Source organism: Halomonas sp. C22 (genome assembly GCF_007655045.1).
GTDB classification, from domain to species: domain Bacteria; phylum Pseudomonadota; class Gammaproteobacteria; order Pseudomonadales; family Halomonadaceae; genus Vreelandella; species Vreelandella hamiltonii.
The window spans coordinates 625251-682921 of record NZ_VBVC01000001.1 but is presented as its reverse complement, the minus strand read 5'-3'; the positions used below and the strand labels follow the sequence as shown (position 1 = coordinate 682921).

Annotated in this window: 42 protein-coding genes (2 of these 42 cut by a window edge); 10 read left to right on the top strand and 32 right to left on the bottom strand. The window is 60.5% G+C overall.

Features of this window, described 5'->3' with window-relative positions:
• The 12 genes from ilvD to nrdR form a co-directional block, all read right to left on the bottom strand.
• Positions 1-318 carry the beginning of a dihydroxy-acid dehydratase gene (ilvD, locus tag FEU76_RS03125; RefSeq protein ID WP_039183698.1) on the bottom strand. The gene continues 1527 nt to the left of window position 1, outside the view, so only the first 318 of its 1845 coding nucleotides appear in the window; the start codon lies at positions 316-318; its stop codon lies off the left edge, out of view.
• Between the two features lie 130 nt (positions 319-448).
• Positions 449-2599 (bottom strand): methyl-accepting chemotaxis protein, encoded by a 2151-nt coding sequence (locus FEU76_RS03120; RefSeq protein ID WP_144980212.1) that lies wholly within the window; start codon positions 2597-2599, stop codon positions 449-451.
• Positions 2600-2789: 190 nt separating this feature from the next.
• A complete protein-coding gene (locus tag FEU76_RS03115) occupies positions 2790-4934 on the bottom strand; it encodes a PAS domain-containing methyl-accepting chemotaxis protein (protein ID WP_144980209.1) in 2145 nt (714 codons plus the stop codon).
• Positions 4935-5109: 175 nt separating this feature from the next.
• The gene (lon, locus tag FEU76_RS03110; RefSeq protein WP_144980206.1) at positions 5110-7569 is read right to left on the bottom strand and encodes an endopeptidase La; all 2460 of its coding nucleotides are present in this window, start codon (positions 7567-7569) and stop codon (positions 5110-5112) included.
• Between the two features lie 149 nt (positions 7570-7718).
• Positions 7719-8972: a DUF945 family protein gene (locus FEU76_RS03105; RefSeq protein ID WP_144980203.1), complete on the bottom strand. Its 1254-nt coding sequence runs from the start codon at positions 8970-8972 to the stop codon at positions 7719-7721.
• A 55-nt stretch (positions 8973-9027) separates the two neighbouring features.
• Positions 9028-9501 (bottom strand): phosphatidylglycerophosphatase A family protein, encoded by a 474-nt coding sequence (locus tag FEU76_RS03100; RefSeq protein WP_039183688.1) that lies wholly within the window; start codon positions 9499-9501, stop codon positions 9028-9030.
• Entirely contained in the window at positions 9498-10475 is a 978-nt protein-coding gene (gene thiL / locus FEU76_RS03095; RefSeq protein ID WP_144980200.1) for a thiamine-phosphate kinase, read from the bottom strand. Before thiL ends, FEU76_RS03100 begins: the two co-directional genes overlap by 4 nt.
• 34 nt (positions 10476-10509) lie before the next feature.
• Positions 10510-11013, bottom strand: a complete 504-nt coding sequence (nusB, locus tag FEU76_RS03090) for a transcription antitermination factor NusB (RefSeq protein ID WP_016913295.1) — start codon at positions 11011-11013, stop codon at positions 10510-10512.
• Positions 11010-11498 (bottom strand): 6,7-dimethyl-8-ribityllumazine synthase, encoded by a 489-nt coding sequence (gene ribH / locus FEU76_RS03085; protein ID WP_039183684.1) that lies wholly within the window; start codon positions 11496-11498, stop codon positions 11010-11012. The genes nusB and ribH overlap by 4 nt, the downstream gene beginning before the upstream one ends.
• A 4-nt stretch (positions 11499-11502) precedes the next feature.
• Positions 11503-12669, bottom strand: coding sequence for a bifunctional 3,4-dihydroxy-2-butanone-4-phosphate synthase/GTP cyclohydrolase II (gene ribBA / locus FEU76_RS03080; RefSeq protein ID WP_039183682.1), 1167 nt, complete (start codon positions 12667-12669; stop codon positions 11503-11505).
• Positions 12670-12741: 72 nt separating this feature from the next.
• Entirely contained in the window at positions 12742-13893 is a 1152-nt protein-coding gene (ribD, locus tag FEU76_RS03075; RefSeq protein ID WP_052196504.1) for a bifunctional diaminohydroxyphosphoribosylaminopyrimidine deaminase/5-amino-6-(5-phosphoribosylamino)uracil reductase RibD, read from the bottom strand.
• Entirely contained in the window at positions 13893-14390 is a 498-nt protein-coding gene (nrdR, locus tag FEU76_RS03070; protein ID WP_039183681.1) for a transcriptional regulator NrdR, read from the bottom strand. The genes ribD and nrdR overlap by 1 nt, the downstream gene beginning before the upstream one ends.
• 281 nt (positions 14391-14671) lie before the next feature.
• Between nrdR and FEU76_RS03065 the strand changes: the two genes are divergently transcribed.
• Both FEU76_RS03065 and dsbG read left to right on the top strand, forming a co-directional pair.
• Positions 14672-16435 (top strand): sugar phosphorylase, encoded by a 1764-nt coding sequence (locus FEU76_RS03065; RefSeq protein WP_039183679.1) that lies wholly within the window; start codon positions 14672-14674, stop codon positions 16433-16435.
• Positions 16436-16578: 143 nt separating this feature from the next.
• Entirely contained in the window at positions 16579-17361 is a 783-nt protein-coding gene (dsbG, locus tag FEU76_RS03060) for a thiol:disulfide interchange protein DsbG (RefSeq protein ID WP_144980197.1), read from the top strand.
• 1542 nt (positions 17362-18903) lie between these two features.
• On the opposite strand, the gene FEU76_RS03055 is transcribed toward dsbG, so the two are convergent.
• From FEU76_RS03055 to FEU76_RS03045, 3 genes are read right to left on the bottom strand one after another with little or no spacing between them, the layout of a single operon-like run.
• A complete protein-coding gene (locus tag FEU76_RS03055; protein ID WP_016913283.1) occupies positions 18904-19326 on the bottom strand; it encodes a DUF6691 family protein in 423 nt (140 codons plus the stop codon).
• Positions 19323-19784, bottom strand: a complete 462-nt coding sequence (locus FEU76_RS03050; RefSeq protein WP_084123833.1) for a YeeE/YedE family protein — start codon at positions 19782-19784, stop codon at positions 19323-19325. Before FEU76_RS03050 ends, FEU76_RS03055 begins: the two co-directional genes overlap by 4 nt.
• 34 nt (positions 19785-19818) lie before the next feature.
• Complete coding sequence (locus FEU76_RS03045; RefSeq protein ID WP_144980194.1) at positions 19819-20685, bottom strand: MBL fold metallo-hydrolase; 867 nt, start codon at positions 20683-20685, stop codon at positions 19819-19821.
• Positions 20686-20880: 195 nt separating this feature from the next.
• Between FEU76_RS03045 and FEU76_RS03040 the strand changes: the two genes are divergently transcribed.
• Positions 20881-22488, top strand: coding sequence for a methyl-accepting chemotaxis protein (locus FEU76_RS03040; RefSeq protein ID WP_144980191.1), 1608 nt, complete (start codon positions 20881-20883; stop codon positions 22486-22488).
• A gap of 24 nt (positions 22489-22512) precedes the next feature.
• Here the strand turns inward: FEU76_RS03040 and FEU76_RS03035 are convergent, their stop codons facing one another.
• From FEU76_RS03035 to FEU76_RS03025, 3 genes are all read right to left on the bottom strand, one after another.
• Positions 22513-23733: a glycosyl transferase gene (locus FEU76_RS03035; protein ID WP_039183763.1), complete on the bottom strand. Its 1221-nt coding sequence runs from the start codon at positions 23731-23733 to the stop codon at positions 22513-22515.
• An 18-nt stretch (positions 23734-23751) separates the two neighbouring features.
• Complete coding sequence (locus FEU76_RS03030; protein ID WP_144980188.1) at positions 23752-24657, bottom strand: HAD-IIB family hydrolase; 906 nt, start codon at positions 24655-24657, stop codon at positions 23752-23754.
• 654 nt (positions 24658-25311) lie between these two features.
• The gene (locus FEU76_RS03025; protein WP_039183758.1) at positions 25312-26340 is read right to left on the bottom strand and encodes an OmpA family protein; all 1029 of its coding nucleotides are present in this window, start codon (positions 26338-26340) and stop codon (positions 25312-25314) included.
• 172 nt (positions 26341-26512) lie between these two features.
• On the opposite strand from FEU76_RS03025, the gene FEU76_RS03020 reads away from it, so the two are divergent.
• The 3 genes from FEU76_RS03020 (at position 26513) to FEU76_RS03010 (ending at position 28696) form a co-directional block, all read left to right on the top strand.
• Complete coding sequence (locus FEU76_RS03020; RefSeq protein WP_052196507.1) at positions 26513-27181, top strand: hypothetical protein; 669 nt, start codon at positions 26513-26515, stop codon at positions 27179-27181.
• Positions 27182-27186: 5 nt separating this feature from the next.
• Positions 27187-27771, top strand: coding sequence for a FlgO family outer membrane protein (locus FEU76_RS03015; RefSeq protein WP_260851340.1), 585 nt, complete (start codon positions 27187-27189; stop codon positions 27769-27771).
• A gap of 94 nt (positions 27772-27865) precedes the next feature.
• Entirely contained in the window at positions 27866-28696 is an 831-nt protein-coding gene (locus tag FEU76_RS03010) for a glycosyltransferase family 32 protein (protein WP_144980185.1), read from the top strand.
• An 81-nt stretch (positions 28697-28777) separates the two neighbouring features.
• Here the strand turns inward: FEU76_RS03010 and glyA are convergent, their stop codons facing one another.
• From glyA to FEU76_RS02990, 4 genes are all read right to left on the bottom strand, one after another.
• Complete coding sequence (glyA, locus tag FEU76_RS03005) at positions 28778-30043, bottom strand: serine hydroxymethyltransferase (protein WP_016913272.1); 1266 nt, start codon at positions 30041-30043, stop codon at positions 28778-28780.
• Positions 30044-30199: 156 nt separating this feature from the next.
• Complete coding sequence (locus FEU76_RS03000; RefSeq protein WP_144980183.1) at positions 30200-31633, bottom strand: hypothetical protein; 1434 nt, start codon at positions 31631-31633, stop codon at positions 30200-30202.
• Between the two features lie 330 nt (positions 31634-31963).
• Entirely contained in the window at positions 31964-34528 is a 2565-nt protein-coding gene (locus tag FEU76_RS02995; RefSeq protein ID WP_144980180.1) for an ABC transporter permease, read from the bottom strand.
• Positions 34521-35336, bottom strand: coding sequence for an ABC transporter ATP-binding protein (locus FEU76_RS02990; RefSeq protein ID WP_144980177.1), 816 nt, complete (start codon positions 35334-35336; stop codon positions 34521-34523). The genes FEU76_RS02995 and FEU76_RS02990 overlap by 8 nt, the downstream gene beginning before the upstream one ends.
• A 115-nt stretch (positions 35337-35451) precedes the next feature.
• On the opposite strand from FEU76_RS02990, the gene FEU76_RS02985 reads away from it, so the two are divergent.
• The 3 genes from FEU76_RS02985 to FEU76_RS02975 all read left to right on the top strand — a co-directional run bounded on the left by FEU76_RS02985 (position 35452) and on the right by FEU76_RS02975 (position 38817).
• Entirely contained in the window at positions 35452-36099 is a 648-nt protein-coding gene (locus FEU76_RS02985) for an arylesterase (protein WP_446718790.1), read from the top strand.
• A gap of 92 nt (positions 36100-36191) precedes the next feature.
• The gene (locus FEU76_RS02980) at positions 36192-36896 is read left to right on the top strand and encodes a transglutaminase-like cysteine peptidase (RefSeq protein WP_186299078.1); all 705 of its coding nucleotides are present in this window, start codon (positions 36192-36194) and stop codon (positions 36894-36896) included.
• Positions 36897-36909: 13 nt separating this feature from the next.
• A complete protein-coding gene (locus FEU76_RS02975; RefSeq protein WP_144980174.1) occupies positions 36910-38817 on the top strand; it encodes an EAL domain-containing protein in 1908 nt (635 codons plus the stop codon).
• A 42-nt stretch (positions 38818-38859) separates the two neighbouring features.
• Here the strand turns inward: FEU76_RS02975 and FEU76_RS02970 are convergent, their stop codons facing one another.
• The 3 genes from FEU76_RS02970 to FEU76_RS18535 all read right to left on the bottom strand — a co-directional run bounded on the left by FEU76_RS02970 (position 38860) and on the right by FEU76_RS18535 (position 45086).
• On the bottom strand, positions 38860-39183 hold the full coding sequence (locus tag FEU76_RS02970; RefSeq protein ID WP_144980171.1) for a tryptophan synthase subunit beta like protein: 324 nt from the start codon (positions 39181-39183) through the stop codon (positions 38860-38862).
• A 102-nt stretch (positions 39184-39285) separates the two neighbouring features.
• Positions 39286-42162 carry an Ig-like domain-containing protein gene (locus FEU76_RS18775; protein ID WP_186299077.1) on the bottom strand — a complete coding sequence of 959 codons (2877 nt, stop codon included), beginning with the start codon at positions 42160-42162 and terminating at the stop codon, positions 39286-39288.
• A 32-nt stretch (positions 42163-42194) separates the two neighbouring features.
• Complete coding sequence (locus FEU76_RS18535) at positions 42195-45086, bottom strand: hypothetical protein (protein WP_186299076.1); 2892 nt, start codon at positions 45084-45086, stop codon at positions 42195-42197.
• Between the two features lie 52 nt (positions 45087-45138).
• On the opposite strand from FEU76_RS18535, the gene FEU76_RS02955 reads away from it, so the two are divergent.
• Entirely contained in the window at positions 45139-45522 is a 384-nt protein-coding gene (locus FEU76_RS02955; RefSeq protein ID WP_144980169.1) for a hypothetical protein, read from the top strand.
• 182 nt (positions 45523-45704) lie between these two features.
• Here the strand turns inward: FEU76_RS02955 and FEU76_RS02950 are convergent, their stop codons facing one another.
• The 7 genes from FEU76_RS02950 to FEU76_RS02920 all read right to left on the bottom strand — a co-directional run.
• Complete coding sequence (locus FEU76_RS02950) at positions 45705-47501, bottom strand: ABC transporter ATP-binding protein (RefSeq protein ID WP_260851339.1); 1797 nt, start codon at positions 47499-47501, stop codon at positions 45705-45707.
• Between the two features lie 8 nt (positions 47502-47509).
• Positions 47510-48508 (bottom strand): hypothetical protein, encoded by a 999-nt coding sequence (locus tag FEU76_RS02945; protein WP_186299075.1) that lies wholly within the window; start codon positions 48506-48508, stop codon positions 47510-47512.
• Between the two features lie 7 nt (positions 48509-48515).
• Positions 48516-51671: a UDP-N-acetylmuramoyl-tripeptide--D-alanyl-D-alanine ligase gene (locus FEU76_RS02940; protein ID WP_144980163.1), complete on the bottom strand. Its 3156-nt coding sequence runs from the start codon at positions 51669-51671 to the stop codon at positions 48516-48518.
• A 56-nt stretch (positions 51672-51727) separates the two neighbouring features.
• Positions 51728-52363, bottom strand: a complete 636-nt coding sequence (locus FEU76_RS02935) for a response regulator transcription factor (RefSeq protein ID WP_144980160.1) — start codon at positions 52361-52363, stop codon at positions 51728-51730.
• Positions 52363-53793, bottom strand: coding sequence for an HlyD family type I secretion periplasmic adaptor subunit (locus FEU76_RS02930; protein ID WP_039182083.1), 1431 nt, complete (start codon positions 53791-53793; stop codon positions 52363-52365). The genes FEU76_RS02935 and FEU76_RS02930 overlap by 1 nt, the downstream gene beginning before the upstream one ends.
• Positions 53793-55910 carry a type I secretion system permease/ATPase gene (locus FEU76_RS02925; RefSeq protein ID WP_446718792.1) on the bottom strand — a complete coding sequence of 706 codons (2118 nt, stop codon included), beginning with the start codon at positions 55908-55910 and terminating at the stop codon, positions 53793-53795. The genes FEU76_RS02930 and FEU76_RS02925 overlap by 1 nt, the downstream gene beginning before the upstream one ends.
• A 196-nt stretch (positions 55911-56106) precedes the next feature.
• Positions 56107-57671, bottom strand: the 3' portion of a protein-coding gene (locus tag FEU76_RS02920; RefSeq protein ID WP_260851338.1) for a TolC family outer membrane protein. It continues 253 nt past the right edge of the window; 1565 of the gene's 1818 nt are visible here — the last part of the coding sequence; its start codon lies beyond the right edge, outside the window; it ends in the stop codon at positions 56107-56109.

The following is a 57671-nucleotide window of genomic DNA, read 5'->3' as shown; positions in this document are numbered from 1 at the left end:
GTACTCGACGCTGTCGGCAATGATATCGCGGCTGGGCAGCGAGTAGAGCATGCCGTCATGGCCCATGGCGATACCGTCATCCACGGCGATGGTATTGAACTCTTTGGCAACGCCACCCGCTTTTTCGATTTCGCGGGCGACCAGTTGCCCCATGTCTTTCAGATGCACATGGCCGGGCACGAACTGGGTGAACGAGTTGGCTACCGCGATGATCGGTTTGTGAAAGTCGTCATCCTTCATGCCGGTGGCACGCCAAAGGGCACGAGCGCCTGCCATGTTGCGGCCAGCGGTAGTGGTACGGGAGCGATACTGGGGCATGGTGTCCTCTACGTCTTTATCATGGCCCGCCACATACGAGGTGGCGGGCGGGTGAATCCAGCGGTCTTCGATTGTGGCATGAGCGAACCGCTGAGACTAGACGTAGACGACATCCAATACCCCACCCGCTTCAGAACGTCTCCCACTCCTCCGCGGCACGAGCCTTCACCAGCGGACGCTTCGACGGCGCTGACGAAGAGGCCGAGGGTGACGGCAAGCTGGCCGACTGACCAGCACGCGCCACGCGAATCCGCGCCATTTCGCTACTCTCCTCCTCGGCCCCTTCCAGGCGGAAAGCCGCGATCACGTTGGCAAGGTCCAAGGCTTCATTGGTCAACCGCTGAGCAGCGCTGGAAATGGACTGCACCTTGGTGGCATTTTGCTGGGTCACGTGATCCATCTCGGAGACGGCCATGTTGATCTGGGCAATACCGCTGCTCTGCTCGTCGGACGCAGTGCTGATCTCCTCCATGATGTCACTGACACGCATGACCTGACTGACCACCTGCTCGATGGCCTGCTCGGCTTGCTTCACCGCACTGGTCCCACCCGCGATTTCCTGGGTAGAGGTGTCGATCAAGCGGCGAATTTCGCCTGCTGCGTCGGCACTGCGGCCTGCCAGGTTGCGCACCTCGTTGGCCACCACGGCAAAACCACGCCCCTGCTCTCCGGCACGGGCAGCCTCCACCGAGGCATTCAGCGCGAGGATATTGGTCTGGAAGGCAATGCCATCGATGACGCTGATGATGTCGTTCATCTTGTCGGCGCTGGCCGCAATGCGCTCCATACGCTCCACCAGTGCCTGCATGTGCTCGCCGGTTTCACGGCTGGTGGCGGCATTCTGCATGGCCAGTTGGTTGGCCTGGCGGGCATTTTCGGTATTCTGCTGCACCGTGGCGGTGATCTGATCCATGCTGGACGCCGTCTGCTGCAGGGACGAAGCCTGCTGCTCGGTACGTGAGGCGAGGTCTTCGTTTTCCTGCTTGATCTGCTCGGACGCAGGCGTGACCACTTCGACCTTGTTGCCCACTTCGGTAATCAGCCCTGAGAGGCTGGCCCGCATGGTTTCCAGCGAGGCCAGCAGCTCGCCCAGTTCGTCATCCCGCTTCAAGGTGACACGGTTGGCCAGGTTGCCCGCAGCAATTTGAAAGGTGACACGCCGCGCCTCGCTGAGCGACTTCAGTAGTGATTTCAACACCGCCACGCTGAGCCCGACCATGAGCGCAATACCGAACAGCAGCACGCCCACTTGCCCCCATAGCAGCCATTGCTGCTGCCGCTCGGCATCGGCCATCAGGCTGTGAGCTGCCGCGCGCTCGTTATCGACCAGCAGATTGATGGTGGCGCTGATGCTCTCGGAGGTGGGCCTGACCACATCATTGAAGGCTTCGAAAGCCGCAAAGCCATTGCCTTGGCGAATCGCCGTCATGGCCGTGGTCGAACCGCCAAGAAACGTCGCCAGATGGGCAGTCAATCCTTGCTGCACACCGCTGGCCTGCTGACGCTGTTCGGTATAGGTCTGCCAGGTCTGTTCGATCTGGCTCTGCAGCGATGCCAGCTGTTGATCGAGCTGGTCAAGATCGGCACGACGAGGATTGCGCACCGCAGGCTCCAGCACCTGCAGTAGCTGGGCACTGCGCTGCTCGATCTGCTGCAGGTCGGCAATGCCTTCCAGGCCGGTCTGGTTGAGGGTACGCAGGCGCTCGGCAGAGCTGGTCAAGCCATAGACGCCGGCGGCCCCCGCCACCGTCAGCAAGAGAATGGCAGCCACGACCATGCCCATCAATTTGGCCTGCATGCTACTGAAACTGAAGCGTTGCACCCATCCACGCACCCCCGTGCGACGCAATGCACCATAATGAAGCGTAAAGCCCCGCGCTCGCCCCTGCTGCATGGCATGGTAGGCCCTGGCCGCCCGCGCAATGGCCTTGTTCGCCGCCCGGCGACGTATGGCGGTATAGCCCGCCACCCGCTCACCATCCAGTAGCGGCGCCACGGTGGTATGCACCCAATAGGTATCGCCATTCTTGCAGCGGTTCTTGACTACCCCCTGCCAGGTTTTGCCTTGCTCGATGGTGGCCCACATGTTCTTGAATATCTGAGCAGGCATCTCGGGATCACGGAAAATACGATGGGGTTCGCCCAGTAGCTCGGCTTGTGAGTAGCCGCTTACTTCGATGAACGTCTGATTGACGTAGGTGATGTTTCCCTGACGATCAGAGCGTGAAATCAGCACCTGATCGTCTGTCAGCTCAAGGGTTGCCTGGCTAGATGTGCTCATGAAGTCCCCTGTGTTTTTATGAAAGGCATGTTTCGCCCGATGACCCAGCGCTTCCTTTTACCAAGCCGACGTGGTGACACGCGATGACGTGCAGCAAGAATCATCAAGAATAGGCAAAAAATATGCCACCCGAGGGTGGCATAGGCAAAGCAGATCATGGTTTTTCATCAATGCTGACTAAACGCACCGATCAGAAGGTCTCCCATGGCTCATCCTGCTGGTGGCCAAGCGCGTGACGGGATGGCGCGGCTGCTTGCTGGGGCACGGCCTTCTTGACCCGCGCCAGCTTCTCCCGAGCCGCCGCTACGCTCTCTTCCTGGGCCCCCTCCAAACGGAAGGCATCGACGACGTTGGCCAGCTCGAAGGCTTCCAGGGCCAGATTGTCTGCGGAGGCGGCAATGGACTGTACCTTGGTGGCGTTTTGCTGGGTGACGTTGTCCATCTCGGCAATCGCCGAGTTGATCTGGCCGATTCCACTGCTCTGCTCGCTGGAAGCGGTGCTGATCGAGGCCATCAGTTCGCTCACCTGATTGACCTGACGCACGACGTTCTCGATGGCGCTTTCGGCCTGCTCCACGGCACTGCGCCCACCGCTGACCTCTTGGGTGGTGCTGTCGATCATCTTGCGGATCTCCTGGGCAGCGTCGGCACTACGGCTGGCCAGGGTGCGCACTTCGCTGGCCACCACGGCAAAGCCGCGGCCATGCTCCCCGGCCCTGGCGGCCTCGACAGAGGCGTTCAGCGCCAGGATATTGGTCTGGAAGGCAATGCCATCGATCACACCGATCATTTCGGTCATCTTCTCGGCACGCTGGGCAATACGCTGCATGCGCTCCACCAACTGCTCCATTTGCTGGCGGGTTTCCTTGGTGCTATTGGCATTCTGCTGAGCCAGCTCGGTAGCCTGGCGTGCGTTGTCGGTATTCTGCTGCACGGTAGACGTCATCTCTTCCATGCTGGAAGCCGTTTGCTGAAGCGAGGATGCCTGCTGTTCAGTGCGTGACGCCAGCTCTTCATTTTCGGCAGCGATCTGCTGAATCGCGGGCGTCACCACCGACACTCGGTTTTCGACCTCGCTGACGATGCTGGAAAGGCTGAAACGCATGGTGTCCAGCGAATAGAGCAGCTCCCCCAGCTCATCGTTGCTTTGACGACGCTCACGGGCGGCCAGATTGCCTGCAGCAATCTGGAAGGTCATATAGCGCGCGCCCGCCAGGCTGCGCATCACCGAGCGCAGTATCATCACGCTCAAGCCGATCATCACCAGTAGGCCTACGGCCATCAGTACGAGCTGCGCCACCAGCATCTGCTGACGGCCCTGATGCGCCTGAGCCACCAGCGCATGGGCGCCTTCCCGCTCGGCATCGACGAGCTGGTCACTCAACTGTCGCAACTGCTCGGTGGCGGGCTGTACGGCATCGTTGAAAGCTTCGAACGCGGCAAAGCCGTTGGCCTGACTAACGGCGGCCATGGCGCTGGTCACGCCCGTGATCCAGGCATTCAACGACTCCTCGACCCGTTGCAGTACGTCAGGCGCGGCTGCACTATCCGACTCATACTCATCCCACAGGGTCTGGACCGACTGAGTGACTTCTTGCAGTCGCGATTCAAAGGCCACCAAGTCTACTCGGCGCGGGTTGCGCACCGCGGGCTCCAGCTGTTCGACGGTGAGCCCTACCTGGCGCTCCATCAGCTGCAGGTTGGCAATCGCCTCGAGCCCCGAGCGGTTCAGCGTATCCAACCGCTCACCCGACACCATTAGCCCATAGACGCCAAGCCCCCCCGCCATGCCCAGCAGCAACAGTGCAGTGATGACCATCCCCGTCAGCTTGGCCTTTAAACTACTGAACTGAAAGCGAGCAAGGAGCCCACCCAGGCCACGCCGAATCAGTGCCCCCTGGTGTAAGCGGTAGCGGCGTGACTTGCCCTTGGCACGAATCTCGGCATATACCTGCTCGGCCCGGGCGATACGCTTGGCAGACGCCTTGCGGCGCAGCGAGGTATAGCCCACGATCCGCTCGCCGTCGCGCAGCGGCGCCACGGTCGCGTTGACCCAGTAGTGGTCGCCGTTCTTGCGGCGGTTCTTGACCGTGCCCTGCCAGGTACCGCCGGCCTGAATGGTTTTCCAGAAGTCGGCGTAGGCAGCCTCGGGCATGTCCGGGTGGCGGATCATGTTGTGGGGCGCCCCCATCAACTCCTCACGGCTGTAGCCGCTGACCTCCACAAAGGCTGCGTTGGCGTAGGTCACGTTGCCTTTCAGGTCCGAACGAGAAATCAGAACGGTTTCTTCGTCCAACACGTATTCGCGCTGTGTCATGGGTTGATTGTTACGCATCGCTGCTCCCCAGGGGTGTTATTCGATTTTTTTGAGTTCTCTCATTATCCAACGTATTAAGTCGCGTTAATCCTCAAATAGCCATATAAAAAACGCCGCTCTTCAAAGAGCGGCGCCGAAAGGAGAGACCGATACCGTACTAAGCCCTTTACTGGTTACCAGGGCTTACCCGACGTTACTTGAACACCACGTTGGCCACATCTCGGTAACGGCTGGCGAAGTGAACGGTCATGCCTTCCTTCAGGTACTCCGGCAGCTCGTCGTAATCACGGCGGTTGGCTTCCGGCAGGATAACCTCGAAGATGTCGCTGCGCCGAGCGGCAATGACTTTTTCGCGTATCCCGCCCACCGGAAGGACCTGCCCAGTCAAGGTCAGCTCGCCAGTCATGGCCAGCGGGCGGTTGATGGCCTGATGCTTGGCCAGTGACAGCAGCGCCGTGGTCATGGTAACCCCCGCCGACGGGCCATCCTTGGGTGTTGCCCCTTCCGGCACATGCAGATGCACGAACGCGGAATCGAAGAAATCGGCATCGGCACCGAATTCGGCCAGGTGCCCCAGGGTATAGCTATAGGCGATATTGGCCGACTCTTTCATGACCTCCCCAAGCTTGCCGGTGAGCTTGAAGCCTCGGTCCAGGGAGTGGATCTTGCCCGCTTCGATGGGCAGCGTGGCGCCCCCCATGGAGGTCCAGGCCAGACCGGTCACGACCCCTTCGCCCTTGAGCACTTTCTCCTTGCGGAAAAGTGGCGCGCCCAGGAACTCTTCCAGGTTCTTGACCGAAATCTTGACCGTTTCCACCTGCTCTTCCAGCAGTTTGACCGCCGCCTTTCGCACGATGCGGTGCAGCTGTTTTTCCAACTGGCGCACCCCCGCTTCACGGGCGTAGCCGTCGATGACCTGCTTGAGGGCGGCATCGGTCAGGTTGATGCGTTTTTTCGGCAGGTTGTCACGCTTCAGAAGCTTGGGCCACAGGTGGTGCTTGGCGATTTCCAGCTTCTCTTCGGCAATGTAGCCTGAGAGGCGAATCTGCTCCATGCGGTCCAGCAGCGGGCCAGGAATGCTGTCCAGGGTATTGGCCGTACACACGAACAGCACCTTGGAGAGGTCCATGCGCACGTCCAGATAGTGGTCCAGAAAATCCACGTTCTGCTCGGGGTCCAGCACTTCGAGCAGCGCCGAGGCGGGGTCGCCCTGGAAGGACTGGCCCAGCTTGTCGATCTCGTCGAGCATGATGACCGGGTTTTCAACCTCCACTTCCTTGAACGCCTGCACCAGCTTGCCGGGCATGGCACCGATGTAGGTGCGTCGGTGGCCCTTGATCTCGGCTTCGTCGCGCATGCCGCCCACCGAGAAACGGTAGAACTCACGCCCCAGAGCCTCGGCAATGGAGCGGCCGATGGAGGTCTTGCCCACCCCCGGTGGCCCTACCAGCAGCACGATGGAGCCGCCCACATCGCCCTTGAAGGTGCCTTCGGCCAGAAACTCGATGATGCGCTCCTTGACGTCTTTCAGGCCATCGTGGTCTCGGTCCAGCACCGCCCGGGCATGGCCAAGGTCCAGCTTGTCCTGGCTGGTGACGCCCCAGGGCAGCGATGTCAGCCAGTCCAGATAGTTGCGCGTGGTGCCGTACTCCGGCGAGCCGGTTTCCAGCACGCTGAGCTTGTTGAGCTCTTCATCGATACGGGCCTGAACACGCTCCGGCACCACCAGCGACTCCAGACGGTTCCTGAACGTGTCCACGTCGTTCTCGCGGTCGCCCTTGGAGATGCCCAGCTCGCGCTGGATGACCTTCAACTGCTCACGCAGGAAGAATTCACGCTGGCGCTCCTGCATCTGCGCGTTGACCTGCTCGCTGATCTCGCTTTGCAGCTGGGCAACGTCGATCTCCTTGCGCAGCAGCGGCAGCACCTTGTGCATACGCTCCGCCACGGGCAGCGTGGCCAGCACGTCCTGCAGTTCAGGGCCTTTGGCCGAGGTGATGGCCGCGGCAAAATCGGTGAGCGGCCCAGGCTGATGAGGGCTGAATCGATTGAGGTAGTGCTTCAGCTCCTCCCCATACAGCGGGTTGATGGGCAGCAGTTCCTTGATGCCGTTGATGATCGCCATGGCGTAGGCCCGGGTTTCTTCATCTTCGGCATTGACCGGCTCCTTCGGGTAGGTCACTTCCACCAGATAGGGCGGCTCCTTGGAGAGCCAGCGCTGAATCTTGAAACGCTGCAGACCCTGGGCAATGAACTGAATCTGCTGCTCTTCGTTTTTCAGCTTGTGCACCTTGACGGCCGTTCCGATCTCGGGGAAGCCGTCATGATCCAGGGAGTGCACCCCTTGCTCGCCAACGAACGCTACCCCAATGGTGTGATGTGGCGTGTTGCCAACGCGGCGCATGGTCTCTTCCCAGCGCTCACGATTGATCACCAGAGGCTGCACCTGGGCGGGAAAGAACGGGCGGTTGTGAATTGGCAGCAGATAGATACGCTCGGGCAGCATGTCGCTGGCAGGCACCAGCGAATGGGTGCGCTCACCATCCGAGCGGTGGTCGTTTTCGTCGTGGTGTTCTTCGTGACGGTCCGAATGCTCGCCTGCGGCGAGCCAATCGAGGTGTTCGTGATCGCGGTCGTAATCCTGGTCGCTCATGCGCCCTCCCCATCCACAGTAACCAGCAGCAGTGGCCAGCAAGTGGTTTGCCTGACACTGTCGCCGCTTCGTATGGTTACTGGGATGTGGGCAGCCAGGGAAAACTTCAACCCTGAGCGCCATTTGACAGCGTACTTATTGGTGGAACGTTACGGCCACAGTGTCGGCATGGGACGACCATTGACGCGCCAGACGCCGCGCACCACGTCGAACTGCAGCTCCCGGGTACCGAGGGGCAACCCCAGCCACAGGGCCGCTACGGTAGGGGCGTCGTGCCAGATGAAGTCGCCGTCGATACGTGCCCGCCAGCGCGCTTGCTCCTCGGGCTTGTCCAGCGAGACGACGCGCAATCTATCCAGCTGTCGACCGTCGAAAAACAGCGCCCCGTCTGCGGCAACTTGCAGGCCGAGCAGCGGGCTATCGAGTTCGATGGTGGTGACATCGAGCCGCGGAGAATCGCTCAATACTTGCAGCAGGTCAGGTTCCAGCCGCGCCAGCAGCCCTTCGGCCATGGGCAGCGCGGTATCCCCCCAGGCAGCTTCCTGACGCAACCGACGAATCACCTGACGCACGGCGTCACCGTTCAGCCGCGACAGCTCGGCTGCGACACGGCCGCTCAGCAGCGGTGTCTCCGGCGCTTCGCTGGGCACCAGCACCTCACCCAGTACCAGCTCTCCCTGAATGCTCAGCTCGGTTTCATCCAGGGTCATCTGGCTGTAGAGATCCAGAGGGGTGATCTGGATATCGTAGGCGGGGTAGTGCATCGACAGGCGGTCGATGCGCAGGTGGTCACGCTGGGTGAAATGGTAGGCATCGTCGATGTAGGTATAGCGGCTTTCCAGGGTGGTGGGCCCCAGCGTCAATTGAGACAAGCCATCGGTCAGCGTCAACTGGTCGAGCAATCCCCGCAGGCGCCAATCGCCAAACATGCCTTCCAGGCGAACCCGAGCGCCCCGAACATCCAGTTCCCGACCATTCTGCTGGATCACGAAGGGGGCCAGCGCCAAACGCAGCTCGGTGCGACCACTCAGCGTCTGATAGCGACCCTGCCAACGCGGCACGGAGGGGGCAGATACATCGCCCACGGCCTTTTGCAGCACGCTGTCCAGGCGAGGCAACAGCGTGCCCTGCACATCGGTAGAGAGCAGGCCGTGGCGGGCGTGGTAGGTCAACTCCAGCCGCCAGGGGCGGCCCAGCAATGGCGACAGCACGAGCTGGCCACGGGAGGTCAACCAGCCCTGACGGCTATCCAGGCGCTCTACCCGCCATTCACCTCGGGCTTCCAGGTCTTCCAGTGCCTGACGCAGGCTCCGTTCGAACAGGATGCTCGATAGCAGTTGCGCGACCATCCATATCACGGCAATCACCGAGAGGATAGGCACGATCAGACGTTCCTTGCGCATGCTATCTCCTTGTATGGCCTCCTGACAAAGCGCAGCGCCTGCTATCGGGCGTCGACTAGTGGAGCCAGAACCATAAGTGCATGGTACTCCAGGCGTAGATGCCTGCCATGACGTCGTCGATCATGATGCCAAAGCCCCCCGCCACTCGGCGGTCGGCCCAACGAATGGGCCAGGGCTTGAACACATCGAAAATACGAAAGACGATGAACCCCCAGATGGCAGCTTCCCAGGAAAAGGGCACGGCGGCCATGGTGATCCAGTAACCGACGAACTCGTCCCAGACGATGCCGGAGTGGTCGTGCACCCCCAGGTCATGGGAGGTTTTATCGCATAGCCAGACACCGACGATGAAGGCCACGAACACGATACTGAGATACCAGACCAGCGGCAGGTCCGCCATCATCCAATAGAAGGGAATCGCCGCCAGCGTGCCGAAGGTGCCAGGCGCCCAGGGCACGGTGCCACTCCCCAGGCCAAAGGCGAAGAAGTGAGTGGGGCGTCGCCAGACGCTGGCCGGTGCACGGTTCATTGGACACCCCCACGAAAGTGCTGCCAGCCAGAGTCGGCCAACGGCGCCACGCCGGTGATGCCAAGCGTATCGGTGCACTGGCCAATCACGCTGAGCGCGATTCCCTGCTCTGCCAGCCGTTGCCTGGCCTGGGAAACACGCGAAGGGGGGAGCGTGACCAGCAGCTCGTAGTCGTCTCCTCCGGAAAGGGCTGCCCGCTGGGCTGCTTGCGCGCCCAGACAGGCTTCCAGCCCTTCCGCCAGCGGCAGTTGTTCTGCTTCCAGCGCAGCCCCCACCTGGGAAGCTTCACAAAGATGCGTGAGATCCGCCAGCAGGCCATCGGAGATATCCAGCGCCGCGCTGGCCAGGCCACGCAAGGCAACACCCGCCGCCAGGCGAGGCTGGGGCAACAGATAGCGCTGGAGCAACGGGTGCTGCATGTCTCTTTCACCCTGTTGCCACAGCGCTAGCCCGCCCGCACCACCGCCCAAAGCGCCCGTGACGGCAATCACATCGCCGGCACGAGCCCCGGAGCGGGTCAATGCTTCACCGGAGGGCACTTCTCCCATCACCGTCACGGCAATGCTCAGCGCTCCTGCGGTGACATCGCCCCCCGCCAGCGTGGTCTCATGCCGACGGCACAGGTCATGGAAGCCATCGGCATAGCCCGATAGCCACGCCTCGGCAGCCGCACTGCCGGGGAACGCACGCTGGTCGAGGGTCAGCGCCATCAAGCACCAGCGGGAGCGTGCCCCCATGGCCGCCAGGTCGCTGAGCGCCACGGCCAGGGCGCGATGGCCTACCGCATGGGCAGGTGCGTCATGGGGAAAGTGCACGTCTACCACGGAGGTGTCCACACTGACCACGAGCTGCTGCCCCGACTGGGGCAGCAGTAAGGTGGCGTCATCGCCGCATCCCAGGGCAACGCCATCCGTCGCTTTCGCCTCCTGCGGCGACATGAAGAAACGTCGAATCAAATCAAATTCGGCAAGCACAAAGGCCCCTTAAACGCTTGATCAGGTCGCCCGCTTACAAGCGGCGGGCGCTGACTTCGGCACTTCGCAAGCGGTTGGCCAGCTTGTCGAGAATGCCATTCACGTACTTATGGCCGTCGGTGGCGCCAAACGATTTTGCCAGCTCAACGCCTTCGTTTATGACCACGCGGTAAGGCACTTCCATGCGGCGCGAGAGCTCGTAGGCGCCCAGGCGCAGAATGGCCAGCTCTACCGCGTCCAGGTCTTCCAGACGACGATCCAGCAGCGGTGCAATGTCACGATCCAGTTCGGCCTTGAAGCGGACTGTGTTGTGCAGCAGCTCATGGAACAGCGCTTTGTCGGCGATTTCCATGACCTTGACCCAGTTCTCGTGGTCTTCCAGGTCGTCGTCCGCCTTCTGGCTACGAAATTCGGCTTCGATGGTCGAGATCGATTTGCCGGTCATGTGCCATTGATATAACCCTTGTACCGCCAACTCCCTTGCGGCGTGGCGTCCCTGCTGTGCCGCAGAGGACTTGCGCTCACGTCGCTCGCTCATTGGTCATCTCCTGCGGGCAGTGCGCGCAGCAGCGATACCATTTCCATGGCGGCCATGGCGGCTTCGGTGCCTTTATTGCCTGCTTTGGTGCCCGCTCGTTCGATGGCCTGTTCGATGGATTCCACGGTCAGCACGCCATTGGCGACCGGCGTGTCGAACTCCAGCTGCAGATGATTGATGGCCGTGTTGCAGCCACCCGCCACGTATTCGAAGTGCGGCGTGCCGCCACGAATGACCGCGCCCAGCGCGATGACGGCATCCGGCTTCATGACGCGGAGCACGCGCTTGACTGCCAACGGCAGTTCCCAGGCTCCCGGCACGTGAACGATATGGATTTGTTCGGCATCGACGCCGTGGCGGGTCAGGCTGTCCACTGCACCTTCAACCAGGCTATCGACCACATGGTGGTTGAAACGCCCCACCACGATGACATAACGGCCATCTACGTCGACAAAAGTGCCTTCAACTTGCGAAAGGGATTGCATCGATTTATTCCTGCTGAGTAGTTGGCTCATACGCCGTGTCGTTGGGTCCCAGGCGCTCGACCACTTCAAGATCGAACCCGGAAAGCGCCGAGAATTTCCACGGGGAGCTGAGTAGCCGCATCTTGCCGACGCCCAAATGGCGCAGAATTTGCGAACCCGTACCAATGGTTAAATAGTTGCCGGCTCCGTCCGAGTCATTGGTACGCGGTTGGCGTACCCGATCCAGGAAGATGTCCAGCTGGTCTTTGAGATCCTGATGCGGACGTCCGTCATCGATCAGGACGAACACACCGGCGGGCGCTTCGGCGATTTCACGCAGGGCGCGGTGGGAATCCCAGCGGCACTGTTCGCCTTTCATCAGCCCCAGCACGTCGCGCAGCGTATCGGCCAAGTGTACACGAACCGTGGTGGGCTGCTCGGCGGTGGGCTGGCCTTTCACCAGCGCCAGGTGGTGAGCGCCCTGAATGCGGTCACGGAACACATGCAGCGCCAATTCGCCATGCACCGTGGACACACGGCTGGTCTCGATGGCATCGACGGTCTGTTCGTTGACGATCCGGTAGTGGATCAAATCGGCAATGGTGCCGATCTTGATGCCATGGGCCTTGGCGAAGGCTTCCAGCTCGGGACGACGCGCCATGCTGCCATCGTCGTTCATGATTTCACAGATCACGCCGCTGGGGTCGAGCCCTGCCAGCGCCGCCAGGTCGCAGGCCGCTTCGGTGTGCCCTGCCCGGCGCAGTACGCCACCCGGCTCGGCCATCAGCGGAAAGATATGACCCGGCTGCACGATATCCGTGGGCTTGGCATTGGGTGCGGCAGCGGCCTGCACCGTACGTGCACGGTCCGCGGCAGAGATGCCGGTGGTCACGCCTTCGGTCGCCTCGATGGACAGCGTGAACTTGGTGCCAAAACCGGACCCGTTGTCACGCACCATGAGCGGCAGGTTGAGCTGCTCGCAGCGTTCCCGGGTCATGGGCATGCAGATCAGACCGCAGGCGTAACGCGCCATGAAGTTGATATGCTCTGGCTTGACCAGTTCGGCCGCCATGATGATATCGCCTTCGTTTTCGCGATCCTCATCGTCCATGAGGATCACCATTTTGCCCTGGCGAATGTCTTCTACCAGCTCGGCGATAGGGGACAGGCCCTCAGAAGCGGAGTGCGCCATGGAATCTCCAAAAAAAGTGGTCGCATGGGATGCGATTTCGGGCGTCAGGGTACCTTGCTATGGCCGCTTGCGCTAGTCGATCACGGGGGTCGCGATAATCTGCCAGTCCTGGCCTACCTGGCGGGACTCCTTGATCACCAGGCGCTTTTGATCCGCCATTCGGGTGATCCCCGGCAGCTCGAACAGCGGGCGGGCGTCGCCTCCCAGCAGCGTGGGGGCGACGAACAGCTGCAACTCATCGACTAGCTGCGCATCCAGCAGCGCCCCGGCCAGCGTCGCACCGGTCTCTACCAACAGCTCGTTTACCTGCTCATTATCGGCTAACCAGCGCAGCATGTCAGCAAGCTCGACACGCCCGTCGGCGGCGCTGGGCAGGACCTGGATCTCGGCACCGGCCGCTTCCAGCCGCTGGCGCTTGTCGGGGCTGTGCTGGTCGGTGGTGATGATCAGCGTGCGCCCCGGCTCGCGCAGGCAGGCCGCCGCCAGCGGCAGCCGCAACCGAGAATCCAGAATGACCCGCAGAGGTTGGCGCAGCACGATCTCATCGGCCCGAGGCAGCGCCAGCTGTTCGGCACGCACCGTCAGCCGCGCATCGTCCATGATCATGGACTCCACGCCACTGAGAATCGCGCTGGAGCGTGCTCGCAGGCGCTGCACCTGGGTGCGCGCCTGCGGGCCGGTGATCCACTGCGACTCCCCCGATCCCATGGCCGTTCGACCATCGAGGCTCATCGCCATTTTCAAGCGCACGAACGGTCGCCGTGACTGCATGCGCGACACGAACCCAGGATTGAGCGCCCGAGCATCCTGTTCCAGCAGGCCCACGTGGACTTCGATACCGGCAGCCTTCAAGTGGGCAATCCCCCGCCCACTCACTTGCGGATTGGGGTCTTCCATGGCCACCACCACGCGCCCTACGCCTGCATTGGCCAGCGCCACGGCACAGGGGCCGGTACGCCCGGTATGGGAACAGGGCTCCAGCGTCACATAGGCCGTGGCCCCCCGGGCCTGCTCCCCAGCGGCTGCCAACGCATGCACTTCGGCATGAGGCTCACCGGCGCGCAGATGGTAGCCTTCCCCCACCACCTGGCCCTCGGCCAAACGATCATAGCGAACGATGACGCACCCCACGCGAGGGTTGGGGTCCGTGGTATAGAGGCCCTGGCGAGCCAACTGCAAGGCGCGCGCCATGAACCCGTGGTCGGCAATCGAAAACAGGCTCATCACTTGGCCTCGGAAGAGGCGGCACCGGAGGAAACATCGTCACCCGGCTCTTGAGCCAACCGGTCGATTTCAGCCCGAAACTCTTCCAGATCCTGGAATTTGCGGTACACCGATGCAAAGCGAATGTACGCCACCTGATCCAGGCTACGCAGCGCCTTCATCACCGCCTCGCCCACTTCACGGGCATTCACCTCTCGGTCGCCTCGTGCCCGCAAGGTCTGACGGATACGCTCCACGGCCGCCTCGATGGCTTCGGCACTTACCGGCCGCTTTTCCAGCGCCCGCAACATGCCTGCCCGCAGCTTGGCTTCATTGAAGGTCTCCCGGGAGCCATCCGACTTCACCACCCTGGGCATGATCAGCTCTGCCGTTTCGTACGTCGTGAAGCGCTCGTGGCAGCTTGCACACTGGCGGCGACGACGCACCTGATCACCTTCTGCCACCAGGCGTGAGTCCGTCACTCGTGTATCGTTTGCACCACAAAAAGGACAATGCATGGCAGTCAACCTATTGTCGGTACGCACCTGCAAGTGCGCTCAGCGTGTCAGCCCATGGATACCCGCCAGACCAACGAGCCTCCTGGTATCCACTGTTTTGTAAGCTATTTTAAGATCCATCCAAGGATCGTTGGGTAAACCGTCCCATTACCGCTTGTCATGCCTGCAAAAGCGGCAGACGCATGACTTGTACGTCATTTCGCACACTATTCACCTATATTGTAACGATTTGGCACACAAGCTGCAGCGTTTGTCGAAGGTTGATTGAAAGGGAGGCATCCATGACGGCATTTGAGCTCAGGCTACAGCGTTACTTGACCCACCTGTACGGCGAGCGCGCAGGAGAGGTACAGCGACGCCTCGAACAGCACTTGGCCCACTTCCGGCCGCTACTCCCCTCTGCCCCCTCCACAGGCACGCCCAGCGACGGCGCACCAACATGGAGCGAAAAGGATCAGTGGGTCATTAGCTATGGTGACTCCATCGTGGCAGACGGCACGCCCCCACTGGGCGTACTGAACCACTTTCTGAAGCGCCACCTGGGGGAGACGATCAGCGGGGTGCATGTCCTGCCCTTTTTCCCCTGGAGCAGCGACGACGGTTTTTCGGTCATCCATTACCGGGAGGTCAACCCCGAACTGGGGGACTGGTCGCATATTCGTGACCTGGCCAGCCACTATGACGTGATGGGCGATCTGGTGCTCAACCATGTTTCCCGTGAATCGCTGTGGTTCGTGGATTATCTGACCGGCAGCCTGCCGGGGCGGGATTACTTTATCGAGGTGGACCCAGATACCGATGTTTCCCAGGTCACGCGGCCACGCAGCAGTCCGCTGCTCGTGCCTGTCTCCACCCGCCGGGGCACCCGCCACCTGTGGGCCACGTTTTCGGAAGACCAGATAGACCTGAATTTCGAGAACCCGGATGTCCTGCTGGAATTCGTCGGCATCCTGCTGTTTTACCTGCAGCAGGGAGTGCGAATCATCCGCCTCGATGCCGTGGCATTCCTATGGAAGCGGCTGGGCACGGCCTGTATTCACCTGCCCGAAACCCATACCGTGGTACGCCTGCTACGCGCCATCGTCGATGAGATCGCCCCCGGCACCTTGATCATCACCGAAACCAACGTGCCCCATACCGAAAACATCAGCTATTTCGGCCTCGAACGCCTGGCGGAAGGCCCGCCGGACGAAGCGCACATGGTGTACCAGTTCGCGCTGCCCCCGCTGCTGCTGCACACCCTCACCCGTGGGGAGGCCAGCACACTGCAAGGCTGGCTAGCCAGCCTGCCGGTGCTGCCTGAACACTGTACTTACCTCAACTTTACCGCCAGCCACGATGGCATCGGGGTACGCCCTCTGGAGGGCCTGCTGCCGGACCACGAACGGGACGCCCTGCTGGAGCTGATGCACCGCTTCGGTGGCTTCGTCAGCATGCGCAGCAACCCGGACGGCAGCGACACACCCTACGAAATCAACATTACCTGGTTCGAGGCCATGCGCGGCACCCGGCGCGGCCCCGACCCTTGGCAAATTGCGCGCTTCCTGTGCAGTCAGGCCATCATGCTCAGCCTGCAAGGCATCCCTGCGCTTTACCTGCACACCTTGACCGGCACGCTCAACGATGTCGAAGGTGTCGAGCGCAGCGGTCGGCTGCGCTCCATCAACCGGCGTCGCTGGCCGCTGGACGAACTGGAGCTGCTGCTGGAAAGCCCCTCCACCCCCACCCACGATGTCTTCCATGCCCTGCGTCGGCTGTTGGACCTTCGCCGCCAGGAGCCCTGCTTTCATCCCAACGTTCCCCAGCAGGTCATCAGCACGCCCGCGGAGCTGCTGGCCATCGAGCGCGGTCCGCTGGCCAATGGCCGACGCTTGCTGGCCCTGTTCAACGTCACCGACCGCCGCATAGCCCTCGACCAAGGCGGCGAGGCATTGACTCAGCGACTGCAGCAGCACGCCTGGCAGCCGCTGGACACCTCGTCTTCGCTTCACCCGCCGGCATCCCTGCCTCCCTATGCCGTGCTCTGGCTGGTGGCTAACGCCTGACGCCTTGCGACATAACGTCTCAGGACAGAACAAGATAATCCTTTAATCATTCTGTCCTGCGACACTGTCTACCCAAAAGACATATCACATCGTTATCATCGCCACTTGCTCTGAGCACGGTTTAGTTGAGGATTGAGCTACTTATGCAACGGACGTTTCCCATGCCCGCGAGCCGCTTTGCCCTATTGGCCACACTGAGCACATTCACTCTGGCCAGCCATGCAGATACGTTGCCCGCACCAGTGCAAGCCTTGGCCGACCAGGGCATCAGCATTCACGGGCAATTCGAGGCCCCCGGCGGTATGCGCGGCTACGGCGCCAGCGTGCAAGGCCAGGACATGGCCATCTACCTGACCGCCGACGGCGAACACGCCATTGTCGGCACACTGATGGACAGCGCGGGCAATGACCTGACCGAAGCGCAGCTGGACGAACATGTGCGCGTCCCGCTCGAAGCCGAAACCTGGCAACTGCTGGAAGAGAGTCACTGGATTCAGGACGGCAACCCGGACGCCCCCCGCGTGATTTACACCTTCACCGACGCCAACTGCCCTTACTGCCGCCAGCTATGGCAACAGACGCGCCCTTGGGTGGAAGCTGGCGAAGTTCAGTTGCGCCACATCATGGTAGGCATTCTGGCGCCAAACAGCCCCGCCCTCGCCGCCACCCTCCTCGGTGCCGACGACCCCGCCGAGGCCCTGCACCGCCACAGCAACGGCGAATCCCTGAGCGCCAGTGCGCAACCTCGCGATATCGAAGAACAGGTCTATGCCAATAACCAGCTTTTCGATGAGCTGGGACTGTACGCCACCCCCACCAGCGCCTACCAACGCGAAACCGACACAGGCCTGCTACGCATCGACCGCATCCAGGGCATGCCCAACGACGCCCGCCTTCTGGACATGATGGGTAGCGAAGCACCCTGAGCATGGTGGTCAGACTAGCCGCCACGCCCAACGTGGCTGTGGCTTTTAGAGATATCGTGCTGGGGTAATGTCCATGGCGCCATCAGGGCGGCTGGCGCCGCCTCCGCGGGTGCCTCACTCGCTCGTTGCTCTCGCTCAATCGTTACGCCGCGCTACAGGGGTGCCGCGATTTGACGTATGGGGTGACGTTGGCGACATACCGTAGCGCGGCGTAAGCGGAGCGCACCCGCGAAGCAACGCGGAGAGCGTTGCCGATGAGGGCACCGGGGGTGGCGGTGGCATGTTGTCATTCGAGGATGCTGTGGGTGCTGTGGCGCCATCGGGGCGGCTGGCGCCGCCTCCGCGGGTGCCTCACTCGCTCGTTGCTCTCGCTCAATCGTTACGCCGCGCTACGGGGATATCCGTGCCCGTGCCCCCATACCCAATGTTGGCGATATACCCGTAGCGCGGCGTAAGCGGAGCGCACCCGCGAAGCAACGCGAGAGCGTTGCCGATGGGGGCGCCGGGGGTGGCTGATGGCGCTTTGTCATTCGAGGATGCTGTGGGTGCTGTGGCGCCATCAGGGCGGCTGGCGCCGCCTTCGCGGGTGCCTCTTTCGCTCGTTGCTCTCGCTCAATCGTTACGCCGCGCTACAGGGGTGCCGCGATTTGACGTGGTGACGTATTGGGAGTTATGTTGGCGACATACCGTAGCGCGGCGTAAGCGGAGCGCACCCGCGAAGCAACGCGAGAGCGTTGCCGATGAGGGCGCCGGGGGTGGCGATGGCATGTTGTCATTCGAGGATACTGTGGGTGCTGTGGCACCATCAGGGCGGCTGGCGCCGCCTCCGCGGGTGCCTCACTCGCTCGTTGCTCTCGCTCAGTCGTTACGCCGCGCTACGGGGGTATCCGTGCCCGTGCCCCCATACCCAATGTTGGCGATGTACCCGTAGCGCGGCGTAAGCGGAGCGCACCCGCGAAGCAACGCGAGAGCGTTGCTGATGGGGGCGCCGGGGGTGGCGGTGGCGTTTTGTGATTCGAGAGCGCGTTTGGTTCGGTGACGCCATCAGGGCGGCTGGCGCCGCCTCCGCGGGTGCCTCTTTCGCTCGTTGCTCTCGCTCAATCGTTACGCCGCGCTACAGGGGTGCCGCGATTTGCCGTGGTGACGCCTTGGGGTTGATGTGGGCGCATACCGTAGCGCGGTGTAAGCGGAGCGCGCCCGCGAAGCAACGCGAGAGCGTTGCCGATGATGGCGCCGGGGGTGGCGATGGCATGTTGTCATTCGAGGATGCTGTGGGTGCTGTGGCACCATCGGGGCGGCTGGCGCCGCCTCCGCGGGTGCCTCACTCGCTCGTTGCTCTCGCTCAATCGTTACGCCGCGCTACGGGGATATCCGTGCCCGTGCCCCCATACCCAATGTTGGCGATATACCCGTAGCGCGGCGTAAGCGGAGCGCACCCGCGAAGCAACGCGGAGAGCGTTGCCGATGGGGGCGCCGAATGGTGCTGCGGCACCGCTTTCACCTAGAGCAAGGGCGACAACATGCCACGTTGGTTCAGTGGTGCTAGCGAGACAGGCGTGCAGCCCCCCACCAGCCCAGCACCATGGCCGCCAACATGGCCAGTAACGGCAGCGTGACGCCGCCCAGAGAAGCAATGGCAGGCCCCGGGCAGTAGCCGGAAAGCCCCCAGCCCACACCAAACAACGCCGCACCGCCCAGCAGCTTGCCATCCAGCTCCTGGCGCGTGGGCAGTTGAAAGCCACCGGCCAACAGCGGCTGCCCCCGAGCAAACACCAGCCGGTAACCGACAAACGTGGTGCACACCGCGCCCCCCAGCACGAACATCAGCGTGGGGTCCCAGGCGCCCGCGATATCCAGAAACCCCAGCACCCTCGCTGGGTCGGTCATGCCGGAAATAGCTAGCCCTAACCCAAACAGCAGCCCTGCCACGTAGCCCGCTGCCGTTTTCAACGCAGCCCGGCTCATACGCCACCCCCAATGACATGACGCACCACATACACGGTGGCGATGGCGGTCACCAGAAACATGCCCGTGGCCGCCATGGAACGCGGCGCCAAACGCGCCAAACCACATACGCCGTGGCCGCTGGTGCAGCCGCTGCCCAGCCCGGTGCCCAACCCCACCAGCAGGCCCGCCAACAGCATCAGCGCAACGCCACCGGCAGGCGCACCAATCACCTCACCGGGGCTGCCAGCCACATTGCCCAGGCCTCCGCCCAGCGCCATGACCAGCAGCGGGCCGCTGACCAGGCCCGCCAAAAAAGCCACCCGCCAGGCGCTATCGCCCTTGGGCCGCTGAAGCACCAGCCCTCCGATGATCCCGCTGATGCCAGCAACACGCCCCAGCGCCCCCATCAACCAAACGGCGGAGAGCCCAATCAACACGCCCCCCACCAGCCCTTGCAGGCTTGCCATTACGTCCACCGTCTGCTCCTCGTATTACGTGGGTTGAAAAGATTCAGAAACGATTGATCGGCACCTTGAGATACACCTGACCGTTATCTTCCTCGGGGGGCAGCTCCCCAGCCCGCATGTTGACCTGAACCGATGGGATGATCAGCCGAGGCATGCCCAGGGTGGCATCTCGCTCGGTGCGCATACGCACGAAGGCGTCTTCACTGATGCCCTCGTGCACATGAACGTTGGCCTGGCGCTGCTCGGCAACGCTGGTTTCGTGCTGGTACACGTCACGCCCCGGGGCTTTATAGTCGTGGCACAAAAACAGCCGTGTCGTGTCAGGCAGGGCCAGCACTTTCTGAATCGAACGATAGAGAGTGCGGGCATCGCCACCGGGAAAATCACAGCGGGCGGTGCCGTAGTCGGGCATGAACAGCGTATCGCCGACAAACGCGGCATCCCCCACCACATAGGTCAAACAGGCGGGCGTGTGGCCAGGCGTATGCAGCACGGTGGCTTCCAGGGCGCCAATCATGAAGGTATCGCCCTCTTGGAACAGCGCGTCGAACTGGCTACCGTCCCGGGCAAACTCGGTGCCCGCATTGAAGGCCTTGCCGAAGATCTCCTGTACCTCGACGATGTGCGCACCGATGCCGGTCTTGCCGCCCAACTGGGCGTGCAAGTAGGGGGCCGCCGAAAGGTGGTCGGCATGAACGTGGGTTTCCAGTATCCAGGCCACGTTTAGCCCTTCACGGCGCACAAACGCGATGATCTGCTCCGCTGAACGGGTATCGGTTCGCCCAGCGGCGTAATCAAAATCGAGCACGGAGTCGATGATGGCGCAGGCGGTGCCATCGGGGTCTCTCACCACGTAACTGAACGTGTTGGTTGGCTCATCGAAAAAGGGCGTGACGACGGGGCGTTGCATGATGGACCTCCAGCAATTGACCGTATGCAGTGTGCATTTCATCAAGTGTATCCCACAAAATATTATATGTTTATTACCTTTTAGAATTATCAATTGTAAAATTTAGTTAAAAACACTCCTTTCGACTAAGGTAGGCCGCCTCATGGCCGATAGGAGTGAGGGCTTACTCACTGAACTAATCGATATAAGGACGCCATGAACAACCTGACTACTACACAGAAACTGTGGAGCACGCTGGGCATTATCTGGGTGGCCATGCTGCTCCTGGTAGGCTGGCTGGCCTGGGAAAACCGCCAAACCATCGCCAACGAGCGCAGCGACAGCATTCAGTACATCGTCAATAGCGTCCACGGCCAAATCGCCGATCTGCAAGCACGTGCCGCCAGCGGTGAACTGAGCGTCGATGAAGCGCAGCAGCGGGCCATCGATAACCTTGCCAGCGTTCGCTTTGGTGAAGGCGAATATGTGTTTGCGTTCGACAACCAGTTGGCCATCGTGTCCCACCCCAATCGCCCACGTGGCGAAGACATGACCAACTTCCAGGACGCCAGCGGCATGCGCTTGTACAGCGTACTTCGCGATGTGGCCCAGGCAGGTGGCGGGCACGTGGATTACTACTCGCGGCGCATCTCGGGTGAAGACCAGTCACCCAAGGTAAGCTATGTGGCCCACTTGCCCGAATGGGGTTGGTCCATGGCGGCAGGCGTCTATGTGGACGATATCGATGCAGCCTTTGTAGCTGGACTGGTACGTTCAGCGGTCATTCTGCTGATCATTGGCCTGCCCGTGACGCTGCTGATGGGCTGGGTGATCCGGGACGTGGCGCGTCGGCTGGGCGGTGACCCCCGCTATGCGGCCAGTGTGGTACGTCATATTGCCGATGGCGATCTGACTCAGGCCGCTGCATTGAAAGGAAGTGATCAAAGCAGCCTGCTGTTCGACATCAACCGGATGCGCGAAACCCTGGCGGGCACCATCAGCGACATCCACCATGGCGCCGATCAGGTCAACAATGGGGTAGAACAGATCGTGGGCGTCAATGAAGAGCTCTCGACGCGCACCGAAGAGCAGGCGGCGTCGCTGGCGGAAACCGCCTCCAGCATGGAGCAGTTGACCGCGACAGTGAAGCAGAACGCAGAGCATGCCGACCACGCTCGCAGCCTGGCTTCCCGAACCGCAGAAAGCGCCCAGCGGGGTAGCGACGCCATGTCCTCGGTGATCGATACCATGGCGACCATCAATGAAAGCGCCACTCGCATGAGCAGCATCGTCGAAACGATCAATGCGATTGCCTTCCAGACCAATATCCTGGCGCTGAATGCCTCGGTGGAAGCCGCTCGTGCAGGGGAGCAAGGGCGCGGTTTTGCCGTGGTGGCCAACGAGGTTCGCCAGCTGGCCAGCCGCTCCGCGTCTGCCGCCCAGGAGATCAAGGGGCTGATCGAGAATGCCGATGCTCAGGTGGTCGAAGGCAGCCGCCGAGTGCGCAGTACCGGTGATGTCATCAACGGCGTGGTGGGCGACATCCAGCAGCTCAGCACGCTGGTCCAGGAGATCTCTGCGGCCACCATCGAACAAAGTAGCGGCATCGAGCAGGTCAACCAGGCCGTGACACAGATGGATCAAATGACTCAGCAAAATGCCGGACTGGTGCAGCAGAGCAATCATGCTACCCAGCAATTGGCGCATTTGAGCACCCAGCTGCGTCAGATGGTCAGCAACTTCAAGCTCAACGCGTCACGGCATCAAGCCCAGGCGTTGTCACTGGCGCCTTCCAGCACACAGGCGCACAGCGACGATTTCTAGGCGTCAAACGTAGGCCGTCATGGCCTACACATCCCCCTGGTTATCCAGCGCGACCGCTTCGTGCATCCGGGTCAGCAGGTCAGGTACAGCGGCCTGCACCCGGTTCCAGCTAGGAATGAACGGGCGCTCACGCGGGTTGTCCAGAAACAGGTTGCCAGCTTCCAGCAGGTTGCTGGCAAACAGCTCTACCGCCTGCTCTTCGCAGTGGCGGTCCAGACTCAGTCCATTCATGGTGGCGTCGTGGTCATAGGCCTCGATCAAGTCCAGCGCCAACCGATAGTAGGTGGCTTTCAAGGTACGGAAATCTTCGCTGCTAAAACTGACGCCTTGCGTGGCCAGCTTGCGATAAAGTGCCTTGGCGATATCCAGGCTCATGCGGTTCAAACCACCGCTGGCATCCTCTTCGCTCACTGGCTGGTGCTTGTGGTCGTAGGCATCGGCGATATCTACCTGGCACAGCTGGCGATGCGAGTAGTTGCGCTGTAGCTCCGAGAGCACGCCAATTTCCAGCCCCCAATCGGCAGGAATGCGAATGCCCTCCAGCACGTCGCTGCGCATGGCAAACTCCCCCGACAACGGATAGCGGAAACTGTCCAGGTAATCCAGATACGGCAGCGGGCCGCACACGGTCTTCAATGCCCGTAGCAGCGGCGTCACCATCAAACGAGACACCCGACCATTCAGCTTGCCTTCGGCAATGCGTGGGTAGTACCCCTTGCAGAAGCTGTAGTTGAAGCGCGGATGCGCCACCGGATACATCAAGCGTGCCAGCAAGCTGCGGTCGTAGGTCAGAATATCGCAGTCGTGCAGTCCCACCACCGACGAGCGCCCTGACGCCAGCACATACCCCGCGCAGTACCACACATTGCGCCCTTTGCCAGGCTCAAGCGCCCCTAGCCCGTGATGCTCGAGCTCCGCATCCAGCGCTCGCAGCCGAGGACCATCGTTCCACAGAATGCGGGTATGCTGAGGCAAGCGTGAAAAAAACTCACGAGCATAGAGAAACTGCTCTCGGTCGGCCCGATCCAGGCCAATCACGATCTCGTTGAGATAAGGCACCTTGGCCAATTCATCGACAATGGCCGACAGCGCCGGCCCTTCCAGCTCGGAAAACAGCGACGGTAGAATCAACCCCATTGGGCGGCGCTTGGCAAATTGGCACAGCTCCCGCTCGAGATCTTCCACGGGACGACGGGTCAGATTATGAAAATCGGTAATGACGCCATTCTGATGAAAATCACTCATGCGCGCTTCCTCGTTGAGTTAAGCCGTGGTGGTTTGCAGATGGGGCTCCGCCGCTAGCCGGCGGTCGTCTCGCCCCCACCAGTGAGCCACCCCCTCGGCCCATCCGGCTGGCCCGGTTGCCTGGGTGCGATACAGCGCCCGGTTGTGTGGCGCCACCCTCAAGTCATGGCACCCTTTGATCACCACGGCCTGATCGACGGCTTCCAGCATGGAAACGTCGTTGGGACCATCGCCTAGCCCCAGCGCAAGCGGCTGCCGACCGCGTAGCGACGCAAAGCGCTGGATCAACCAGTTCACCGCACTTCCCTTGCCCGATGCCTGCGCCATGACGTGCCAGAAACGACCGCCCTGGGTCATGGTCAACCCATCGCCCTCCAGCGCAGCACGCAATTTTTCCAAGGCATTTTCATCGTCTTCCCAGATCAGCGGCTCGCTGCCCTCGCGCCGCTTGGCTGCTTTGGCACGGGGCTCGTCCAGGCCAGTTCTGGCCATGACCTCTGCCACCTCCATCTCCCCCATGGGCGTAAACTGCAGGTCGAGACGCTGCTTCCAGATGGCCAGGCGTGCACGGATAAAGCGGATATCCACCCCCGTGTGCTTGATGACCACGCCGTCCAGCCCGCTACCCGGCCGGTCAAGGCTGGCATGGCACCAGCCGGGCGGCAGACCAATCACGGCACCGTTTTCAGCAATGAAGGGCGTTGCCGTCAGCCCCAGCGCTTCACGTAGCGGCACCAGTTCGGCCCGCGTTTTGCTGGTGACAGGAATGACCGGCACGCCCAACTGCTTGAGGCGAGCAAGCCAAGGGGCCGCAGGCGAAAAGTCGTAGCTGTGGTGGTCCAGCAAGGAACCGTCGAGATCAGTGACCACCAGACGCGGCTGTAACGCGGGGTCAAGTAGTGCAGGACTAGCGGACTCGGTCATGGCAGCACCTTTTGCAAACTGGAATCAGGTCATTCAAAAGCCGAACGTGATGGCCTTTCGAAAAAAGCACCTAAGGTAGGAAACTACCAAAGCAGAATGCATGCCAGAACGATTTAGTTAATTAAAATCAAATAATTAAAACACGCGAAAGCTCCCAATAAAGACAGCACCAAAATAGGGCAAGCGAAGGCGCACCAAAATAGCGCAAATAAACAGGGGCCAAGAGGCGGGAGTATTGCCAGAAATTGTACAAGAATTATCTGATAGAGCGCCCACAACGACACAACAACAAAAATTTTTACACCAATCCTTGGCAAACATTTAAAAATAGCTATACTCGAATTGTACCCACTGGCGATCTCGTACACCCCCTCACCAGATGTCAGTGGGCTGCAGTGAGCCAAGCCCTTTGATGCCCGCCACCCCCCTGGCGGGCTTTTTTTGTTCAGCAAAAGCAAAGCAGTCCCAAGCCTGCCTGTGGAAGGCCAATTCATTGGCTTATAGCCAGAGCAGCCACCCAGGCTATCCTGTGGAAGGCCAATTTCATTGGGCGACTGCCTGAGTAGCCACCCCAATCAAGCCAAGTGCAGGAATCATCGCGAGCTGAAGCCTCCTCTTACAACAGTGAGCTGCCCCAAGCCAGCGTGTGGGTGCTTACTCTACGTGAATCACTACTTCGACACGTCGATTGCGGGCGCGCCCCTCGGCGCTGCTGTTATCTTCCAGTGGGCGAGTGTCGGCAAAACCGACCGCGCGCAGCCGTTCAGGTTCGACCCCTGCAGCCTCCAGTGCTTCGACGATGGCAATGGCCCGTGCGCTGGAAAGCGCCCAGTTGGACGAAAACTCGGGGGTATTGATCGACTGACTATCCGAGTGCCCTTCGACCCAGACTTCACCGTCGTAGCGCTGAATGGTTTCCAGCAGGCTTCCCACCAGCGATGTACCGCCCTCTGTCAGCCCAGCGGTGGCTGAAGGAAACAGCAGCTGATCCTGCACGCGCAGGCTGATGCCTTCTGCCACTCGGGAGACCTCGACGCCATCCAGGTCAGGCAGGTAAAGGGACGATTCGACCCGCTCAGACAACTGCTCGTCCAGTGCCAACGCACTGCTGATGGCCTCGTCCTCCACCTGCTGGACGTTGACGGGCGGACGGTCGGTCAACAGCACCATGTAATTTGCCAGTGGCTGGCCCGAGCGCTGAGTTTCATGGGTAAGCAGCGGCGTGGGCAGCGCAGGCAGGTAACGCTCCAGCAGCGGCGCTACCGGCGATGCTGGCTCGACAGGTGCCAGCGCCAGCAAAGGCGGCACCTCGGCGGGTTCAGGCATCACCATGACCGGTGCGGGCAGCCCAGCCACCCCCAAGGCCGCGCTGATGGCCATCGGGCTGAGCGTTCCGGGCTCATTCAGATAAGCAATGTTGCGCTTTTGGCGACGTTCATCCAACAGCGCAGGCAGCGGAACTTCCAAGGTAGGCACACTGCTTTCACTGATCTCGGTGTCAGGTGCTTCCGGGTTCCAGTTGGGGCCAGTGACCCCGGCAGCAGCAATGATGATCACGAACAGCGCCACCAGTAGCGTCATGATGTCGATGTAGCTGATCATCCAGCCATTGTTGCTATCGTCTTCCGGGTAAGATGACAGCAACGAATCGTGACGAGGGCCGCTACGATGGTCCTCAAGCATGGGGGTTACTCATTCAAGTTTTAAACCTCGTGGCCGATCTACTATGAGCATGGCAAACTAGTCTATCAAAAAGCCGTTTACTAGCGATAAGGAACTACCGGTGCGCATTCGTCCTCTGCTGTCTCTCACTCGCCGCTGTCTTGCCCCACTTGGGCTAGGCGCGGTTGGCCTGATGCTAAGCGGCTGTTTTTACGCCAACACATCACAAACGCCGATTGCTACCACCTACCCTTACAGTGAACAACAGCGCATGCAGGCTGCCCAGCACTGGGAAGTCCTGGCCCGACATGAAGCGGCAGGTATCCTGGCCAGCGAACGGGTACGGTTCCGCGACCTGCACATTCTCGCCCCCGAACACGCACAGTACGGCAGTTATTACAGTGGCGGAGAGTTCGAACGAGGTTTCAGAACCCTGCTGACCAGCGAGCTGGTGTCACGCGGTGGCAGCGTCACTACCCAGCCCCGTGCCAACGGAGCAACGGTTCAGATCGATGTGGAAGTCGTTCAGCATCGTGACCGTGGCTATACGCGTCCGCCTTTTGGTGCTTACACGGCGCTGGCAACCGGCATTGCCGTCGCCAGCTTTCCCATCCGCCACTGGAGTGAGCCTGGGCTGGCACTGATCCCGGCCGGCATCCTCGCCGACTCTGTCGGGGGTAGTTGGACACCCACCAGCAACGAAGAGATCATCGTCACCACACAGATCGTTGAACAGGATCAAATCCTCTACTCTTCGTCCAATATCTATTACATTAATGCCGGTGATCGGCGCCAGTATGCACCCCATAGAGTGCCTCAGGCTCCCACGACGCCGACTATTTCCATCACCGACACTTGGTAACCTTTATGCTGTTGACGCTTATGACGGTGCTTCCTGTCTCTTACCGCCGCGCCATGAACACTGCTGCGCTGAGCCTTGCGCTATTGATGCTGACGGGCTGCGCATCGCTTGGCAACAGCAGCCAACCTGAAGCGCCCAAACCAGACCTGTCTGAACTTGCACATCAAGCTGCCCAGCAAATGATGGCAAGCAACCCCGATCTTACCCGCTATAGCCCCATGATTGCGGCCACCTTCGTCAGCATCGACAACTTGAGCCAGTCGTCCACTTTTGGACGCATCAGTTCGGAGATCATGGCCTCGGCACTTGCCCAGCAAGGCATGCAGGTGCGGGAGGTCAAGATGCGCGATAGCATGTTCATCGAAGAGAATGTGGGAGAGCTGATTCTCTCCAGGCAAGTACAACGTTTGAGCTCTCAGCACAATGCTCGCTCCATTCTCATGGGAACCTATGCACAAGGTCAGGACTCTCTGTATGTGAGCGCACGGGTGGTGCGTGCTGGGGATGCGTTGGTCTTGGGCAGTGCAGACTTCCGCCTCCCCTTGGACAACAACATCCGCAGTTTGCTGGAAAGCCAAGGCGGTTGGTGATGGCCGGGTAAATGATCCAGCACCATCAGATAGTATCGAAGAGCCTGAGGAGCCTACTCCCCAGGCTTTTCATTGAAATGAGCAAAGAGAGCCAATGCCGTCTCAAACAAAATCTCGCAAGCCGCATATCGTGGCGACCAGCAGAATCATCAAGCTATTGGCCAACATCACCAAGCTGTTGAGCTATGGTTTTCATGCCCTGTTCCCCAAAAAGCGCTTTACGCTCCCGGAACAAGCGGCGCCCTGGCTGAAGCCCAAAGAGCCAACGCCCATTCCCAAGATCATCTGGCAGACCAACTTCACCAACAAGGTCACGCTGCCCGTTTATCTGAATTATCTGTTCAACCGCCTGATGGCACCGCGTTTCGAGTATCGGTTCATGATTACCGAGGCCAGAAAAGCGTTCATTGCCGACCACTACCCCGCAGAGATCAATCAGCAATATGATCGCCTGCAAATCGGTGCTGCCCAAGCCGACTTCTGGCGGCTGCTGGTGCTCTACCAACACGGTGGCGTGTATCTGGACATCGATGCCCATGCGATCTGGCCCTTGGCCAACACGTTAGGCAAGCATGAGGAGCTTTACATCACCACACGCCGTGGTGAGCTCAGCAACTATTTCATTGCCAGCCGCCCCGGCAATCCGAACCTGTTGAGGCTGATCGAGCGAGTCCAGCACAATATCCAGGACAGCTCCCTGACCAACGTCTTCGAGTTGACCGGGCCGGGGGTTTTCATCGCGCTACTCGATCAACAGGCCGTGCCCACTGTCTCCTATCGGCATGCCTGCAATCAGGGCAGCTTCACCAATGAGCATTTTCAGTATATCGACAAAAAAGCGGGAAAATGGACCAAAGAGCAGCGTACCGTCAGCGTTGTGAGACCAGAGCCTGCGCGTGATGCTCAGGACCGTTCTGCCGATTGATACGTGCTTAGGAAACGCGACCTACCATAAAAAAACGCTAGCCCGAGGCTAGCGTTTTTTACTTGCTGAAGGCAGTAGCGCTTACTTGTAAACCGGGAAGCGACCACACACCTCTGCCACTTTATCCAACACCTGGGCTTCGATGCCGCTGGTGTCTTCGCCTTTGGCCAGGACGTCGAGGATATCGCAGATCCAGCCCGCCAGTTGGGTACACTCTTGCTCACCGAAACCACGGGTGGTCACTGCCGGGGTGCCGATACGCAGGCCAGAGGTGACGAACGGGCTTTGCGGGTCGTTGGGCACGGCGTTCTTGTTGACGGTGATGTGGGCACGGCCCAGGGCAGCATCCGCATCTTTGCCGGTCACGCCCTGCTTGATCAGAGAAAGCAGGAACAGGTGGTCTTCGGTACCGCCCGAGACGATGTCGTAGCCACGCTCGATGAACACGGTTGCCATGGCCTGTGCGTTCTTGACGACCTGCTGCTGGTAGGTCTTGAACTCGGGTGCCATGGCTTCCTTGAAGCAGATCGCCTTGGCCGCGATGACGTGCATCAGCGGGCCGCCCTGGCCGCCGGGGAAGACGGCAGACTGGAGCTTTTTCTCGATCTCGGGGTTGTTTTCTGCCGAGAGGATCACGCCGCTACGAGGGCCACGCAGGGTCTTGTGGGTGGTGGAGGTGACCACGTGGGCGTGGGGCAGCGGGCTGGGGTAGACACCGGCCGCCACCAGACCCGAGACGTGGGCCATATCGACCAGCAGGTAAGCCCCTACTTCATCGGCGATTTCGCGGAACTTGGCCCAATCGACAATCTGGGAGTAGGCCGAGAAGCCTGCAATGATCATTTTCGGCTGGTGCTCACGGGCCAGTTGGGCCACTTGAGCGTAATCGATCAGGCCTTGCTCATCGAGACCGTACTGGATGGCGTTGTAGTGCTTGCCAGAGAAGTTGGGCTTGGCACCGTGGGTCAGGTGACCGCCCGCATCCAGGCTCATGCCGAGGATGGTGTCGCCGGGGCTGACCAGCGCCTGGAACACGGCGCTGTTCGCCTGGGAGCCGGAGTGCGGCTGCACGTTGACATAAGTAGCGCCAAACAGCTCTTTGGCGTAATCGATAGCCAGGTTCTCGGCGATATCGACAAACTCGCAGCCGCCGTAGTAGCGCTTGCCGGGGTAGCCTTCGGCGTATTTGTTGGTCAGCTGGCTGCCTTGTGCTTCCAGGACACGCGGGCTGGCGTAGTTTTCGGAAGCAATCAGTTCGATGTGGGCTTCCTGGCGTGCCACTTCCTTCTGCATGGCATCAAACAGCACATCATCGAATCCGGCAATTGTCATATCGCGGCTGAACATCGGCGGGAACCTCGTAACGAAACGGTCATCATGGAGAAGCGAGAGGGCCATGATACCCCAGTCAGACGCGACTTTCATCGCATCCGTATCAGGTGTTGCATGAGCATGTTTCATGTTGGCGGTAGCCTTTACAGGCTGACCAACTGGACAACCGCGCTATTTGAGCTGAAAGGTGAAGCGTAAACGTTGGCTACTGCCCAGCGGGTCCATCATGAATTGTTCGAGGGTAAACGGGTCCGGCAGCGCGATGTGCGTGGTCAAGGATTGGGCGTGGCCGCCCATGATATCGACCAGCGCCACCATCAGTTTGGCGACCTGCGGGCCTGCCACGGCTTCGAGCTGGCGGGCCTGGGCCCAACTGTGTGACACCATTTGCGAGGTACTGATCCCCTCTTGGGCGGCGAGTTCAGAGGCGAGACGCGGCAGCAGGCCGGCATCCTCGTAGGCCAGGGTGATGCTACCGCCATGGAGGGTGGCCGTTTCGAACAGGGTGGGGTCTTGCATGGCCTGCTCGACGGTGACGTGCGCTGGCAGGGTCACGGGAAGCTCCATCTGATAGCGCACGTCACCCGCCTCGCTGAGCTGCAAGAAGCCTTCCGACGTCAGCTGTGGTGGTTGGGTCTCGTCATCCCACTCAGAGACACTGCGACCTGCGGCATACATCTGCCCGCTGCCACCGGTCAATACATTGTTCATTACCTGAAGGTCCTGGCGCTCTTGCGCAGGCGCCAAGCGAATCAGTTGCCCGATATCCAGCGCGGCTCCTTGGAAGCCCACATCGCCGACATAGGTATTGCCACTGGCCCAGGCGCGCTCCAGCAGAACACTCCAGCGGTCTCCGGTCAGGCTGAAGCCATTCAACTCAGCCCGTTCCAACTGCGCTTGCCCTGGGCGGTCGAGCCCTTGCAGCCCACGAACGATCACTTCATCCAGCGCCAGAGACGCGGTAAAGCCAGACGCCAAATCGTTGAACTCGGCGTTTAGCCCGTGTAGCTCAAAACGTCCAAGGGCGGCGTGGCTCATCTCTTCCAGCACCAGGGCTTCCAGGGTGAGGTAGCCCGTCAGCGCCGCGTCGTTGCCCCACTCTGCTGTCCACTGCTTGGCCAAGGTGCCGTCCAGCCACAGCGAAAGCTCCTGCAAACGCAAGCCGTGAAGCGGTGCATCTGGGGTCGTGAAGTTGGCGAAGTCGGGGACGGCCGTTGCTGGTCGATCGAGGGCCAGCTCGGTCAGCGTCAAGACCGGGTCACTGACGTCAGGCTCGATAACGCGAATACCGTGAATCGAGACGCTCTCGGGTTGGTCGTAATCGCCCTGCACGTGGTAGGCCTCGATGGTCACCACATCGCCTTGCGCCTGCCGGATCACGATATGCTCGGCGATCACGCGCTGCTCCTGTTCACGGAGTTCGCCGATTTCAATGAGCTGCTCGCCACGGCCCCACTGGGCCTGCAGGTCAGCCTCCAGACGCGCCACGGATGCATGGGCATCACCAACGCTCAACAGGGTGACGACAAGTCCTGCCAGAATCGGCCTACCCTGTTGAAAACGAGGGAGCACAGGTAAGAAATGAGAGACGTTGAACGACCACATGCCGCGAACTCCAATGAAGAGGCGCGTAGCATACACGAAGCCTGCTTTGTGAAAAGCGAAGAATGCACCGGCTCATGCAGTTGCCCAATAAATTGGCCTCCTTCTGTTCAAGAAGCCTCGCTGTGGCTGAGAGCCTCTTGTGGCTGGAAGCCTATTGTGGGAGGGAGCTTTAGCTCGCGACGATTCAAGCACGGGTGCCTGCCCAAGCAGTCGCCCAATGAAATTGGCCTCCCACAGGATAGTTTGGGTGGCTGCTCTGGCTATAAGCCAATGAATGGGCCTCCCTCAAGTGGGCTTGAGTGGCTGCCGGGGCAACCACTCCTTCATTGCCTACGCTTCTCCCAACAGCCCCAGGCTGGCGGCGGGGGCTTGACGGCGCAGTTGGTAAGAGAGCAGATGACCAATGATGCCGATCAGCAGCGCGCCGCCCAGGGGCAGCACTAGCCATAGGCCCCAATGCAGGCGCGGGGTGAGGTCGAGCCAGTAGAGGTAGAGCGCGGCGGTGACCAGCTCGGCCAGCACGGCGCCCAGCAGCCCGCTGGCAAAGCCCAGCAGGGCGTACTCGGCTCCTTGCACGCGGGAGATCATGCGATTACCCGCCCCGAACACCCGCAGCAGGCCGCTTTCATGGGCGCGTACCGGTCGGCTGGCCGTGAGGGCGGCGTACAACACGCTCACCCCTGCCAACAGCACCAAGGCCAGCACCAGTTCGACAGCCCGCGTTACCTGGGTGAGCACGTCACGTACCTGGCCCAGGATGGCATCGACGTTGAGCAACGAGACGCCAGGGAAGTCGCTGACCAGTTGGCGAACCAGGCTCTGCTCCGCGTCTGGCAAGTGGAAGGCGGTGATGAAGCTATGCCCAAAGGACTCCAGTACGCCCGGCGGAAAGATCACGAAGAAGTTGGGGTTGAAGCTATCCCAGTTCAGGCTGCGCAAACTGTCGATACGGGTGGTGATGGTATCGCCCCCCACGGTGAAAGTCATTTCATCGCCCACGCCTAGCCCCAGGCGGGCTGCCAGCCCCTCTTCCACCGAAATGGGCACGGTGCTGGCCACCGCCGAGGCAGTGGCTTCGACTTCACTCATCCAGCCCTGGGGCTCGCTGGAGGTGCGAAACCATTGCCCGGCCACCACGCGATTGCCTTCCGGCAGCGTGGCTTGCCAGGTGAGGTTCAGCTCGCGGCGCAAGGAGTTGTCGCCCCGGGCATCGGGTGGCACGGCGTCCCGAGGGGCTTGCCCGTTGATGGCACTGATGCGCCCGCGCACCATGGGGTAGAGCGTGCTTTGGGTCTCGACGCGCGGGGCCACGGCCTGCTCGAAGGCCTCGCGTTCGCTGGGCTGGATATTGATGGCAAAGTAGTTGGGTGTGTTGTCCGGCAGCTGGTCTTGCCAGGTGGTCAGCAGATCACCACGTACCAGCACGATCATGGCCATGGCGAAAAACGTCACCGAAAAGGCCAGCAGTTGCCCTAGCCCGGCTTGCTTGCGGCGGGCCAACTGCCGCCCTCCCAAACGCAGGGCCTGGCCCCATTCACTGGCACCGGAGAGGCGCTGCACTGCCTTCAACAAGCCGTTCAGCAGCAAGGCACTGACGCCCCACAACAGTGCCAGCAACAGCGAACCGCCCAGCAGCAGCGCCAGGGCCAGCGAGAAGCTGCCCGAGTAGAGCCACAGCAGACCACCAAACACCAGGCTGGCCACGCCCACCACCAGCCAGGCGGCAGGCGGCAGCGGGTCCAGCTCACGGCGCAGCACTTTCAGCGCGCTCACCTGCTTAATGCGCAGCAAGGTGGGGCCGGCAAAGCCCACCAGCACCGCCAGCGCGGTGAAGATACCCAGCCATAGCGGCATGATGCCTGGGGCAGGCAGCGTCATGGGCAGGAAGCTGCTCAATAACCACAGCAGCAGTGCCTGGCCTAACAGCCCGAGAATGGCCCCCAGCAGCGAGGCTATCAACGCCAGCCCCACCAACTGCAGGCTAAACAGCACGACCAGCTGTTGCTGGCTAGCGCCGAAGCAGCGCAGCAGCGCGGCGGTATCCAGGTGGCGTTCGACATAGCGACGGGTCGACATGGCCACCGCGACCCCGGCCAACAGCACCGCTGCCAGCCCTGCCAGCCCCAGATAACTCTCCGCGCGCTGCAGCGCGTTGCCCAACTGCGGCCGGTCGACGCGGACATCACGCACGTCCACGCCCTCCCGGCGTAATTCCGCCAGCAAGCCTTGCACTTGCTCCAGAGCGGCAGGCGGCCCGGCGGCCAGCAGCTCGAACTCGACCCGGGAGCCAGGCTGCACCAGCCCGGTGGCATCAAGGTCGGCGGTATTGAGCATCAGCCGGGGGTTGAAGTTGCCAAACCCTGCGGACTGGTCGGCTTCACGCTCGATGATGCCAGTGATGGTCAGCTCAGTTTGGCCTACCTGTACCTGATCACCTATCTGGATCTCGATCAGCTCCGCCAGACGCGGGTCGGCCCAAGCCTCACCGACGCCAGGCCCGGAGGCCAGGCGCTCGACTCCGTTGCCCAGATCGACCAGGTTGACGCCATAATGCGGGTAGATATCATCGACGGCCTTGAGGCTGGCCGGTTGAAAGCGCTCACCGCGGCTAATCATCGACACCAGGTCTACCTGGTCGCTCAGGGTAAAGCCCGCCGCTTCGAGTTCGGCACGCAGGCGCTCATCGAAGGGCTCGCGCTGTTCCAGCACCAGGTCGCCGCCCAGTATCTGGCTGGCCTGGCGCTCCAGGCCACGCTCCAGACGGTCCAGGAAGAAGGCGATCATGGTGGATGCCGCCACCGCCAACATCAAGGCCACGAACAGCGCCCGGACATCTGACGCGCGCAAGTCACGTTTTAAACTACGGGCGGCCAGCCGCCAGTTGATGTCACTCATTGCCTTCCTCGCTGGTGGCCGGGGCGGGAACGAAAGGCGTCAATTGGCCATTGGTGAGCCGCAGGCAGCGGTCGCAACGGCGCGCCAATGCGTGGTCGTGAGTCACCAGGATCAGCGTGGTGCCCGCCTGCTGGTTCAGCGTGAACAGCAGGTCGATGATTTGTGCGCCGGTATCCGGGTCGAGGTTGCCGGTGGGTTCGTCGGCGAACACCAGCTCCGGGTCGGTGACGAAGGCACGGGCAATCGCCACGCGCTGCTGCTCGCCCCCTGAGAGCTGTTTGGGCAGATGCGAGGTGCGCTCCCCTAGCCCCACACGCTCCAGCCACTGCTGGGCGGCGGCGGTTTCCCCTGCCCGGGGCGACAACTCCAGCGGCAGCAGCACGTTTTCGAAGGCGCTGAGCGTGGGCAGCAGCTGGAAGTTTTGAAACACGAAACCTACTCGTCCGGCCCTGAGCGCGGCACGCCCATCCTCATCCAGCTGGCTCAGCGGGTGACCAAACAGCGTCAGCTCACCATCACTTGGCGTGTCCAGCCCCGCCAGCAGCCCCAGCAAGGTTGACTTGCCTGCCCCGCTCTTGCCTAGAATGGCAACGCTTTCACCGGCGGCCACGCTGAGGTCGAGGTGGTCCAGTATGGTCAGCGAACGCTCGCCACTGGCCACGCGTTTTGCCAACTGATGGGCATGCAGCACGACGTTGGGCGCAATGACGGGGGGAACCTTACCTGACGTTGGCGTGTCGGTGGTGGGCGCATGCGCATTGGCAGCATCGCTGGGCACTTTGGAAGTAGGGTCAGAGGAGTAGGACATGAAGCGTGGATTCCCTTTAATAACGGTTCGACAACGAATGGTACCTGTACGACAGGCGATGCACACGACACTCGCAAACACAGCTTTCTCACCAACAGCACTTTCAAGAGCCTTCATGCTGACGGCCGTCACCCTGGTGACCTGTTTGAGCGTGCTCCCCTTGTACGCCGATGACGACGACACGTCCTCGGATACTCGCGCATTGCCCACGTTGCTGGTGATGGGCGATAGCTTGAGCGCTGCCTATGGTATCGAGGAAGAGCAAGGCTGGGTGGCGCTGCTCGCCGAGCGCCTGGAGGGCGAGGCCCAAGTGGTCAATGCCAGCATCAGCGGTGAAACCACCTCTGGCGGTGCGCAACGATTCGCCGACATTCTCCGACAGCGTCAGCCGGATATCGTTCTGCTGGAGCTGGGTGGCAACGATGGCCTGCGTGGCCTGCCTCCGGCCCAGATGCGAGCCAATCTGGCCAGCATGATCGAACAGAGCCAGCAGGCCGACGCCGAGGTGCTGCTGCTGGGCATCGATATTCCTCCCAACTACGGGCAGGCATATCGCGATGCCTTTACCGGCGTGTTCCACTCACTGGCGGATGAGTACTCGCTTTCACTGGTGCCTTTCCTGCTGGAAGATGTGGCGCTCAATACCCAGCTGATGCAAAGCGATGGCATCCACCCCACGGCAGACGCTCAGCCTATCATTCTCGACAACGTTTGGCCCGAACTGGAGCCCATGTTGGAAGCCACCTATCAGGCAGCCCAGTAACAAAACGTTGATGCTTTGTGACCAGCAGGGATAGCGCTTTTGCATGCCAGCGAGTAATCTTAAGCTCTATTTGCTCAACGCTCATGGCGTCCATGTCCCTGCACTCCTCCCCTCCTCCTCATGGCCTGACACGTCGGCGGTTCTTGACCGTCACAGGTGCCTTGTTGCTGGGTATTGGGCTGGGGTTTCAGCCCTCTCCTGCGGCCGCCTTCAACCCTCAGCAATTGCGTCAATCCATGCAGCGGCTTTACGGCCAAAGCGGAATGAACGTGCTGGAAGAGTGGTTCAGCCTGCTCGACCGCCTGCAGGGCCAGGATATTCAAACGCAACTGCGCGACGTGAATGACTTCTTCAATCGGCGCATTCGCTGGGTGGATGATATCCAGGCGTGGGGCCAGGAAGATTTTTGGGCCACACCCTTGGAGGCCATGGGCAAGGGTCAGGGTGACTGTGAAGATTATTCGATTGCCAAATACATCACGTTAAAACAGCTCGGGGTGCCAGGTGATCGTCTGCGCATGATTTATGTCCGTGCACGTATCGGGCGTAGTCAGATTACCCAGGCACACATGGTACTGGGCTACTATTCGACGCCTAATGCCGAACCGCTGGTGCTGGATAACTTGATGCCTTCCATCACGCCCGCCTCCCAGCGTAACGACCTGGACCCCGTCTTCAGTTTCAATAGCAGTGGTTTATGGGCAGGCGGAGGCTCCGAGTCTCGTGCCGACCCACTGGCGCGGCTATCTCGCTGGCGCAGCGTCATCGAGCGCATGCAATCACAAGGATTCATTTAAGAGGAACAGGCACATGTCGCTGATCAAGCAGCTTTGGCTGGCCATTATCGTGCTGTTGCTGCTGTCGTTCGTCGGCAGCCTGGCCATCAGCATCACCAGCAGCCGCGACTACATCGAGCAGGAAGTTCGCATCAAGAACGAGGACAACGCCACGGCGCTGGCGCTTTCCATGAGCCAGCTGGACAAGGAACTGGTGATCCTCGAATTGCTGATTGCAGCGCAGTTCGATACCGGTTACTACCGTTCTATCGTGCTGCGTGATGCCGAAGGCGACGTGCTGGTGGAGCGCCGTGCCGGTGAGTACAGCGGTGATGTGCCCGGCTGGTTTCGTCGCCTGGTGCAGTTCGATGTGCCCGTGGGCACCGCTACCGTTCAGGATGGCTGGCGGCAGTTTGGCACGCTGGAGTTGGAGAGCCAGCACAGTTTTGCCTATGCCTCGCTATGGCGCAGCATGCTGGAGCTGGCGGGCTGGTTCCTGCTGGCGGGGGCGATCAGCCTGACCCTGGCCACGGTGATGGTACGAGGCATCAAGCACCCGCTGGTGCGGGTAGTGGCCCAGGCCAAGGACATCAGCGCGCGCCGCTTCACCACCATCAAGGAACCCCGCACGCTGGAGCTGCGTGAAGTGGCCCAGGCCATGAACGTGCTGTCGGCCAACGTGCGCCAGATGCTCAGCCACGAAGGGCAAAAGCTGGACGAGCTGCGCCGCCACCTGCAGCACGACCGCGTGACCGGTGCCCTGAACCGCGATGTGATCATGGGCAAGCTGGGCGCCCTGCTGGAGAGTGAAGACGCCCGTGCCACGGGGCTGCTGGTCATGGTGCGTGTGCGCGCCCTGGAGCAGTTAAACGAGCAGCTTGGCCACCAGGCCACCGATGCTCTGCTCAAGCAGCTTACCCAGCAGCTGGCCGCGCTGGATAGCACTTCGGAAGAACCCTTGGTGGGCCGCCTCAACGGCAGCGACTTCCTGCTGATACTACCCATGGAGGAGGAGCCTCACGCACTACTGCCTCGCCTGGAAGAAGCGCTGGCACAGGTAACGTCGCCCCACAATAGCGCCACACCGGGCCTGGCCACCGCCGTGGTAGCCTACCATCCGCATGATGAACGTGGCCCGCTGCTGGCGACGCTGGACGACGCCCTGGCAGAGGCGGAAAGTGCCAGCAGTACCACCCACACAGTGGTGCGGCAGCGTGAACAGGGCTCTCTGTTCGGCAATCATACCCAGTGGCGCACGGCACTGACCGACGCCATTGCCCAGGGGCCAAAGCTTGCCTACTTCCCGGTCATGGATGCCGAGCAGCAGGTGTTGCATTACGAGTGCCCTGCCCGCCTACAGCTGGCTAACCAGTGGCAAAGTGCGGGGATCTTCATTCCCTGGGTCACGCGTTTTTCGATGGAGCCCGCGCTGGATATCGCGGTAGTGCGCAAGGCACTGGACAAGCTCAAGGCTCACGGCGAGCAGTCGTTCGGCATCAACCTGTCGATTGCCTCGATTACTAACGCCGAGTTCGTCAATGAGCTGAGACAGCTATTGGAGAAGCAGCCTGCCCAGGCACGCAAGCTCTGCTTCGAGGTACCCGCTACGCTAACGCCACACGCCATTGGCAGCTTGCGCGGGCTATGCAGCGCTCTGCGCCCGCTAGGCTGCCAGTTCGGCATCGAGCACGTGGGTGCTGAATTCACCAAACTAGCCGACCTGCACGACGTAGGGTTGAGCTACCTGAAACTGGACAGCAGCCTGGTGCGGGGTATCGATACCTCCCACGAGCAGCAAACCATCGTGCGCGGCATGGCCACCCTGTGCCACTCACTAGGCATTGAGGTGATTGCCGAGGGCGTGGCTGCCCCGGAGGAGCTGGAAAGCCTGTTCCGCACCGGTGTAGATGGCGTGACAGGGCCAGCTGTCAGAGTCGATTAATCCTCACAATGGATGTCAGGGCGTGTTTGAAACACGCCCTGACTAGATTAGCGTATCTTCATCCCCCAATAGGTTCACATCATTCTTGGCGCGAAGCGACTTACGCTCCATCACCTTGCTCTGGGCCGCAGCGGGCAAATCGGTAAAGCTCAGCACCCCCTTCTCCAGCAACACCTCCAGCATGTCTTCCACCACCCTCACGAAAGCCAGGTCAGACGCTATCATTTGCGCCGACTGCCCCGTTTGCTGGGCCAAAAAGGTAAACACCTCTGGCGAATTGGCCGCGATGGTCTCGCTACACTCGGGCGTAGGCTCCTTGCTAAGCGTCACGATCTCTCCCTTGGCGTTACGTTTGATATAGAGCATAGCGGCTTCCCCTGTAAGTAAACGCGCCTATTGGTTGCTAAACGTAATCGTACTGTAGATACAACAAGGCCGCCCGTAGGCGGCCTTTGGGTTGGGTGGTGGTTAATCGATGTCTAGCTTGCCGTTTTGAATCATTTTCTGAATCACATCAGACTCCGTAGCCCCTGGCCCTGCAAGGCTTTCGAAGCTCTGCCCTTGCAAGTTAATCACCTGGTCCGCTTTATCTATATCACCTGACAAGGTGCCATTGGCGCTAATGTAGAGCTTAGTGCCTCCAGCTTCCTCTTTGGCAAGAATATAGCTATTAATGTTTCCTTCATTCTCACTTTGTAGTAAGTCACGTAGATCCAGGGTGTTGTTGCCCTGCCCAAAGTCAGTCACTGTATCTTGAGCAGGCGCACTGGTTGTTCCCTGATCGCCAAACTCCCAGCGGAAGACGTCGTCTCCAAGACCGCCAGTAAGTGTATCATTACCTTTACCACCGATCAGGACATCATTTCCAGCCCCACCATTGAGAAGGTCATTACCTTTACCGCCGATAAGAACGTCGTTACCGTCACCCCCTTGCAACGTGTCATTGCCCGAACCGCCATACAGAATGTCGTCACCACCAGTACCCGTTAGCGTATTACTACCCTTATTACCAATCTGGTAATGCTTAATATCTGTTGTCACATTCCCTTGGGCATCCGTGGCAGTCGCGGTCAGCGTTCCAGTTGCACCATCAAGGCGCTTGAGCGCCGTGGTCCATTGACCATGGGCATCAGCTTGTACAGTATCTATTAACTTGCCAGTACTGTCTGACAAACGAACCTCTGCCAAAGGTGCTGCGCTTCCCGATACCTCAATTTCACGAATACCGGCAGTACTATCGGCAAACTGATCATTAGTGCGATATTCAACATTTTCTCTGATACCTTTGCTATCGACAATTAACGTCTGAGCTGTACCACCTATCGCACCAGAAAACACAACAATATCCGTTACAACATTATCCACGCCTTTCTTGTCTGAGCGTGTAACCGTTGCCTCCATGGAGCGTTGAGTCCATACCTGATTGGAATTCAAAAACCCTCTACCAGTCAAAGTCTCCCAAGTCAACTTATATGTATCACCCACTTCAAAGTAAGCAGTCTCGTTACTTCCACTGAGGGACTCAACTTTTAAATTACGTGTGGCACCCACATCAGGCCCACCCAGAAGCCCGAAAGTCCATGTCGGTATCAGAGAACTTCCTGACACAACTTGAACCGGATTAGCTGTGTTAACTGCTGTCGTAGAGACACCAAAGTGGTTGTCGCCAATGTGGCCCCATTCCGGGTTCATTTTAGCCAGCACATCAACGCCTGCTTCTGACCCAAGTGCAATACCATCAATACTCACTTCTGGCGGTGCAGGCGGTGCTTCAATTGCTACTGTCAAGTCAGCAGGAACACTTTGAACGCCACGGTCACTAACCGAAACAGCCTCAATGCCGAATGTTTCCACACCAACATCAGGACGAACGGTTAAGCCATTCAACTGACCGGGCTCTACACGATAAACCCCCTCTTCCTCTTGCAACGGATTACCGTTAAAGAGTAGCTGACCTCCATCTACCGAGACGAGGTAGTAATCGATATCACCTGCAGAAATGGTACCGTTCAGCTCTACGTTGTAGATCACTGTTTGTTGTTGTGACACCACGCTAATGTTGGAGACATCTACGACTTCGTTAGGCTCTGTAGAGCGAACTTCGAACTGGACAGAAACACGGCCATGCTCATCCAGCGTAACGATCAAAGACTCGTCCTCTGCATCGAATACGGTGCTATTCCTATTAAGAGGGTCATACCACGTTGTGTCATATGCCTCCTGGCCGTTTATAAATACTTTAAACGTATCCCGTGTACCACCGCGACCACTCTTACCATCTTCCCAGCCACCCTTTGCTTGCTGTGTCCAGAACAAAGTAACTTGTTGCCCTGCTTGGCCCACTCCAAAGTCAAACTCAAGTACAGGCGACTTATCTGCAGGCGGACGAGGATCATTAATATTGCCGTTACCTGAGCCCCCCACACCCAAATCCGCCACATCATCTTTGATCACTGTAGCAAAATCGATCGTTGTATTAACGCTGAGGGATACTGTGGGCATTGGGCCAACCGCGTCCAGCACGGCCGTGGTGTCAGCGGCGATCTCGTTGCCGTTGTTGTCCGTGGCCACTGCGTCGATGGTCAGCGGGCCGTCGGTCAGGTCGCTGACGTCGACGCCGTCCACGCTGTAGGTGCCGTCCGCTTGTACCGTGGCTTCGGCAGTGACGGTCACGCCGTTCTGGTCGGTGATGGTGATCGCCACCACGCTGCCTTCGGCCACGTCGGCGCTGGTGCCGCTGATGTCCAGCGTCGCGGCGTCATTGTCGACGGTGGCCGTCACGCTCAGGGCAGACGCGACCGCGTCCAGCTCGGCCGTGGTGTCAGCGGCGATCTCGTTGCCGTTGTTGTCCGTGGCCACTGCGTCGATGGTCAGCGGGCCGTCGGTCAGGTCGCTGACGTCGACGCCGTCCACGCTGTAGGTGCCGTCCGCTTGTACCGTGGCTTCGGCAGTGACGGTCACGCCGTTCTGGTCGGTGATGGTGATCGCCACCACGCTGCCTTCGGCCACGTCGGCGCTGGTGCCGCTGATGTCCAGCGTCGCGGCGTCATTGTCGACGGTGGCCGTCACGCTCAGGGCAGACGCGACCGCGTCCAGCTCGGCCGTGGTGTCAGCGGCGATCTCGTTGCCGTTGTTGTCCGTGGCCACTGCGTCGATGGTCAGCGGGCCGTCGGTCAGGTCGCTGACGTCGACGCCGTCCACGCTGTAGGTGCCGTCCGCTTGTACCGTGGCTTCGGCAGTGACGGTCACGCCGTTCTGGTCGGTGATGGTGATCGCCACCACGCTGCCTTCGGCCACGTCGGCGCTGGTGCCGCTGATGTCCAGCGTCGCGTCGCCGTTATCCACGGTGACGCTGACAGTAATATTAGAGTCAATATCTACGTCGGCGTCGGCATCCGCATCTGCATCCGCATCTGAATCCGCATCCGCGTCGGCATCTGAATCCGCGTCAGCGTCAGCGTCAGCGTCAGCGTCCGCATCGGCGTCCGCATCAGCATCCGCATCTGAATCTGCGTCGGCATCTGAATCCGCATCAGCATCAGCATCCGCATCTGAGTCAGCATCTGCATCCGCGTCTGCGTCTGCGTCTGCATCTGCGTCGGCATCAGCATCTGCGTCCGCGTCCGCGTCAGCATCGGCGTCGGCATCTGCATCTGCATCTGCATCTGCATCTGCATCGGCGTCAGCATCGGCGTCCGCATCGGCGTCTGCGTCGGCGTCGGCATCCGCATCCGCATCGGCATCGGCATCCGCATCAGCGTCTGCATCCGCATCTGCGTCTGAGTCGGCATCCGCATCGGCATCGGCATCGGCATCGGCATCAGCATCCGCATCCGTATCCGCATCGGCATCCGCATCTGCGTCGGCGTCGGCGTCGGCGTCGGCGTCGGCGTCGGCATCTGCATCAGCATCCGCGTCGGCGTCGGCGTCGGCGTCAGCATCGGCATCTGAATCGGCATCAGCGTCTGCATCCGCATCGGCATCTGCGTCTGCGTCGGCATCTGCATCCGCGTCGGCATCCGTGTCCGCGTCTGCGTCCGCATCGGCGTCTGCATCCGCGTCGGCATCGGCATCGGCGTCTGAGTCGGCGTCCGCATCCGCATCCGCATCGGCGTCGGCATCGGCATCGGCATCGGCGTCGGCGTCTGCATCTGCATCTGCATCAGCGTCTGCATCGGCATCCGCGTCAGCATCCGCGTCGGCGTCAGCATCTGCATCCGCGTCCGCGTCGGCATCCGCGTCAGCATCGGCATCCGCGTCAGCATCGGCATCGGCATCGGCATCTGCGTCGGCATCCGCATCGGCGTCAGCGTCCGCATCGGCATCCGCATCGGCGTCTGCGTCGGCATCCGCATCGGCATCTGCATCTGCGTCTGCATCGGCATCGGCATCCGCATCCGCATCGGCGTCAGCATCCGCATCGGCATCTGCATCGGCGTCCGCATCGGCATCCGCATCGGCATCCGCATCCGCATCTGCGTCAGCATCCGCATCGGCGTCGGCATCTGCGTCCGCATCCGCGTCGGCGTCCGCATCGGCATCAGCGTCTGCATCGGCATCCGCGTCGGCGTCAGCATCTGCATCCGCGTCCGCGTCGGCGTCGGCATCCGCATCCGCATCCGCATCGGCATCGGCATCCGCATCGGCATCAGCGTCTGCATCCGCATCGGCGTCTGCGTCGGCATCTGCATCTGCATCGGCATCGGCATCGGCATCCGCGTCCGCGTCCGCGTCGGCATCAGCGTCTGCATCCGCGTCAGCATCGGCATCGGCATCGGCATCGGCATCCGCGTCAGCATCGGCGTCAGCATCGGCGTCCGCATCGGCATCCGCATCGGCGTCTGCGTCGGCATCCGCGTCGGCATCGGCGTCCGCATCTGCATCGGCGTCTGCATCAGCATCAGCGTCCGCATCCGCGTCGGCGTCAGCATCGGCGTCGGCATCCGCGTCTGCGTCGGCATCCGCATCTGCGTCAGCATCGGCATCCGCGTCAGCATCGGCATCCGCGTCAGCATCGGCATCCGCGTCGGCATCGGCATCTGCGTCAGCATCGGCATCCGCGTCTGCATCCGCGTCTGCATCGGCATCCGCATCGGCGTCCGCATCTGCATCCGCGTCGGCATCCGCATCGGCGTCTGCATCAGCGTCTGCATCAGCGTCTGCATCCGCGTCAGCATCGGCATCCGCATCGGCGTCAGCATCTGCGTCCGCATCAGCGTCAGCGTCAGCGTCAGCGTCGGCATCGGCATCGGCGTCCGCATCAGCATCGGCGTCTGCGTCGGCATCGGCATCCGCATCGGCATCCGCATCTGCGTCGGCATCGGCATCTGCGTCAGCATCCGCGTCGGCGTCAGCATCTGCATCCGCGTCCGCGTCCGCGTCCGCGTCGGCATCAGCGTCTGCATCCGCGTCAGCATCGGCATCGGCATCTGCGTCGGCATCCGCATCGGCGTCAGCGTCAGCGTCCGCATCGGCATCCGCATCGGCGTCTGCGTCGGCATCCGCATCGGCATCTGCATCTGCATCTGCGTCTGCATCGGCATCCGCATCAGCGTCGGCGTCAGCATCCGCATCGGCATCGGCATCCGCGTCCGCATCTGCGTCAGCATCCGCATCCGCATCGGCGTCGGCGTCGGCATCCGCATCTGCGTCCGCATCTGCATCGGCGTCAGCGTCTGCGTCTGCGTCTGCGTCTGCATCTGCATCTGCATCTGCATCCGCGTCAGCATCGGCATCCGCATCAGCGTCGGCATCCGCGTCAGCATCGGCATCGGCATCGGCATCGGCATCGGCGTCTGCATCAGCGTCGGCATCTGCATCGGCGTCCGCATCTGCATCTGCATCTGCATCAGCATCAGCATCAGCATCAGCGTCTGCATCCGCATCAGCGTCCGCATCTGCATCGGCGTCGGCATCGGCGTCCGCATCGGCGTCTGCATCACCATCTGCATCGGCATCCGCATCGGCGTCGGCGTCGGCGTCGGCGTCAGCGTCCGCATCAGCGTCTGCATCGGCGTCCGCGTCGGCATCGGCATCGGCATCGGCATCGGCATCAGCGTCGGCATCCGCATCAGCATCAGCATCAGCATCAGCATCAGCGTCGGCATCCGCATCCGCATCAGCGTCTGCATCGGCGTCGGCGTCGGCATCCGCATCAGCGTCTGCATCGGCATCAGCATCGGCGTCCGCATCGGCGTCCGCATCGGCGTCCGCATCCGCATCGGCATCGGCATCTGTGTCATCAGCAGCAGCGGTAGCGGCGGCGCCACCATCAAATTCTACGAATTCGGCGCCTTCCAGTCCGCCTTCGGTGCTGAAGCTTTGTGGGTCGGTTTCTTCGGCAATACGGGCAACGCGCACGAAGCTGCTGCCGCCACCGCCGCCGCCACCTGCGCCAGCACCGGCCGCTGTGGCATCCAGGATATCGAGGAGGTCACCGTCTTCATCTTCGAGGGCGGCAAGCAGGGCTTCCAAATCATCGTCCAGAGCGCTGGCGTCCGTGGCGACAATGGCATCGACATCCAGTTCAGGGGTGACGGCCACTTCCTGGCCACCCTCGACCACATTGGCGCCGGTACCATCGGCAAAATCCAGCTCTACACGACCATCGGCGGAGGTGACGAGGGTTTCACCTTCCTGGATGACGTCGCCAATACGCAGTTCACGCAGGTTGCCGTCTTCGTCACGCGCCCATGCTTGACCTGAAATCGAGATAACCGTTGCCGTTGCCATGTCTTGTTCTCCACCCACTGCTCGATTAAGGGGTTGCCGATGCTAGTCGCCACGAACGTAGCGATGCCTATTAGCGGCATTTTAAACAAGATAGTGGTAGCGAACGGGGCTGCCTATTGTACCGGTGGCCAATAAGAAAAAAGGATGAATTGGGCTTATTTGGCGGCGTACGAAACGTCGTGTCCCGTCGCTGTGAGAAGAGCCTCTTGCGCTTTCAGAATACCTGGCAACATGTTGAGCGCACCCGCATCGTTACTGGCTCGGCAACGATGGCAAAACTCATGGGCACGGGCAGCAAGAGCAACATGATGTGCCGCCACGTCAGGGGTCTGTAACTCCGCCCACCCGGGGCAGGCGCACAGCATTGGCCATTGGGCTGCCAGCAGCGTTTGCACCTCTGACGCCAGCTTGGCCGAGAGAGGCCAGTCGCTTCCCAGCGTGTCATGAGCCCACCCATGCCAATCCAACAGCAGCAACTGCTTATTATCTACCAAGGCCAGGCGCGCGCTGGCGGGATTATGGATGGTCAGGCATTGAGGCACCTTCTCGACCAAGGCAATGATATGTGGCCAGCACTCTTTGAAACGCGCTACCTGAAAGGCTTCCCTGTCTTCATGGGTAAGGTAATCAAACCAGGCGGTGTCGATGCTCCTCATGCGCTCAGGCAGCGAAGCGAAGGTGGCTCGATATTGCATCACGAGCCCCTGAGAGACCGGTAGTTGCAGCAGCGACTGGCGAAGTGGGGCCATCCAGGGTTTGCGCTCTTCGGAATTTAGCCACTGCGGGCGCTGGCCCCCGACGTTCAGCACCACGTAACGGCACCAGAGCAAGCCACCATGCTCGAGCAGCCTGGGCACTTCGGGCTGTACTGCGCAGGCTGTCATATGATGCTCTTCGAGCAATGCCACTTCATGATGCGCCTCGTTCTCCCGAGCGGGCACGTAGCATTTCAACAGCCAGTAAGCGGGTGGCGCGCTGCCGTGTTGAGCACGTAGCAGCACGTGGGAAACGGTACGCCCGTGAAGCAGGCGGCATTCGACGATCTCGAAGACGCCATGATGACGTTCGGCAAGCCAGCCGGGCAACCATTGAGCTAACCTTGCTGCTTCGAAGCGTTGGAGGAAATCGGTGGCCTCCTCTATGAATACTTGCCGTGGACGGGGCAGCAGCAGCATGTTGATGTGCTTAAAATGCTTGATGATCCCTAGCACGTTGACGATGCCATTGACGCTGGCAGCCATCATTTGACGCAGGGCAATCAGCAGGATGAACAGCGTGAACAGGGGGCGCACCGAGCCATAAATATAATCGATGACCAGGATGCCGAACCCCAGCGCAAAGCTGACATTGATCACCGTCAACACGTTGCTTTGCAGCTTTTCCTGAATCTGGGGCACTTTTTCGAAACGATAATGCCGCACCACGATGCCCACCAGGGTCGCCACACAGGCCGCCGCCAGCAATCCCAGCACAAGGTGTAATGACCCAATGACCAGGCAAAACAGCAGCGCAATGCAGGCCGAGGATAGCGCTCCCAGCACGATGGTCAGCACGCGCCTACCCAAGGCGCGATGATTGGCCACCAGGCGCGTCTTGTTGAGCGTTTTCAGTAAGGTGTCGAAGAAGCGTGAGATGCAGCGCTTGATCAGCCACTGAAGCAGAGCGAAGGCACAAAAGCAGAGGACAGCCAATGCTAACAGCATGACGATCTTGTCATTATCGCCAAACCGCGCCGGTAGCCCATTGGTCAAGCGGCTTTGACCGGTCATCAATACCTGCAACAGTTGCCAGGGCAATAACAAGCTGGCCAGCAGCAGCGCTTGTGCCGCTATCTGCATGACGATAATGACGAGCACTCGCCAGCGAAACGGATAAATCACTTCCTGCAAGAGTGCGCCCATCAAGGCACGCAGATGCTGACGATGAGCCACCTGCTCTGCATTCGCGAACATGAGGTACATTACTCCAACCTGGCATCGATCAGTTGCATGAACGCTCGCAGCTCATCCGGCTGGTCTGGCTGCAATGTATAGGTCGATATCGCGTGTCGTAAGGCGGCCAGGATAACGTCGTTGTAGTGTGTACTGCGCTGTTCGGCTTCGGCCCACCCATAGAGGGGCCACTGCTGCTGTTGAGCCAAAGCGATACTGGCCTGGTGGAGCGCGTCGAACAGGGGCGCCACGAAACGGCTGCCGTACAGGCGTTCAAGCTCAACGACGTGGCTACCATCTTGGTAGCGCAGCGATATCAGTGACCTGGGCAAGGAAATACTGCCTTGAGGGTCGAGCAAATAGAATAGCCGCTGCCAAAAACTCACCGCACCATAGCTGGACTGCATGACCCTTTCCAATGCAAGGCTATCCGTGGGTAAAGGTGGGCCGGGCTGCACGTCGCCACTCAACAGCGACTCCGACCAGCGCGCCAAGCCTTCGTGTAACCACCCCTGTTTGAACATCATATGGGCGTTTTGGTAGAGATGAAAAAGCTCGTGGGCAGGCGTCAGATTGCCAGAGGCGTCCACGCGACCTCCCAGCGCCATGCGAATATGGCACCCTGGCATGCCAGGGTTACGCACCACTTCGTCATAGGCTTGCCCGCCGCGCACCTGATCGTCTCGCAGAATCACCACCATCGCCTCGGCCTGTCGATAACGTGGCATCTGTAGCGGTGGCGTCAGGCCCAGCACCTCCTGAAATAGCGCGTGGGCAGCCGCTAGTTGAGTGGCGATATCATCCTGCCTGAGAGCATCCCTGGAGACCGGCGGCTCGGGCGCCTGTACGGCAAAATGGGTCACCGCACCCGACACACCTGGCATCTGCACCGCTTCCACTATCGACAAGGCAGGTTCGCGTGTCAGCGTATGACAAACACCCGCTTCCTGAGAAGGCTGTGCCAGGGCGGGAACCGCACTCACCAGCAAGGCGGCGAACGTCAACCAGCGGCGCTGGGTCGTCCGCACGGCCTGCCTACCCATGGTTCGACGGTGCAAACAGCGAGGAAAGCCCCACGCCATGGGACGCTTTGACAAGCACATGATCACCTGGCTGCAGGTGCTTCACGAGGTCCGCCTTGAGCGCCTTGACCTCCGAGTAGTGATAAACGCCCTCTTCTTCACCGCCCAACGTCGCCAACAGCGTTTGGCTCAGCGGGCCACATAGCAGCACACGCCGTGTGGCCAAGGCGGCAATCAACGGCGACAACTCACGGTGCAGCACTTCTGCCTCCTCGCCCAGCTCCAGCATGTCGCCCATGATCAACAGCTTACTTTCCCCCTTGACCGGCAAGGCAGCAAAGGCTTCCAGCGCCATACGCATGGAAAGCGGGTTGGCGTTGTAGGCTTCATCATGCAGAGTGATGTGCATCCCCTGGTAGTGCAGAGGAGTGACGGCACCTCGGCCCGGGACTGCCTGAAAAGTGCGCAACCGCTCGATGACCTTCGACAAAGGCAGTAGGTCATGCTGGACGACGGCCAATATGGCGAGGGCATTCAACATCATATGGCGCCCTGCCGCGGCCAGCTCGACGGTATATGCATTGCCATCGATACAGACTTGTCCGACCTGCCCCTGATATTCCAGCAGTCGAACATCCGCTTCCTCATGCTCTCCAAAACTGATCACCGTCAAGCGGTAATGTCGTGCTTGCCCTGCGAGGTACGCGAAATGGGCACTGTCGCGATAGAGAATCGCCACTCCACCGGGCGCCATGCTCCTGAAGATGCGCGCTTTCTTTCGAGCAATTTCATCGAGAGAGTGGTGATAGACAAGATGCGACGCGGCAATATTGGTGATGATGGCAAGGTCAGGCCGCGCCAGCGCTGAATTGACCGCCATGGAGCCAATGGCCATCTCGACGGACCAATAGTTTGCCGTTTGCGGCATGGACGCCAGATTCCAGGCCACCCCGATGGGCAAGTTGGCACTCCCTCGACTCTGCCCCACGGGGCCGTCATCCAAAGCGTGTGCCAACATCGCGACCACGGTGGTCTTGCCCGCGCTTCCCGTGACCCCGACCACTCGCCCACGAAACTGGCGGCGCTGATGTTGCCCAATGGCGAGCACCGCGGCCCTGACATCCTCTACCTGCAGAATGGGCACCCCAAGTGCTTGGTAAACCTCGGCTTGTTCACATAGGACGGCCGAGGCTCCCTGCTCCACCAGCGCTTTTATGGCGGCTTCCGTCAAAAAGCCTGTGTCGGCCCTGCCTCTCGCCACCACGAGATGTCCTGGCTCGAAAAACGATTGTTTGCAACATAGCCCTGTGGCCTGCCAGCCCATTGGCGGCATCACATGCCAGCGCCCCTTGGTCATCGATGCCAGTGATTCGGCCTCCAGCTTGCCCTCGCCCACCCTGAAACTCGCCTGCCGACCATGGCCAAGCAATTGCTGATAGGCCACCAAGCCAGAGAGATAGTGCTCGACATCGTCGATGCGCACGCGGAAGCCATGATGACGGATGAAAAAGGCATCTTGAACGGTATGCGGTGCCTTGAAGAACATGGCCACTTCCGGCCAGAAGAATCCATTCTGCAAGTAGTTCGCGCGGCTATGCAGTGCGTGATAGAACGCATCGATGTCCAGGCCATCGAGTACATCGCCAAGCTCCGGCATCTGCTCCAGCGTGAGCAGTGTCTTGTGGAACGCCATGGAGAGTTCCAGCAATGTCGGGAAAGTGGTGATCCGGTCGCGAATGAAGTCGATGTACCCTGCTACGTTGCGTACCGCAAATTCAAAATAGCGGCGCTCGGGGCGGTACATCACCAGCTCGTTGGTACAGTAGGCCAGCCAGTGATCGTGGGCCTGCTCATGGCCGTTGTCGATGAAATAGTCAAAGGCTTTGACGACACACGCCAGCCACTGGGGGTTGCGGGTTTGGCCGTATAGCCGCATCAGCGCAAAGGCTGCCTCGCCATCGTAATAGATGATCCGAGACTTTTCCTTGAGTGATAAATCTGGCGCATTCAGCACGTGCACGAAGCTGCCATCGGCTTCCTGCATGCGGACGATCCCCAGTGCCAGCGCATCGGCCAGCCCGACATAGCGATCATCGTCCATCACCTGCCGATACTTGACCAACGCCAGGATAGCCACTGCATTGGCGCCCAGCTTGATGATGTTGCCCGTATCGACCACATAGGCCGCGCCATCACGCTGGAGGATATCGTGAGCACACAAACTTTCCAGCGCGCGCCCTATCTGGTCACGCAGCTGGTCTAGCGCTTCGTCATCGAGCAGCCGTTGAGCTACGCAGCTTTCATAGCCCTCCAGCAGCGCGTAGGTGCTGCTGGCATGGCGCAGTATGTTATAGGTATCAATCTCACGATTGAAACAGGGAAAGTAGCCGTACACGTAGCGGCCATTCGCCTTGACCTGCCTACCCAGAAAGCGCGTCGAGCGGGCAATCAGTTCGGCGGTGGAAGCTGGCGTCAACGGCGGGGTTTCACGCCGCCCCCAGCAGCGGGGCTGCGTGCTCAGGGTATGGTGGCTCGGCTGTCCACCGCTGAATTCCAGGAACACCCCAGCCGTCGCAAAGCTCCACACCCTCATCTCATCGGCAAAGCTTGGCATCTGACTGGAGCCGTGGCGGGCTTTGAAGTAACGCTCCAGATGGGCCTGATTGATTTGCGCATGGCCCACCTGGTGCCCACCATAAAGGCAGGCATTGGCGTTCAGCTCCATTTCACTGAGCAGCAGCCTGGGTTCGCGCTTGCCTTCAAACGCCAAACCGCTGCGAAAGTAGCTGCGTTTGTAGCGTTTAAGCTCTTGCTTGAGAGCAGCCCAGTGCCATGCCCGCACGGCAAAAGGCCACTCGATACGGCATCCTGTCAACGAATGCTCGAACTTGCCCTGCAGCCTGACCACGGCTTGTGTCAACGCAGGCACCACGGCTGCCCAGTTGCCCGCTACGAGTTCGTCGGTAGCCACCGTCAAGGTAGCTACTTGCGCGCGAGAGTACCCATCACTCGCAGAGATCAGCAGGAGCGATGCAAACGATGCCTCGCGGGCATGTCGGCTTTTCCAGAGCGGTATGGCTGTGTGACCCATCGCCTCTAGCGCCTTGGAAAAGTCCATGTTCTGAGGGGCGCAGGTCATCGCGGCTGGCTGCACTGAATCCTTCGGCATGTCAGGGCTCTTCAAGGGCGTTGGACGCGCAGCATTGGCAGCAGAGTAGCACTGCTTCAATCCACGCTATTGGGAGCGTACTCCGTGGTGGGGGCCAGCTTGAGGATCAGTTGCAAGCGGTCACGCACCGACAGCTTTCTGAAAATGGCGCTGAGATGCGCCTTGACCGTGCGCTCCGTGATATCCAGCTGGCGAGCCGCCTCTTTATTGGTTGCCCCGCTGGCAATGGCCAAGGCAACGCCACGCTCTCGTTCGGTCAAGAGACTAAGATACTCGCTGTGCGCATAGCGTGAAGGCTCTACACGCTGCTGCAACGCCTTGAACGCGCCTCCCAGCACTTTTGACAGCAGCGATTGCCCTACCCAGACCCCTTGATTAGCGACCACCACAGCAACTTGCTGCAGCACCTCGGATGAAGCCAGCGTGTGTACATAGCCACGGGCGCCAAGATCGAGGGCATGCAACGCTTCTCGATCATCCGGCGCGTAGCTCATTACCACCACTATCGCACCCAAATTGGTCAAACGCGTCACTTGCTCTGGCCAACCCTCGACGCTGGTGGACAACCACACGATGTCATGGGCAGAGACACGCTGCACCACACTTTCCAGGGTCAGTTGCGCCGTGCCGGGAAACGCTTTTTTCCAGCGCGCTTTTAAACCGCCCTCTGTTGTTATGAACCAGTGTTTCATCAGCGCTCCCCCATGGAATCTCGCCACGCTCTCAAAACAGGTTTCAGCATGAACTGCATGACCGTGCGCTTACCGGTGACGATATCCACCTGAGCGGTCATCCCCGGTATGACCTGTAGCCGTTCGGCGACGCTTTCGTTTTCCAGGCTACGTACGCGAACCAGATAAAAAGTATTACCCTCATCATCGGTAATGGTGTCGGCACTGATATGCTCGAGTTCCGCCTGCAGGCCGCCATAAATCGCATAGTCGTAAGCCGTCAACTTGATGGTGGCAGGTTGTCCTGGGTGCAGGAAGGCAATGTCCTGCGGAGCAATACGCGCTTCCACCAGCAGCTGATCGTCACTGGGCACGATTTCCACGACTTCCTGCCCCGGCTGAGCGACACCGCCAATCGTATTGATATGGATGCGCTGCACGATGCCGTCTACCGGTGAGCGAATCTCAGTGAGCCGGACGCGATCCTGCAAACCGGTGCCTGACTGCTGCAATGCATTCAGATCACCCAGCGCCTGGGCCAGATCATTACGCCACTCGCTGCGACGCTCGGCCCCCAGCTCCCTCAGCTGGGTTTCGGCCTCTTCCACGGCAGCTTGCAAGCGTGATACCGAGGCATCTGCCTGACTGCGCTCGCCCGTGGCACGCGATACTTCCCGCTGCAAACGCAGCACCTCTACTTCCGATACCGCACCGGATGCCAGCAAAGGACGTGTCAGGTTCAGTTCCTGGCTGGCCATGTTCGCTTCGCGCTGGGCCGTATCTCGTCTTGCCTGCGCTTCACGAAGCTCCTCGCGACGCTGCCGGATACGGTCGTTGAGCACGTTTTCCTGTTCGCGCAGTTCTTCGCGGCGGCTGTCGTACACTTCGCGCTCTTGCATGACGATATTGGGTACTTCCTGGCGAAGCTCCTCGGAGGGCTCGAAGGGCGAGTTGGTGGCCAACGCCCTGAGACGCTCGGCACGAGCCTCCAGCGCAAAACGCTGGGCGCGGTTTTCCCTGAAATCCGAGACGAAGCGAGTCGGGTCGATCTGCATCAGCACGTCGCCAGCGCTGACCAGCTGCCCCTCGCGAATCATGATCTGATTGACCACCCCGCCATCGAAGGATTGGATACGCTGGAGCTGGCTGGCGGGAATGACGCGGCCCGTGCCACGGGTGACTTCATCGATGGCGGCGAAGTAGGACCACACCAGTAGCGCCACGATGGTCAGCAGTACCGTGTAGAGAAACACCCGCGCCCGAATGGGCTCTTGCTGCATACGCGCCCAGTCGGTATCGCTTGCCCAATCCCGGTTGAGGTGCGCAGACGTGACCCGTTTGGCGAACAGTCGATCCATGAAAGGGCGAAACGGTTTTTGGCCTTTTTCGGAAAAACGGCCAATCGCGTCGAATCCTTTCTGTTCGGAGGTGGGAGCAGGTTTGCGTGCCATCAGGAAGCCCTCCCGATCTGACCTTGGCGCAAGGCCTCCACCACGGTATCGCGGGGGCCATCGGCCACCACTTTGCCCGCATCCATGACGATGATGCGATCGACCAGCGACAGCAACGATGTACGGTGCGTGACCACCAGAATGGTCTTGCCTGCCGATATCTGGGTCAGGTTCGCTTTGAAAGCTTCTTCACTGGCGTTGTCCATGGAGCTTGTGGGCTCGTCCAACAGCAAAATGGGCGGATCCTGCACCAGCGCTCGGGCAATGGCCACCGACTGCTTTTGCCCGCCGGACAATGCCTGACCACGCTCGCCCACCTGCAAATCCACCCCATGAGGGTGGCCATTCACCAGTGCCTCCAGCCCGGCGAGCTCCAGCGCCCTGAGCAACGCTTCGTCATCCACGCGGTCATTCCCACCACCGGCCACGATGTTGTCGCGCAAAGAGCCCGAGAACAGACTGACATCCTGCGGCACATACCCTATGTGGCGGCGCAGGTGAAGCGGATCCAGCTGGCGAATATCGACGTTGTCGACCAGCACGGCCCCTGCCGTCGGCTGATAGAACCCCATGATCAGCTTGTTGAGAGATGATTTGCCACAGCCGATACGCCCCAGCAGCGCCACCTTCTCCCCCGCCTTGATGTGGATCGACACCTCGCGCAGGGCATCGCGCTCTTCGTTGGGGTAACGCAGAGTGACTTTCTCGAGACGAATATTGCCCTCGAAGCTGGGCTTTTCGACGTAGGATTTACCCTCATGACGCTCGCTTTTCTTGTCCATGACATTATTGAGCGACTCGAGCGCCGTGGAAGATTGGTGGTACTGAGCCAGCAGCGCAGCCGCTTGGCTAATCGGTGCCATGGCCCTCGAAGAGAGCATGTAAGCGGCAATCAAGCCGCCCTGGGTCAGGTTGCCTTGAATGATCTGGTAAACGCCGACGATGATCACGCACACCGCAATGCTGTGCTGCGCCCACTGCGCCACGTTCGACACCGACGTACTGACCATTTTCAGCTGACTGCCGGTTTTGGCCAGAAATGCCGTGGCTTTCTCCCACTGACGCTGAATACGGCTTTCGGCTCGCAGGGCCTTGACGTTTTCGAGTTGGGAAATCGACTCTACCAACAGCGAGTTGCGCTGTGCACCCACCTCCCACGTGGTCTGCGACAACTCGTGCAACTTGCCCTGAGCAGCCAGCGCGTAAAGCAGCACGAAGACGATGCCCACCAACACCGGCAGCACCAGCCAGGGGTTGATCAGCGCAATGATCGCCGCAAACATCAGCACGAACGGCAAATCGACGATGCCTAGAATGGTCGCGGAACCAATGAAAGCCCGCACCGACTCGAAGGATTGAAGCGTCGAGGTAAACGAGCCGGTGGACGCAGGCCGTTCCTCGAGCCGCAGCCCTAGCGATTTCGCCATGATGGATGATGAGAGTTTGACATCTGCACGGCTTGCCGCCAGATCAACGAAGCTGCTGCGCATCAGTCGCAGCGCCAAATCGAAACACAAGACGATAAAAATACCGACAGCCAATACCCACAGGGTCTCGGTTGCCTGATTGGGTACCACACGGTCATACACGTTGAGCACGAAAAGCGGCATGGCCACCGCGAACAAGTTAATGGCCAGCGAACCCAACACGATGTCTCGGTATAGACGACGATTTTCGCGGATAACGCCCCAGAACCAGTGCTGGTCGCGACGCTTCTTGCTATTGACGCTTGGCTCTGAAGCATTGTCCGTCAGAAACTTCGGACGCACATAAATGGCATCGCCACTGTAACCCGCGTGAAGCTCCGCCAACGGTATCTCGACCTCTGACTCTGCCAACTCAGGAAACAGAACGCGTGCTTTTTGCTGCTTGAGGTCAATGGCCAACAAGACGCATGCCCGCCCAGGTTCGAGCAGCAGTACGGCGGGTAGCAGCGCAGGATTGAGTGCCGAAAGACGACTTTTGACGATACGCGCCGTCAGCCCGGCCCTGGAAGCCGCACGCCCAAATACCGACGGCGTCAGCTTGCCTTGCTCCAGAGGAAGCCCTGCCCGCAATGCTTCGGCAGACACTTCATGCTGATGAAAGGAGGCAATCGCCTTGAGGCACTCCAGCAATTCATCGCCATTTGGCTGTTCACTGGACAGTGAGTTTACTGCGTCCGTCGTCGTTACCTTCGCTTGTGTCACACAGACCTCATATCCTCAGGTGAAGCGTCTACTGCTCATGAAAGGCACGCCAGAGTGGTCACTGAAACCAACCCGCCGCTTGCTGGCAGCGGGCATATCACTGGTTTTCAGTAGCCGGTGGCGGCTAGCCGTTGGTCACGAAGGCATCGGCGTAACCGAGGCCACGCAGGGTTTGCTGCAGTTGCTGGGCATCACTCATGGAAGCGACCGGCCCCAGCTGAACCCGAAAGTTGCCTGATGATGCATATACTCGCGACTGGCTAGTCAACTGCTCACCCAGCTGTGCGCTGAGCAGCTCGGCACGCTCAGCCACCCCCAGGGAGGCTACCTGAATGTACAGGTTACCCACGCTGGGCGCTGTGCTGACCGTCGGCATCGTCGGTTCGGCCCAGACGCTCTCTTGAACCTCTGCTTGCAGAGCGGGTTCACTCGAGGTGTAAACCGTTTGCGGCGTGGTGGTATTCATCGGTAACCCGCTGATGCCACGGGTGAAATCTTCCAACGTAAACCCACGTGGCCCTTCGGTACCGCACGCCATCTCGGGATTCTGCGCCATGCCTTCGTAGCCAAGTTCTGCCAGGCTGGGGATGTCGTCACGGGCGACCTCCAGCGTTTGCATCAGTTGGCCCATGGCAGCCAACGTGCGGGCTTGCGCCAGCGTCAGGTCAAACTCAGCATTGGCGTAGGCCCGGCTGGCCTCGAAGAACTCGTTTTCGCTGTCCAGCACATCCAGCAGGGTGCGCTGTCCGATATCGAACTGCTGCTGATAGGCACCCCGAACTCGGTCGATGGACTGACGATGGTCATTCAAATAGCGCAGCTGTTCACCAATGCGCTGGGTATCGTTGTAAGCAATTTGCGTGGTCTGACGCACGTTGGTACAGGCGACTTCGCGCTGGTTGACCGCCTGCTCGATACGTGTAGTGGCCGCATCGAAGGCAGCACTGTCAGAACCACCGCGGTAGAGATTCATGCTCGCGACCAGCTGAATGCTGTGCTCGTCGCGGCGTCCTGAAATGGCGTCATCCTGATTATTGGTGCCGGTACGCCCCTGGATATCCAGACGCGGCATGAACGCAGCACGCTCTGCGCTCTGCACGGCACGCTGGGCAGCAATGTTCTCGATGGCCGCATGGAATTCAGGGTTACCCTGGAACGCCATCTGGATCGCTTGACCCACATCGGCAGGCAAATCAGCCGCCAGTGAAGGCGCAGGCGTCATGTTCTGAGGCGGCAGCTGGCCGACCAGGCGCTGATAGCGCGCCGTCACGTCATGAAGGTTGGAGGCTTCGGTCATCAGGTTGGACTCGGCAAGCGCCAGACGGCCACTGATTTGCGCCAGGTCTACCCCTCTGCCCGCACCCGAAAGGGCGCGCTCTTCGATCTGCGAAAACACGCGGCGGTGTTCACGGTAGTTATCCTGCGCCAAACGCACCATTTCACGGAAACGCATGACATCCAGATACGCTTGGAACGTTTCCAACGCAATATTTTCACTGGCCCCCAGCAGCTCGAAATAGGCAATCAGCCGCGTACGATCCAGACGCTCCACTTCACTACGCGTCGCGAAGCCATCGAAGACCATCTGGGTCAGGGTCAGCTCGGCGAAGTCACTGTTGTAACTGCCCCGGCCATCGTTCTGCTGGTCCCTGCGACCGACCCCCGCCGAGACATCGATGGAAGGCAGAT

Excerpts from the sequence above, each read along its gene's own strand:
- FEU76_RS03120 (WP_144980212.1), bottom strand. The coding sequence starts at position 2,599 with ATGAGCACATCTAGCCAGGCAACCCTTGAGCTGACAGACGATCAGGTG.
- FEU76_RS03115 (WP_144980209.1), bottom strand. The coding sequence starts at position 4,934 with ATGCGTAACAATCAACCCATGACACAGCGCGAATACGTGTTGGACGAA.
- lon (WP_144980206.1), bottom strand. The coding sequence starts at position 7,569 with ATGAGCGACCAGGATTACGACCGCGATCACGAACACCTCGATTGGCTC.
- FEU76_RS03105 (WP_144980203.1), bottom strand. The coding sequence starts at position 8,972 with ATGCGCAAGGAACGTCTGATCGTGCCTATCCTCTCGGTGATTGCCGTG.
- FEU76_RS03100 (WP_039183688.1), bottom strand. The coding sequence starts at position 9,501 with ATGAACCGTGCACCGGCCAGCGTCTGGCGACGCCCCACTCACTTCTTC.
- nusB (WP_016913295.1), bottom strand. The coding sequence starts at position 11,013 with ATGAGCGAGCGACGTGAGCGCAAGTCCTCTGCGGCACAGCAGGGACGC.
- ribH (WP_039183684.1), bottom strand. The coding sequence starts at position 11,498 with ATGCAATCCCTTTCGCAAGTTGAAGGCACTTTTGTCGACGTAGATGGC.
- ribBA (WP_039183682.1), bottom strand. The coding sequence starts at position 12,669 with ATGGCGCACTCCGCTTCTGAGGGCCTGTCCCCTATCGCCGAGCTGGTA.
- ribD (WP_052196504.1), bottom strand. The coding sequence starts at position 13,893 with ATGAGCCTGTTTTCGATTGCCGACCACGGGTTCATGGCGCGCGCCTTG.
- nrdR (WP_039183681.1), bottom strand. The coding sequence starts at position 14,390 with ATGCATTGTCCTTTTTGTGGTGCAAACGATACACGAGTGACGGACTCA.
- FEU76_RS03065 (WP_039183679.1), top strand. The coding sequence starts at position 14,672 with ATGACGGCATTTGAGCTCAGGCTACAGCGTTACTTGACCCACCTGTAC.
- dsbG (WP_144980197.1), top strand. The coding sequence starts at position 16,579 with ATGCAACGGACGTTTCCCATGCCCGCGAGCCGCTTTGCCCTATTGGCC.
- FEU76_RS03055 (WP_016913283.1), bottom strand. The coding sequence starts at position 19,326 with ATGAGCCGGGCTGCGTTGAAAACGGCAGCGGGCTACGTGGCAGGGCTG.
- FEU76_RS03045 (WP_144980194.1), bottom strand. The coding sequence starts at position 20,685 with ATGCAACGCCCCGTCGTCACGCCCTTTTTCGATGAGCCAACCAACACG.
- FEU76_RS03040 (WP_144980191.1), top strand. The coding sequence starts at position 20,881 with ATGAACAACCTGACTACTACACAGAAACTGTGGAGCACGCTGGGCATT.
- FEU76_RS03035 (WP_039183763.1), bottom strand. The coding sequence starts at position 23,733 with ATGAGTGATTTTCATCAGAATGGCGTCATTACCGATTTTCATAATCTG.
- FEU76_RS03030 (WP_144980188.1), bottom strand. The coding sequence starts at position 24,657 with ATGACCGAGTCCGCTAGTCCTGCACTACTTGACCCCGCGTTACAGCCG.
- FEU76_RS03025 (WP_039183758.1), bottom strand. The coding sequence starts at position 26,340 with ATGCTTGAGGACCATCGTAGCGGCCCTCGTCACGATTCGTTGCTGTCA.
- FEU76_RS03020 (WP_052196507.1), top strand. The coding sequence starts at position 26,513 with ATGCTAAGCGGCTGTTTTTACGCCAACACATCACAAACGCCGATTGCT.
- FEU76_RS03015 (WP_260851340.1), top strand. The coding sequence starts at position 27,187 with ATGCTGTTGACGCTTATGACGGTGCTTCCTGTCTCTTACCGCCGCGCC.
- FEU76_RS03010 (WP_144980185.1), top strand. The coding sequence starts at position 27,866 with ATGCCGTCTCAAACAAAATCTCGCAAGCCGCATATCGTGGCGACCAGC.
- glyA (WP_016913272.1), bottom strand. The coding sequence starts at position 30,043 with ATGTTCAGCCGCGATATGACAATTGCCGGATTCGATGATGTGCTGTTT.
- FEU76_RS03000 (WP_144980183.1), bottom strand. The coding sequence starts at position 31,633 with ATGTGGTCGTTCAACGTCTCTCATTTCTTACCTGTGCTCCCTCGTTTT.
- FEU76_RS02995 (WP_144980180.1), bottom strand. The coding sequence starts at position 34,528 with ATGAGTGACATCAACTGGCGGCTGGCCGCCCGTAGTTTAAAACGTGAC.
- FEU76_RS02990 (WP_144980177.1), bottom strand. The coding sequence starts at position 35,336 with ATGTCCTACTCCTCTGACCCTACTTCCAAAGTGCCCAGCGATGCTGCC.
- FEU76_RS02985 (WP_446718790.1), top strand. The coding sequence starts at position 35,452 with ATGCTGACGGCCGTCACCCTGGTGACCTGTTTGAGCGTGCTCCCCTTG.
- FEU76_RS02980 (WP_186299078.1), top strand. The coding sequence starts at position 36,192 with ATGTCCCTGCACTCCTCCCCTCCTCCTCATGGCCTGACACGTCGGCGG.
- FEU76_RS02975 (WP_144980174.1), top strand. The coding sequence starts at position 36,910 with ATGTCGCTGATCAAGCAGCTTTGGCTGGCCATTATCGTGCTGTTGCTG.
- FEU76_RS02970 (WP_144980171.1), bottom strand. The coding sequence starts at position 39,183 with ATGCTCTATATCAAACGTAACGCCAAGGGAGAGATCGTGACGCTTAGC.
- FEU76_RS02950 (WP_260851339.1), bottom strand. The coding sequence starts at position 47,501 with ATGTTCGCGAATGCAGAGCAGGTGGCTCATCGTCAGCATCTGCGTGCC.
- FEU76_RS02940 (WP_144980163.1), bottom strand. The coding sequence starts at position 51,671 with ATGCCGAAGGATTCAGTGCAGCCAGCCGCGATGACCTGCGCCCCTCAG.
- FEU76_RS02935 (WP_144980160.1), bottom strand. The coding sequence starts at position 52,363 with ATGAAACACTGGTTCATAACAACAGAGGGCGGTTTAAAAGCGCGCTGG.
- FEU76_RS02930 (WP_039182083.1), bottom strand. The coding sequence starts at position 53,793 with ATGGCACGCAAACCTGCTCCCACCTCCGAACAGAAAGGATTCGACGCG.